The sequence below is a fragment of the Segatella oulorum F0390 genome, assembly GCF_000224615.1.
Classification (GTDB): domain Bacteria; phylum Bacteroidota; class Bacteroidia; order Bacteroidales; family Bacteroidaceae; genus Prevotella; species Prevotella oulorum.
This window is the reverse complement of record NZ_JH114217.1, coordinates 493,920-551,590: the sequence shown is the minus strand read 5'-3', so window position 1 is coordinate 551,590 and position 57,671 is coordinate 493,920. Positions and strand designations below refer to the sequence as shown.

The following is a 57,671-nucleotide window of genomic DNA, read 5'->3' as shown; positions in this document are numbered from 1 at the left end:
AGCTCTATGAAACCTTGCGCGGCATTCAATACGGGACGGTGGAAGACCGTCACGGCTGGACATCGGTTGTGATTGAATAACGCGCCGATGAAGGATATAGAACGATGCGTGCATGCCATCGTTACACAAAAAGCCTCGCTCAACATCACAAATATTGGGCGGGGCTTTCGCCATCTTGATTTATTATTTACCTTTGCACACAAAATAAACGTATGGGAAAAGGAAAGTTAGAAAAGTTCAGAGAGATGGAAACCTTTGCTAATGTGTTTCAATATCCTTTCTCGGTGGTCGACGAGGCGCCGTTTGCCATGAAGGGGAAATGGCATGAGCAGTATTTTAAAAACAACCACCCTATCGTGTTGGAATTGGGTTGTGGCAAAGGTGAATACACGGTGGAGCTGGCCAAACGCTATCCCGAGATGAACTTCATTGGCGTGGATATTAAGGGCGCTCGCATGTGGACGGGTGCGAAACAAGCTTTGGAGAGCCAGTTGACCAACGTGGCCTTCCTGCGCACCAACATCGAAATCATCGACCGATTCTTTGCACAAGATGAGGTGAGCGAGCTGTGGTTGACCTTCAGCGACCCACAAATGAAGAACCCCCACAAGCGTCTTAGCAGCACATTCTTCATGGAGAAATATCGTCATTTTTTAAAAGACGGCGGAGTTGTGCACCTCAAAACCGATTCAAACTTCCTCCACACCTACACCGAGGCTATGGTGAAAACGAACAACCTACCCCTACTTTTCACAACAACCGATTTGTATCACACCAAAGGGTTAGATGCCGAGACGCAGAAAATTCTTGCCATTCAAACCTATTACGAGGCGATGTGGATGGAGCGAGGCCTCAACATTCGCTATCTCAAGTTTCAACTTTTGCATGCGATAAGCCTGCACGAGCCCGACATAGAAATTCCTTTAGACGAATATAGAAGTTATCATCGTCCCAAGCGCAGTAGTCTGAAAACAAGCAAATAATTTTAACGAAATTGTTGCAAAGCTCAAAATTTAGTACTACCTTTGCGGTCGGTTAATTTTCATAACCGCTTTTTTTTCTTCAATTAATTTATCGTTTGGGTGGTGACACCCATCATAAATAAAATCCATTCAGCAATGAATGGAGGTTTGTTTTAATTAGTCGTTTGTGCGAGAGTTTGTGAAAACAATCGCATATAAAAATCTTAAAAGTTGAGTTATAGAGAAGCGCATGCTCGTGAGAACATGCGCTTTCGTTTTCAAAGAACGCCGTTCGGCAATATCAAAAATTATCACTACTTTTGCAATCGTAAAACATTCAACGATAACAAAAATATAAATAACAACGTAAAGAGATGACAACATTATATCCAAAACTCATCACGGATGCCTTGGCAACGGTGATTTATCCCGGAACCAAGAAAAGTATTGTCGAGAGCGAAATGCTTGTTGCCGACGATATTCATATCAATGGACAGCACGTTGCATTCACCCTAATATTCCCACGCGACACAGATCCGTTTCTCAAATCTACGCTAAAAGCAGCCGAAGCTGCCATCCATTATCACATTGGGAAGGAGGTTCAGGTGGAGATACACACCGAATTTAAATCGCAACCGCGTCCAGAAGTGGGCAAAGCGCTGCCCGAAGTGAAGAATATCATTGCGGTGAGCTCGGGCAAAGGTGGCGTGGGCAAAAGCACGGTCTCGGCCAATCTGGCCATCGCCTTAGCCAAGTTGGGCTATAAGGTAGGCTTATTAGACACCGACATTTTCGGTCCGAGCATGCCGAAAATGTTCGGTGTGGAAGACGAACGTCCCTATATGATTGAGAAAGACGGACGCCAGCTGATTGAACCGGTTGAGAAATATGGCGTGAAACTGCTCAGCATCGGCTTCTTTGTTGATCCCGACACCGCTACACTTTGGCGTGGTGGCATGGCCACATCTGCGCTCAAACAACTCATCATGGATGCCGATTGGGGTGCGCTCGACTACTTTATTCTTGACACACCTCCTGGCACAAGCGACATTCATCTCACCTTGCTTCAGACGTTAGCCATCACGGGTGCTGTCATCGTGAGCACACCACAGCAAGTAGCTTTAGCTGATGCACGCAAAGGAATCGATATGTATACCAACGACAAGGTGAACGTGCCCATTCTCGGTTTGGTGGAAAACATGGCCTATTTCACACCTGCCGAATTGCCCAACAACAAATATTACATCTTTGGAAAAGATGGTGCCAAAGACTTAGCACAATCAATGCATCTGCCATTGTTAGCACAAATCCCCATCGTGCAGAGTATTCGTGAGGGAGGAGATGATGGCCAACCAGCAGCAACAAAAACCGATAGTATCACAGGACAAGCTTTTCTGGGTTTAGCACAGTCGGTCGTTACAGTGGTCAATCGGCGTAATAAAGAGCAGGCTCCAACAAAGATTGTCGGCGTAGAATAGCTGTAAGTGCACACCATCCACTGCAAAGGAATTGCCACAAGCAATTCCTTTTTTCATGTTACATTTGTTCATTATTGCGCAATGATAGCGCAGCTAAAGTTGGTTTGATATTTACCCAGTTGTAAGTAAGTCTCTTAAATATTGCTGTCCGGTAAACCTTTTATCTCTGAAAAAAGATTTACCGGACAGCAATAATTTAAAAAATGAACGTGGAATTACCTATATAAAGGCAATCCCGCAAGGATTTTTATGCGAATTAAGGTTTACCGGACAGCAATAATATAGAATGGATTAATGTGGTCAACGAAGCATGGCGGTGGCTGACACCCCTAAAGTACTTCACTTTGCGGCATGGAGAATCCGCCGGCGCTGCAAAGCATACATCAGCCAGACCAATGCAAAATAGGCAATAGACTGCAACCACAGGCCCATGAGCTCGGGCCGAATGTCGGCAAGCGTAGCGCCCATGCTGCTGATACGCAGGAAACCTCGCACAGCAAAGGTTGAGGGGAAGAGGCGCGCGAGCAATTCCCACACCCAGGGCATGTTGCTCTGTGGCCACGAGATGCCCGTAAGGAAGAGTAAAGGCACCGAGGTAAACACCACTAAGAGCATCACTTGTTCGCGCTGGCGCACAGCAAAGGACAAGGCCATCGCCGCAAAGATGGAGGCCAGCAAATAGGGCAAAAGTAGCGCCGCGAGGCTGCCTGCCGAGGCTAAAGCGGTGAAACGAAACATTTTTGGAACGGCTAAGGTGAGATAGGTTGCCATCACAGCGAACACCATGAAGTAGAACAAAGCTTTGCCCATAATCAAGGTCAGCGCGCCAACCTTGAGGGTATTGGCCAGCGTTGGATAGCCCTGCCGATTGCGTTCGCGAGCTGTTCCGGCTGCCATGCCGATGCCCAATAGCAGTGCTTGCTGCATAATTAAAATCAAAACGCCGGGCAAAATGGCATTGCCATAGCCTCCTGTGGCGTTGAAAATGGGCACTTCGGCAACGGCGAGCGGTTCGGTAGCCAGTTCGTCTTCATGTTCATTAAACGTGGGTTGCCGATGCAATAAAATGTTGGCATTTTGCTTTACTGCCACCGCCTGCGCCGTTTGAAACACGGCTTTATACGCCAACATAAGACTCATATCACAATAAACGCTCACATGAGTTTGTTCCCCTCGATGGAGCTGCTCGGCATAATCGCGCGGAAAATAAACTATTCCATAGCCCTCCTGCCGCGCCAAGCGCTGTCTCGCCTCGTCAACACTATTGCTATAAGCAGCCACTTGCACGTTTGGCGAGGCATCAAACGCCCGAATGAAAGCACGACTCTCGTGGCTATGGCTCGCATCCACCACCACTACGGGCACTTCATAAACCACCTCGTTGTTGTAAATCCACGAATAGAGCAAGGGATAAATCAAAGGTAAGAGGAAGAAAAACATCACCACACCTTGGTCTTTCAAGGCAGCCCGAAGCTCTTGCGCCCAAATATTGCAGAGCGTTTGCAAGGCCGTTAGCATGCGAGAGAGAAGCATTTTCAAATCCATTTAGGGTAGATAGGTGTAAAGTAACATCGCACGTTTGATGTTCCACAAGCTGACAAATGGCAGAAAGCAAAACAACAACAATGCCAACAAATTGAGCCAAGCAGCAGACAGAGGGAAACCGTTGAGCACACAGAGCTGATAGAGCATGTAGTAATGGCGCAAAGGAAAAAGCTGCGCCACAGCTTCAAGCATGGGACTCATGGCAAATACGGGGAAGGTGGCGCCCGCAATCGAAAGACTTACGACCGCCCAAAGTGAGCAAACACTCATAGCCATGCGCAAGCCCGGCATCAGCCCAAAGACAAAGATTCCGAATCCCTGCGCTGCCAACAGCGACAAGATGCCACAAAGCAAGATGGGCAGAAAACCACCCGAATGGGGGAAGTCTTGCACGTAATAGATGTAGAATTCGAAGGCATAGAACATCAAAAGCGATACTACCAACAGCGGAAGTAGTTTCCCGGCCAATGCCACCCATGCACGATTGTCGGCTAAAGCCATCCATTCGCGACTCCGTTGGAACTTAATCTCGACGCCTAAACTATAGGGTGTAAGCAAAAACACAAACAGCATGAGCAGGCCCGGCACCATCACTGTGGAGAGATAGACATTATAGTTGGCCCATGGATTTTGCAGCATGTGCAAATCAATCGCTATGGGTTGCAAAGTAGTTCTTATCTCACGTGGCGTGCGTCCCAAGGCACTCAACTTCGCTTGTCCCACCGCAGCCGAGCCTAACGCCGAGATGGTTTTGAGGTCTTTAAAAAGCAACGAGCCGGCCACCAACGTGGTGCTGCTATAATAAAAAGATAGTTTGGGTTGCGTGTTGGTGCCCAATCCACGCGTCATCCCCTTTGGAATATAGAGAAACGCATAAATCTCATTGCGCTGAATTGCCTCACGTGCCTCGTTCATGTTCTGATATTGCGCCACCACTTGCGAGGATTGAAAAGCATCTAAGCGCCGAATCATCGCACGCGAAGTGGCTGTCTGGTCTAAATCAACCACGCCCACAGGCATATCTGTGGGTACGCCTTGCGCCATCAACGAAGTGAAAAACACAATGACAACGATTGGAAACACCACCAAACTAATCCAATAGATGGGCTGTTCGCGCATAATACCACATTCGCGAAAGGCTATTGTCCAAATCTGTCGCAAGGTTTTCATGCCCGTTATCTTTCCTCTATTTCAAAATCAAACTCATGCCCGGGCGCAAACCTTCTATCTTGGTTAAGGGGCGCGCACGCACCTCAAACGTCTTCAAGTCATATTGCCCGGTGGTCTTTGTTGCTTTCCACACAGCGTAACTGCCTTGATCTTTCACATAATAGACCTTCATTTTCATCTCCTTATTAAACGCCGGCACAAACACAGAGAATGTTGTTCCAATCTTCATTCCCTTGAGCTGATCTTCCCGAATATTGAATGTCCCCCACTGATCACTTAGCTCTGAAATGCTCATAATGGGCGAACCCAGCCCCAACAGCTCGCCCACCTTGGGATAAACCTCGCTCACTTCGCCTTCAACCTGCGCCACTTGAACCGTTTCTTTCAGCATCGAAGCAACCACTTCCACGGCGCCCAAAGCGGCTTTTACATTGCTGGCTGCCACACGTTTCTCTTGCGAACGGGCACCATTCTTAGCCATGTTATATTGGCTTTCGGCTGCCTTCACCTGCGCTTCCGACGCTTTAAAGGCCGCAAAAGCCTCATCGCGTTTCTGCCCACTAATCACCCCTTCGTTGTAGAGGTTTTGCATGCGGTTATAAGTCTTCTTGGTAATTTCAGCCGCCGCACGTGCTTGTTGCAGCAATTCGAAGGCGCCTTGAATTTGCTCTTTGCGCGCACCTGCATCGGTTAAATCCTTTATTGCCTCGGTCGTTGCAGTTGTTGCTTGCGCCACTTTCTTCTGCGCATCCATCTCAGGAATTTCAATAATGGCCAACGTGTCGCCCACATGCACATAGTCACCCTCTTTCACTCTGAGCTCAACCACGCGACCCGGATATTTACAAGCCACCCGAAATTCTTCCACTTCCACTTCGCCTTGGATAATATCCTTTTGCTTTCCCAACGTGAAGAAACCGATAATTCCTACAATGGCCACCACAAGAATGATGCCTAAGATGGCCAAATACATATTTGTATGTTGTGATTTTGTTGACATGATAATCTGTTTGATGAGTTTATGGGTTAATATTCAAGCACGCCTAATGCCTTTTGTAAATTCACTTGTGAGAGTCTCACCTCCACTTCGGCGTCTATTTCCTGACTCTTTGCTTGCTGCCATGCCGCTTGAGCTGCCAGCACATCGGTCGATTCTATGACGCCTTCTTTAAAGCCGAGCGTTGCACATCTGAGGTTCTCTTCGGCACTATGGATGTTCTTTCGCGCCATAACAAGCCGCTTATGCGCCTCTTTCACCTTGAATTGGCATTGTGAAATTTGCAGGCTTATCTTCTCTTGTGCATCGCTCAATTCCATCTGTGCAAAGCTCGTTGCCGCCTTAGCCGCCCGCACTTTATAAGCACCTTCAAACCAGTTCCACACGGGAACCTGCACCAATACGCCCACATTCCACGTGCCGGCCAACTTACGTTCGAAACCATTAAACACATTGGGGTTGCTGGCAAAATAGCCTCCAGTGAGCAAAACATGCGGTAAATAGATGGCACGCACCAAGCGCTCGCCTTGCTTTGTGAGGTCAACCATATTTTGAAGCATGCGCAACTCGGGACGATTTTCATTGGCTAAACCCTTGTCGGCCACAGCTTGTGGCTGTGCATCGAGGTTGAGCACACGTTGCAATGGCTGTTCATCAACCAACGACACACGCTCCTCTAAAGGCAAACCGCAAAGCTGACAGAGCAACATCTTGGCCAAAACCAATCCGTCTTCCACCTGCGTCACTTGCATTTCAGCCTCATTCACACGCACATCCACCTTCAATCCGTCGGCCTTTGTGGCGACACCTTCTTGAAACATTTTCTGCACATCGCCCGACAACTTCTGCACCAAGGCCAAATAGCTGTTGGCTAATTGCTGTTTCTGTTTCAGCGAAACAACCATCCAATAGGCCTGATCTACATTGTAAAGCGTCGCCTGGCGCTTGGCATTTGCATCGTTCTCGGCCACACGCTCATTGAGTTCGGCCATGCGATTGAGCGCCGTGATGGCTCCACCCATATAAATAGGTTGCCGCACCACAGCCGCCCCACCCCACATGTGATGGGTGTTGGTCTCAAGGCTGTTGACAATATTCTGCCCCACTTGATTGCCCATGCCCGCCATGGGACCGCTGACTTGACTGAAAACATTACTGATTTGGCCTGCAACTGAGGGCGAAATAACCCCATGAGCCACCATGTTGGTGAGCAAACTCGACAGGTTTCCGCCGGCAGCAGCAGTAACTCCTGTACCCAAATGGTTGAGCGCATCCTTTTGATCTTTGCTCAACAACGAAACGCTTTCACTAAAATATTGATAGCCACCCACAACATCTACCTTGGGCAGATATTTCGTCTTGGCTGCCTTTCGCAGCTGCAAGGCTATTTCTTGCTTAAATTTTGCGGCGTTAATCTGCTTGTTATTGCGGAGTGCCAATGCCCTGCAACTGTCTAAGCTCAAAGGCTGTTGCGCCGCGACAGGGAGCAGTGTTCCCCACAAAAGCAAAACCGAAACTATCTTTTTCATCGTGCGGATATTTTTAATTCCTACCACTTTTCTTCGCAATCTGTCATGAATTGCCACCCAATCTCCACCTTTTTCCTATTGAAAACGGTACACTTTGCCACGCCATTTATTTAAAGGTGAAACTCTTTGAGCCAATCATGTTGCCATCAGCAAAGATACTCACGTTGTAAGTTCCTTCCATTAAGGTCTGCGTGACATTCCAAAAAAGGGTGACAGGTGTCTCTTGTCCACCATATTCTATGGTCTTTTGCATAGAGCTTTGCAATGTCTTGTTTTCATAATTAAAACTGCTTCCGCCCCCCAAAAGATTGCCCGATGGCGACGTGATGCGCACATAAACAACCTTATTTCCGTTGCCCGCTGTCACATTTTTCGTGATGGTGAAGTTTAATTGCAAGGCCGTACACTTTTGAATGCTGTTCGTAGTCTTGCCCTTTTTGTTCTTGGCAACAAGATTAATTCCCGTGGCATCGAGCTGCGCAGCAATCGCCACTTTCTCGGATAGTGAGGCCTTTTCGCTATTCAGTCCCTCGATTTGGCGCGTTGCCTCGGCATATTGTCCTTTGATTTGCGTATTCTCGGCAGTGAGGTTTTGGTTCAACCGATTCAGCGAATCAATCTCCATAACATAACTTCTCAGCACCTTTCTCACCGTGGCCAATTCGCGTTTAAGGCGTGTAATCTCGGCTGCATCGGTGGTTTTCACACGTCTCAATTCGGCCAAAAGCCGCTGTGTTCGCTCCTGCTCGGCCGAGAGTTGTGCCACGATAGAGTCATTGCTGATTTGCGTTTTCATCTCGCTATACTGATTGGCAAACTGCTGATACTCATTTTCCATTTCCTTTTTATCGAGTTCAGCCAACTCTTGCATGGCTTCATTCGCCTGCTTCTGTTGGTGCAAATTCACGGCAAGATAAACAATTCCTGCCGCAAGAAGCAGTCCTATCACAAGCAGGGGAATTAAAAATTTCTTTTTCATATTTGGAATTCTATTTTGCGTCATCAAGTGCTACAAAATTATTTATTTTCTTCTAAATAACCAACTTTTTATCGGCTGCAACGCTTTTTATCCTCTTTTTCCACGCATTTTTGAGCAAAAAAGAACAATATAAAAAATAATTTTATAATTTTATCGCCCAAAACCTATCGTGCGAACATGTACAGGACTCATTTTTTTAAAAAGGCATTCTATCTCTACTACGACGGTTTTCGCCAAATGACATTGGGAAAAACGCTGTGGCTGATTATTCTCATCAAACTGTTTATCATGTTTGCTGTGCTGAAAGTGTTTTTCTTTCCTAATTATATTAAGAGCAAAACACAGCATGGCGGCGAGGCAACGTTTGTCAATGAGCAGCTCAAGCAACGCATGCCGAAATGAGACAGGCAGAGAGAATGGACACGGAAGAACGCCATGCAAAGCTGCATGACATTTACAAAAAGCTAACAATTAATGATTTAAAATTATATTACAATGATGTATCAATTATTAGACATCAGTGCCTCAACCATTGATTGGTCGCGTGGACAATTTGCGCTCACAGCGATTTATCACTGGTTGTTTGTGCCCCTGACGTTGGGCTTAGCACTGATTATGGGAATTGTTGAAACCTGTTACTATCGCACCCGCAAGCGTTTTTGGAAAGATGCGGCAAAGTTTTGGCAAAAACTTTTTGGTGTAAACTTTGCCATGGGCGTAGCAACAGGCATTATCTTAGAGTTTGAATTTGGCACAAACTGGAGCAACTACTCGTGGTTTGTGGGCGACATCTTCGGCGCACCTTTAGCCATCGAAGGGATATTAGCTTTCTTTATGGAGTCGACTTTCGTAGCCGTGATGTTCTTTGGATGGAAGAAAGTGTCGCCGGGTTTCCACTTGGCTTCTACCTGGTTGACAGGAATTGGCGCCACACTCTCAGCTTGGTGGATCTTAGTAGCCAACGCATGGATGCAGTATCCTGTGGGACAAACGTTCAATCCCGACACCATGCGCTTTGAAATGAATTCATTTTTCGACGTGGCTTTGTCTCCATTTGCCATTGGAAAGTTCTGCCACACGGTGACTTCCTCATGGATTATCGGTGCCGTTTTCGTGGTAGGTGTCTGCTCATGGTATCTGCTCAAACGCAGAGAGCAGCTGCTGGCCATAAACAGTTTGAAGGTGGCTACCATCGTAGGTTTAGCGGCTTCGCTCTTAGCTGCAGCCACAGGCCACGACTCTGCCTACCAAGTGGCGCAGACACAGCCCATGAAATTAGCCGCAATGGAAGCACTCTACCAAGGTGGAAAGGCACAAAGCCTGTCGTTGGTTGCCGGCGTTTCGCCCTTCCAACAGCCCGACTATCTGCACCAACAGGAACCACCTTTTAAGATAGGTGCGCCCTATGCACTCTCGATTTTGGCTACAAATAGCTTCGAAGGTTATGTGCCCGGCGTGCAAAATATTCTTGCAGGCTACACCAAAAACGATGGCACAAAAGAGCCGTCTGTAGCCGAAAAGATGGCACGTGGGCGTCGTGCTATCGTAGCTTTGCAGCAATATCGTGCAGGAAAACAGACGCCCGAGGTGAAACAAACCTTGCGCGACGACATGAAATATTTTGGTTATGGCTATGTAAAGTCGCCCGATCAAGTGGTGCCCAACATCCCCATTAACTTCTGGGCATTCCGCATCATGGTGGGATTAGGCATGCTCTTCATCCTCTATTTCTTGTTTGCAGGCCACATCACCTGGCACAAAAACATTGCCGATGATAAGTGGCGCTGGCTCTGTCGCGCAGGCATTGCCTTGGTTCCCTTGGCCTATGTTGCTACCGAGTCGGGCTGGATTGTAGCCGAAATGGGGCGTCAACCCTGGACCATTCAGGACCTATTGCCCACGTGGGCAGCAGTGAGCGACCTCAATTCGGGTAGCATTATCATCACCTTCTTCTTGTTCCTCGCGCTCTTCACCACGATGTTAGCCGTGGAAATCAACATTCTGTTTAAACAAATCAAAAAGGGGATGGAGGCCCCAAGCGTATGAGTTATTCTTTCTTTCAGCACTATTGGTGGTTTTTAGTTTCGTTGTTGGGCGCCCTGTTGGTGTTTCTCATGTTTGTGCAAGGTGCCAATTCGCTCATCTTTAGCTTAGGCCACACGCCCGAAGAGCGTCGCATGGTCGTGAATTCAACGGGCAGGAAATGGGAGTTCACCTTCACCACTTTGGTTACTTTTGGCGGTGCTTTCTTTGCCTCGTTCCCGCTGTTTTATAGCACAAGTTTCGGTGGAGCCTACTGGCTTTGGATGACCATTCTCTTCACGTTTGTGCTGCAAGCGGTGAGCTATGAGTTCCAAAACAAGTTGGGCAACCTGCTCGGCACCCGCACCTTTCAATGGTTTTTAATCATCAATGGGCTCGTAGGTCCGTTGCTCTTAGGCGGTGCTGTGGCTACATTTTTCGATGGAAGTAACTTCTTGGTCGACAAGCAAAACCTCACTAATTTCATGCAACCCGTCATCAGCAAATGGGCGAATGCGAGTCATGGTTTAGACGCTTTACTCGACCCTTGGAACCTCATCTTTGGTTTGGCGGTGTTCTTCTTGGCGCGCATTTTGGGCTTGTTCTACATCATCAACAATGTAGATAACAAAGCCATCAACGAGCGTGCACATCGACAATTACTGTACAATGTTGTTCCGTTCTTGGTGCTGTTCTTGGCCTTTTTGGTGCGCACCTTGCTCAAAGAGGGTTATGCCTATCAGCCCGAAACAGGTGTGATTTTCATGGAACCCATGAAATATCTGCACAATTTGCTCAATATGTGGTATGTCACACTCATCATCCTCATCGGTGTGGTGCTGCTGCTTTTTGCCGTGGGTCGCACGTTGTTGCGTCCCACTTACATGCGCGGTATTTGGCCAGCAGGCATTGGTGTGGTGCTCGTAGTGTTGGGATTGCTGCTTTGTGCAGGCTGGAACAACACGGCTTACTACCCTTCAACGGCTAATTTGCAAAGCTCATTGACCATCGCCAACAGCTGTAGCAGCCTGTTTACGCTCAAGACCATGTCGGTGGTTTCGCTGCTTATTCCGTTTGTTTTGGTTTACATCTTCTTGGCATGGCGCGCCATCGACCGCAAAGCCATCACACAGGAAGAGATTGAAAACGACGAGGCGTATTAGTCTACATGCTCATTTACACAAAAAAGTGGTAGATGCTTCGTTGCATCTACCACTTTTTTCTGCGCCGTAACAACTAGAACTCCACGTGCGCTGCAAACCTACTGTCGATGAGCCAAGAGGAAATTGTTGAGCTGCTGCACCACATATTTGGCTTTATCAATGTCATTGCCTATAGCTATTGACAAATGCTCGCCGTCGGTAAGCGCAACAATCACCTGATAATCGTTGGTGGTATAGGGGTTCGAACGGTTGTTAAACGTCACTTCGGCAATATCCTGCGCCTCGAACTTCCGCCCCTTCAACACCACAAAGTCGGCATAGAAGAGCAGGGGCACATCATAGGTGGGACTGCCAAACGTGTGCACACTCACCACTTCATCGGGCATACCATAGTCGCGTTGCATCGCCTGCAAATAGCAATCTTCATCGGTACAGGCCGCCTCAGCAGCATGCGTCGCTGCATGGTGCAGCCTTTGTTTGCGATAAACTATGAGAAGCATCGCCACGACAGCGACGATCATCACCAGTAAAATGATAGAAGGAATGTCCATTGTTATTCATTTTAAAAACCTTAATCATGCCCAGCATCCCTTTAGATGCAAGCACAAAGTTAGGCGATGTTCGCTAAGGAGCAAACAAAACAGTATGCTTTTTAAGTTTTTTTCAAGCGCATCGCTCATCCCATTGGCATGCGGTGCTTGAGTAAAGCAGCTCACACGCAGCGATTAAATTTTAACACATTTCCATCGCGTAATTGCGCAATAAATCGTATATTTGCCACCAATAAATAGAAAAAAGAATAATTTAACCTTTAAAATTTCAACAAAATGAAACGATTAAAGACAAAGATGTGGGCCATGGCCTGCTTAGCTGTGGCAAGCATGTCGCTCAGTTCATGCCTCAATGGCAACAACAACAGTGAGGAAGATTGGTTTGGAACACCTGCCGAACGCTATCAAACGTTCCTCACGATGAAAGGGAATTACGCTGGGAAACTCTATTTCCCGAAAGGAACAGACCGTGACGGCAAGTTTGAGAGCGACAGTATTGTCTCGCATTGGCGCATCATCAACGACTCAACGATGGAGATCTATAACGTTCCTCCACAAGCGTTGACAACCTTTGTGAGCGATGCTGCGCTGAAAACAGCCATCAACGCCTCGGCACCCATGACACTTAAATGCAAGGTGCTCTTCACCAAACCGCAGTACAAGATGTTCTTTGCAGGTCCTAAACCCACCGAACAGCCCATCCTATTGAGCGGTGCAAGCCACAAAGTGAAATTCTTTGCGCAACAATTCACCAACTATTCCTATGGTAAGCGCCTCGATAACGGCACGGTGATAGCGCAATTAATCTTCACTGGCATTCAAGTTGACAACGACAATAACAACAAAAACGAGAAGGATTTCCCCATCATTTTAAAAGGTCAGCGCATGCCATAAGGGCAACATACCCTTGGTTTCTGTGCCAAAAGGTTCAAGATGGACAAACAATAAAGCGGATGCACCTCATGATGCATCCGCTTTCGTTGCTATAAATGATTAATTTAAACCCTCTTTAGAAGTTGTAATAAAGGCTGAAGCTGATATTTTCGCCATTGAGGTCAAAACCATATTCAGTGCCTTTTGTATTCTCTACATTATTTTTTGCTTGCTCCCATCCCAAGAAACCTACATGAGAAACAAACGAAAGACGCTCGCTCAAGTTAACGGCTACACCAGGACGCAAACCTACTGACCATATATCAAGGTCACGGTCTTTATTACCATAACCATGTGCATAGCCGAAACCACCGTCAACAAACAAGTTAATAAACTTGGTGTGAACAGGAGTAAAACGAGCGTAAGGATTAACTGCAACAGTCTTATCTCCACCTTTCGTTGCACCAGACCAACCGAAAACCATACCTACAGCCCAGTTGTCATTGAGGTTATAACCTACTTCAGGGAGGAATTTGTAAGTGGTATACGTAGTTTTACCATCGTCATTACTCTTGACTGAAAAACCACCACCAACATAAACTTGTGCATTTGCACTAATGGCCAAGCCTAAAGCTGCAACCATTGTCATTAAAATCTTTTTCATACTCTCTTATTTTTTATCCTAAAAATGTAATTAAATCGGGGACAAAGGTAAAGAACTTTCATCACACAAACAAAATCTTTCGCGTTAAAAAAACTAACATCATGTTCTCATGACTCACCTAAGTTGCGCGCAAATAAAGGGTTTCCTGCTGGTTTCTGCCCGCCATAGCGAGCGCTCTTGCTGCGCTTCATTTCGTCGATTGCCACTTTCTTTCTACCTTTGCACCATGAAAACCGTTTTTATTCCTATTGTCTTGCTGCTCATGTGTGCAGGTTGTGGCTATGTGGGTCGGCGCATGTGGCTGCTTCTTCCGGTGGATAACGCCTATAAAATGGTGGTGGTGGGACTATTGTTGGCTACGCTCGTGTGCTTCTTTTTCAATTTCATCGTGGGCTTAGATCGTTTCTCTCTTCCTGTGGCACGCGTGTTCTACGAGGTTGGAGGTTCGTCCATCTTCATCCTGCTTTATCTTGCGATGCTCTTCCTTGCGTTAGACTTAGGGCGACTCTTCGGCCTTGTTCCTTCAACATTTTTACGTCACAGTGTGCCTGGAACGCTCTTCGTTTTCGGTTTCATCGGTGCCCTTTTCACCTACGGTTATGTGCACTATTATCACAAGGTGCGCGTGGAGATTGTCCTCCCATCACGCAAGCCGCTCCCCCAACCCAGCAAATTTGTGCTGTTGAGCGATATGCACTTGGGCTATCACAACACGCGCCACGACTTGGCAAAATGGGTGGATTTCATCAATGCCGAGCATCCCGATGCGGTGCTCATTGCGGGTGATATTGTCGATTTCAGCATTCAACCGTTGCTCAAAGCGGGGATGGCAGCCGAATTTCGACGCCTCAATGCGCCCGTTTATGCCTGCTTGGGCAACCATGATTACTATGCAGGCGAGGAAAACAGCGAACGGTTTTATCGCGAGGCGGGCATCCATTTGCTGCGCGACACAGCCGTAGCTATCGGAAAAGGCATTACGCTGGTGGGCCGGGACGACCGCACAAACACGCATCGTAAGCCCTTAAACGAGATGATGAAAACGGTGGATGGCACGCAGTACACCATTCTGCTCGACCATCAACCCTATCATTTGGAGGCTGCAGAGCGCCAGCATGTGGACTTTCAATTCAGTGGACACACGCACAATGGGCAGGTGTGGCCCATCAATTGGATTGAAAGTGCCATCTACGAAAAGGCTTATGGAAGGCTGACAAAGGGTGAAACGCACTATTATGTGTCGAGTGGTATAGGCATTTGGGGCGGGAAATTCCGCATTGGTACACAGTCGGAATATGTCGTGTTGACCCTTCAATAGCCCGCGACGAGCACACCTTGCGACCGCGGCGAACAAGCGTTTTGGGTGGTTAGCGGCGCAAAATGTAATCGCGACACTCCTCCATGAGCCATTTGGGCGTGCTCGTAGCTCCACAGATACCCACGGTTTTTGCTCTGTCAAACCAGCGCATATCAATCTCTTCGGCGCTCTCCACCTGATAACTATGCGGGTTCACCTGCAAACATTCGTGGAACAGCACCTTGCCATTCGAGCTTTTTCGCCCCGCCACAAACAGTACTACGTCGTGGCGTGTGGCAAAGTTGGCGATGTTGGGCATGCGATTGGCCACCTGACGGCAGATGGTGTCGAAGCTCTGGAAAGTGGCGTTGGGCGAGATGTGGGTTTGAATATAGTCGATGATGTGGTGGAACTCGTCCAAGCTCTTTGTGGTTTGCGAATAAAGGTAAATGCTCTTGTTGAAGTCTAATTGCTTCACATCGTCGAACTTCTCTATCACGATGGCGCGGCTTTTTGTTTGCCCCACGAGCCCCAACACTTCGGCATGGCCATTCTTTCCGAAGATAACCAGCTGTGTGTCGCTCGGCATGTTGTTGAGCGTTGCGGCCACACTGTTTTCATATTGTCGCTTGATGCGCTTCTGCAACTGCAACACCACGGGGCACGTAGCATCGATAATCTCAATGTTGTTTTTCGCAGCGATGGCATAGGTTTCGGGCGGTTCGCCATGTGCTCTCAGCAACACTTTGGCATTGTGCAACGTCTTTAATTGTTCGTGGTTGATGGTGATGAGTCCGCGTTGCGACAGCCGTTCCACCTCCATGCTGTTGTGCACAATGTCGCCTAAGCAATAAAGTGTGCCGCCCTTCGCCAGCTCCTCCTCGGCTTTCTTGATGGCTGTGGTCACGCCAAAACAGAAACCACTACCGTTATCGATTTCGATTTGTAACATCTATCCTACTTTAATTTTCACCATCACCTTGCCCTTCTTGGGGTCGTTGGTAATCATCAGCACGCGCGGCGCACGCCGATTGCCCTGCATTTGGTCGGCAATGGCCGTCACTTTCAGGCGAGCACGCGTGCCAGGAACAATCGTTGTCTTGTCCAACGACACCTCTAAACCGTTGCCCAAAAGCTGCAAACTGCGAATCTCCAATGGCGACCGGCCTAAGTTTTCAATCTCTATCTCGCCACGCAACTGCTTCTTTCCGCCAAATGTTCCTAAGTCGAGGCTGTCGGCCGAAAGCAACATTTGGGGTGCTTGCGCCTGTTGTTGTGCCGTCATGTCCTGGAAAGCGGGCAGCAATATGGCCGACACCTTAATCCGTTTCTCATCAGAAACTTTGTCGCCGGGACGCATACCCAAATAGATATCCGTGGTGGTGAGCCCAAAATCGCGCAGCTCGCGCGAGTCAAGGGTGATGGTGGCCACCCCCGAACGATGGGGACGCAGCTGCGAAGGCGACAGCTCGCCCGAAAGATAGTTGGGCAGATGCATGAGCACCGGCTGCAACGTTTCGTTGGAGTTGTTGAAGAGATAGAGTTTGACGGTGGGGCGATCGCCACGATTGACATTGTCAAACTCAATATCAACATCGTTCACTTTCAGTTCACCCAGCGTGTAAGGATAGTCTCCGGTATAGTCTTTCAATTCGCGCACCACCACCCCTTGCAGCGTCAACAGCAAGGGTTCCTTGCTCGCATTGCTGTAAACGGCCAACTGTTTGTGGAAATGTCCCAGCGTCTTAGCATCATAAACGGCTTCGATTTTAAACTCTTTGCCCATGCCCACCGACGTGGGATAGTTGACCGTTGTGCACCCGCAACTCGTGCGAACCTCACTAATCTTCAGCGTTCTCAATCCTTTGTTCTTCAATGAGAACGAGGCCTTCACGGGGTGATTATACAACACTTGTCCCACCCGCATCACCTCTTGTGTGCTGCTGATGCGCTGGGCTTGCAAGGTGGTTGCGCCCAGCAGCATCGCCAATAATAAAGTTTTTCTGTTATTCATTCGTTAGTTTTATTGCGCGATCACGACCGCTGAATTCCGGACTATAGGTGCACTTGGCCGTGCAAATGCCACTGTTGTACTCACCTTTGCGGTCGACATAATATTCCGTTTCTATCACATGCTTTCCTTTATTCAACTGATCGAAGAAATAGCGCGTCTGCTTGTCGCCGGGCATATAGTAATAACCCCAATCATAACCGCTGAGTGGGTTGACGGGTTCCAAGCAAGCGGCACGCTCATCGCTCACTTCAACGAAGTCGAAATCGTGTGAAGCCTCAAGGGTGATGCGCACTTTCACGCGGTCACCCACCTTCAACCGGTCAGCGTTCACAGCTGCTCCGTCGGTCGTGAGCACCTCACGTTTCACACGCAAACCCGTGCTCTGCGCCGTGATGTCGCGAAGGGGTTGCGTAAACTCGGCAAACACAGCCCCCCAACTCATGTCGTTCGAGGTTTTGTTCACAGTGAGGTCGCCAAAGGTTTTACCCGTCTTCTCGGCCGTCGCCACCGCTGTTTTCGAGGTACCTATGGTCATTTCCAAAGGTTTCCCATCCAACATCAGTTGTGCATTTCCCGTTTCCTGCTTCAACAACTGCAGCTGCCGCGCATCCATAAACGCATAAACGGCTTCAACAGCGTTGAGGGGCGTGTCCCATTGCTGCGTGTGTTTGCTCTGCAACAACCATTGCTGCATCTCCTGAATGGTTTGCTTATCCCCCGGCGTTACGAGCCGCAATGCCTCAATGGCAGCCGTCTCGGTAGGAATGCGATAGTCAAACCACGAATATTCTGCGCGCGATGCATCATAATAGCGTCCCATTTCGGGCGTGCAAACACTATATTGTTTCAAACTCTTGATATGCTGTTTGGCCAAAGCCGTGTTGCCATTGCGCGCCAAAACCACCGCCATCACCGCCTTGCCATAAATCGAAAACAGGTTATGTTGTTTGGCCACAAGCTGCAAAAGATATTGCTCATCAGGCGTCGTGAGTTTGCCTTTCTGCAACGAAGCGATATAGAGATATTGCAACAGTTCCTCGTCAGGCACAAGCTTTCCGTTCCTCCTGGCTTCAGCTTTGCGCAATTCTGCCACCTGCTTCTTCACTTCTTGCGCCAAAAAGCGCATCGCATTTTTCAGCAAGGCTTGTGTAGCCGTTTGTTCATTCAATAGGAAATTCAGTCGTTGCAGCATCTTAGCCACCGACAAGGTCACATAGAACGAGCCGCGCATGCCGGGCATCCAGGCCAACGAACCGTCGGCGTTTTGCAGCTGACGCAAGCCAAACAGCGCCTCTTCCTGATAGCGTTTCATGGCAGCGATGGAGTCGGTTTGTCCCACTTTCTGCAGCATGGCTATCGACAAAGTGTTGGCAAAATATTTGGCAGCCAATGCAATGGCATCTGTGGGATCCGCCGAAGCGACTGACGGTAACGCCTCAATCATGAGCCAAGCAGGGTGGTTGGTATATTTCACGAGCAAGTGGTTATCTGCCCGTTTCACAGGGAAGAGGGCATCTAAAGCGATGGTCTTCGTGCCCGCCTGCGTTTGCATGAACGCCACAGTGTTGACAACCTTTGCTTCATCCGACAGAATCGGCAGCAAATGCTGTTCGCCATCACTGAAAGTAGCGCCAGAAACCGTCATGCGACAAATCACGGCATCGCCCATAAAGCCTGCTGCTTTCAACTGTTCGGGCGCAAAAACAAAGGCTGCTTCCTGCGTTTCGTTGGGTTGCAAGTTGAGTGTTTTCTGCTCCGAAAGCAACAACTTCTCGGTGGCGGCATCCAAAAGTTGCATCGTCACCTGTGCCGAAAGCATTTGCGAGGTGGTGTTCACCACGCGATTAGACAGTGTAGCCCTGTCGCCCATACGCACAAAACGGGGCAGATTGGGCATAATCATAACATCTTTTTTCGCCTCGGTTACACCAGCAATCACTGCGCTCTGCATGTCTTTATCATGCGCATAACCCAAGAAGTTCCAAGTGGTCACGCTCTCGGGCAAGGTGAACTTCAACGTGAAATTGCCCTTGCCGTCAGCCATCAGTGCAGGGAAAAAGAAAGCCGTTTCGTGCAAATTCTTGCGCACCGATACCGCAGATGCTACTGGTTTTCGCTGCTCTGATGCCACTTGTACGCCGCTTGCGGATCCTGTTAATGACACTTTTTGCTCGGCGAGGCCCGTAACAACCACTTCACTGAGCGCCGCACTTTCTCCTTTTAGTTCCATATCGTATTTGGGAACCGGCGCAACAAAGACTTTTGCCGCACGAGCGCCATATATACGAGCTCTATTCTGCATATCAAAACCATTGAAGTCGCCAATATGGGTGAACTGAAGTGCATTCACACGCAGGGGCTTAAAGGGTCGTTCGCTATAGAAATTCATCTGTGGCGACCACAGATTATTCCACATGGAAGAAGGAGTATCGAGTTGGAAGTTAATACCTGTCTCCCACGTATGCTGGCTGAAAGCATCAAGACTGGCATCATAGAGGGTAGCCACCAACTGGGCTTGCACGGGCTTTCCATGCTTATCGCTCACGTGAAGCGTCCAGGTTTCTTGTTGTCCGGGCATCAAACGATTGCGGAAAGTAGTCCATTTCAACTGCAAATCCATCGTGGGCATGGGACGCCTGATGGTTGTTTCATGGCGATAGAGCACCCCATCTTTGACCCATGCATAAACCAATCGCAGCCCATCCTTATAAGCGTCTTGATAGGTTAGCGCACGTGTCTTCACTTCGTTGCTCAACGACAACTGCCCACTTTCGAGCACTTTATCGCCAGCCAACACGCTATAATACACCGTCACCTGCGAATCACGGCTACCCACCTGCACATAGACAGGCTTGCCATCGGCAGGAAATTGCGTGGCCGAACCATAGAACCAATCGGGCGTATCTGCAACCATCGTTTTATCCTTGACATCAAACAACACGAACGAGCGGCGCAAAGTGTCACCCTCGCACACGGCTTCTATGGTGTGTTTGCCATTCTTCAGTGTCGACAAGGGCAAGGTAACCGGCTTATTGGCAGCGACGGTGTAACGGGTGTCATCCAACTGATAGTTTACCGTGGCATCGACCTTTTCTCCCGCTAAGTTGAGATACTGAAAGGTGATGGGCTTCAGGCTGTCGCGCTCTATGCGCTCAGCCATGGCAAAACGGAACACCCCTTTGCGATTGCTCAACGGCAGTTGCATGTCGGCTTCGTGGCTCTCGCCAGCCTGATCGGTAACAGTTGCATGCAGCTCATAGTTGTAATAACGGGGCAAGGTGGTTTCGCTTTCAGGCAAATGCAAGGGCAACTGGAAACTGAAACGTCCCTCTGCATCGGTCTCAACCGTATCTTTCAAAACGTCTTTTGCCATTCGACTTGCGACGCGCCACCAAAAATAATTGGGACGGAGTGTGGCTTCATATTTCACTTTTGCATGCTGCACAGGCACCCCGGCATAGCTCTTTGCCACCCCTTCAATGCGAATGGTGTCACCATCGGCATAGTGTTGCTTATAAGGAGTGAACGCCACATAGAAGTTGGGACGCTTATATTCGTCGACCACAATCGTGTAACTATCGCCATCATTGGCCGATAGGCTATATTCACCTGTCTTGCCTTCTTTCGGAAGGTCTATCGTTGCCTGTGCCGTTCCATACGCATCGGTATGCAGAGTCAACACTTTTACCGCATCGCCTTCGTCATTTTCCAACGACAATATCACCTCCTTTTGGGCATCGACATGTGCCTTTTTGGCTTTATCGTCGCGTGTAAAAGCCACCACACTCACCTGCACTCGTTGGCCGGGGCGATAGATTTTGCGATCGGTGAACACCATGTAGTTCTCTTCCTTGTAGGCATCTTTTTCCTTATCCTCATAGCTCTCGCCTTCTGAATAATAGGAGTTATCAAGTGTTGTCAAAGCAAAATTATCATCGTTTGTAAAGGCACGATAGCCACTTACATAGTCGTTTTTGCCATATTGCAGCATCGCTTCGCCCTTTTTATCGGCGGTGAGCACCAGCTTTCGATCTTTGTTTGCACCATTGCTCGAAACAATATCAACACTAATTTTCGCTCCCGGCACGGGATTTCCAGTGGTAGCATTCACCGCAACGAGGCGCATTTGGTCGTTAGGCAATTCGAGTGCTAACACACGCAGGTTGGAAACGTGGAGCAATCCACGCGCTGGCGGCACGTCTTTGTCCTCGGTTTTAAACTCAACCAAATAGACACCTTGTTTCAAAGGAGCCAGCGTCATCGAGTCGGCCACCACTTTATAAGGTGCATTGCCCACGTAACGATGGGTTTGCGACACGGCTGTCTCGGGCAACAACAGGCGCTGTAGAACGGCATAATCCTTCGTGTTTTCGGGATTAAGCTTTGTGCCCTCGGTTAGACGCAAGCGCGTTACGGTCATCGTGAGCGAAGGAATGTTGGTGATTTGCATCACCTTTATTTGATGCTTCACACCCGGACGAATCTCCTTTTTACCGAAATTCACTAAGAACGACGGCAGGGTGAGCCGGCTTTGCTTGTTGCGCAGCACATTCATACGCGGCCATTCGCCCCATTTTTGCAAGGCGTAATTCAAATAACTCATCTTTTCACGGGCGGGCACATCATTGGCTCCGTCCATAAATTCATATCGGGCAATGGCCAATTCGCCTGCAATGGGTAGGTCGCCATAGCGCGAAATGAGCGAGTCTAACCGCTGCAGATAGACCGATTTCCGCGCCAACGACGACGCATTATTTTCCGTTTGTCTCAACAACTGCAACGCCACATAGCACGCGGCACTGCGATTATCGTGGGCATCATACCACCGATGCAGCGTGGCATAATCGCCCACTTCCATGCCGATGACATGCAACAAATCGTTGTTGAAATATTTACTGTCGACCCCTTCAACCAACAAAGGCACATAATCAGTCGCCTTTGTGCCAGCCAAAACGGCAGGGTTGGTCATCGCCAAAAGCTTATAACGATTGGCTACTGCCATCGAATCACTGTTCCAACGATGAGCCTCATAATAGCCTTTATACAACAAGCAGTTGTAAACGGCTGCCAAAGCCTTGTCGTTTTGCGCGGCACGCTGAGCCGAAACCTTAAACGACTGCAACTGCGAGGCTAAAGAGTCGGGTGAAATCTCGTCCCACGCCGCCATCAAAGACAGCTGTGCTTTCAGCAGATTGCCATACGACTTCTCGGCCTTAGCCTTGGTAACAATCTTTTGTAATGTGTTAATAGCCGAGCGTGGTTGCCCTTTCGCTTGCCATTGTTCAACTTGCTTCCACAACGTGGTGTAACCATTTGCCTGTGCCATGAGCGGCAAAAACAAAAGGGAAAGCATCCATACCGTAAACTTCTTCATATCGCTTTGTCTTTTCGTTTCATTCCATCTGCTACGAGCGCGCATCAACATGTGGTTTCAATTGATCCGAGAGATGGTTGCAAGGAGCCAACAACGCACCGTACATCGCTACGCATCACACCGGAAAATTTAGCTCACCCGTACGCTTTTCCATGCAAAGATAATGTTTTTCCCGCATATCTTTATTAGAATAAGGTGTTTTATTCATCGGTGACCCCAAGCATACTCATCTCGACGGCCTGCCATGTAAATGGTAACGAATACGGAATGCAAATCAAATCTCGCATGTTTTACACGACAACTCCTATTATTTTGTGCCGAAAAATGCACCATATTGCGGCGTAATATGGATGAGATTATTTTGCAAAAACGGCGAAATAATTCTTGATAGGCTCATTACTTCTCCCTATCATCTATCCATTACGCTATTCTTCTAAACTTTTTCTCTAAAATATTTTGAGTGAACAAGAAAAAGTATTAAATTCGCCATTGTTAACAAAAATCATTGAATTAACGGATTATTGACATTATGATGTATTCTAACCTAAAGTGTATTGCACTTGCCATTATGCTTTTTATGACGCTCTCATCATTCGGACAGCGACAGATCAAATATGTATATGATGGCGCAGGCAACCGTATTAAACGTATGGGGTTTGTGGATAGTATTCCCAAATATGCGCAATCATCACCATTATCACCCTCACCCAGCCTCATCATAGCGGGAGAAAAGGACCCTAATATCCTCGTTTCTACAGATGTTACAGGAACAAGCATACGGCTAAAATCGTAAATAAGATAAAAAACATTAAAGGAAATATAGGTATCTATACCCATCAAGGTTTCACTATACTCACCAAAATGTTAACAGAACGGCAGACAAACATTGACATAAACAGTTTACGCGCCGGCATTTATATACTACGTGTCACTTTAAAAGAAAATTCATACTCATGGAAAATTATCAAGAAATAAAGAAAACTCGTTTTATACAACAATTGAGTTGGATACTCTGTCTTTTTATCATCCCTATGCTTTGCCATGCAGGTGCTTTGGAACACCAATGTGCCATGATAGCAAAAGCGACAGCCTTGGATGATGTAGTAGCAGAGGATATTACGAAAAGAATTCCAGTTTCTGATGATCATAAGGACATCAAAAAAGATATTTATACACTTGGAAAAGTTACACACCCATTAAAACCGATACCAAATGAACCTCCTACAACGCCACCTTTGCATCCCAATCCGCCCACATCGCCAAGAGCCCAATCCCCCTATTCAGTAGGAACGCCAAAAGGTGCATTGTCGGTGAATGATATGGGAGCAGCCATCTACAATTTGAAAATTGATTTACCAAGTGATGGTGGTTTGACGCCCGAGATTGGATTAGCCTACAATAGTCAGCAAGCAGGCTATGGTATAACATCAGTTAATAGATTTATTTATGTATCTGGGAGACGTATTCAATACACTGTTTATAAACGCTATCAGAATGGCAGAGAGATTTATAATGTAGGGAGGATACATGAGAAGTAACAGAAAACTATTCAAAGGAGAAATTGATCTGATAGAATATCTTGCAGCAGAAGCAGGTTATCCACTGCATAAAGGTTGGAATGAAACTATAAGAGCATATCCTATCACAAAAGATAGAATTGGGACTATTGCACTTTTAATAAATGGCGACAAAGTAAATCTCCAGCAAGAATCTTTTGATATTGCGAGTTGTAAATTTATAGATGAAGACAATGTCGAAGTTGTTGCTTATCTTTTGGTTGATATGAATAAAATATTATGTGAGTTAGATTTATGGAAAGTAGACGACAGCCCTATTATAAAAATTCCTTCAAAGGAATATTTTAATAAGGTTCCGCTCATAGAGTAACAACTCTCTATGCTAACGGGATATACCTAACTATAAAATATTAATAGGAAACTGTTATATTTAGTATAAGCAATGCTGCAAAATTACAGTAAATTGGTCTGCAACGGGGTTATACGGGGCATGAAATGTTGAATGATTTCGACATCATCAACATGAATGGACGCCTCTATGACCCAGTACTTGGCCGCTTCCTTAGTCCCGATAACTTTGTGCAAATGCCCGATAACGCACAGAGTTATAACCGATATAGCTATTGCTTAAATAACCCATTGAAGTGTACCGATCCATCAGGTGAAGCCTTTGTCATTGATAATACAACTATCGCCTTTACCCTCTTTAGCGTGACAAGCAGCATGATGCAGGCGGCAGCTACAAGTGGAAACGTTTGGAAAGCAGGTGCTGCTATTGGAGTTTGGTTTGGAGGAGGCGGATTTCTACCTGGTGCTATAATCGGCGGTGCAATCGGTAGTATTGCAGGTTCTTTTGGAGGTAGCTGGATAGGAACAGGCGCTGTGGATGGCTTATATGGAAGATAAACGTTTTATATGTTATGAATAGAAGTAGGTTTGCATATTTTTTAAATGCAGTACATTATTGTATATGGTTAAATGATATAAAGTTTGGAGACTTTATAGGGCGTATTGTTGATGTAGTATTATCACCCATTCCCAAGCTCTTTTTTACAAAAAAATATAGAAAGAAATACGAAAGCCGCTTGCCACAGGCACAAAAAATAATGAATAAGTTTTACTATGATAAAGAAGTGGGCTACCATATCGGTTGGGCACACCATTGGTTTGGATATTTTTATTCGTGTTATTCTGCAGTTTTATCATTTATTATATTTGGGATTATATTACATTTTTGGGGAATGATAAATCAGTTTGTAATTTTATTCTTCATGGGCATCCCCATATTTATATGTTTCATACCTGCAGACAAAGCCGTCTTTTCAAATGATATTTACCTGAAATATTTCAAAGAATTTGAGAAAGAGGATGAACAATGGCATAAAAAGTGGAAACGAAGAACATGGCTATTTTGTATAGGAGGGTGCCTTATGACAATAGTGGGTATCGCTTGCATGTGGGTAGTACTATTAATGTGAAGCCTTCGAAAACCGTCTTTAATATATGAATTATTCATGTATCGATTTCAAAACCCATGGCAAGTTTTGGACAGAAACATGGGCTAATTACTTGTCGAAGAATTATTTTGGAACAAAGTGGTTGGGAGGAACTGAATATATTGCACAAAAGATAAGTAAGTTTAATTGGTTTCGAATAAAACTTGTTCAAATACAAGGATTATTAAGATATTTTCCGCGTGGTATGTTTTAGATGAATTAATAATATGAACATATTACTTCATACAACTTTCAAAAATATGAGGAGATACAAAATCGTGTTTTTTATAGGGACTATTAACTGTTTGATGTTCTCATGTATACCCATTATTCATATAAAATATATTGCTGACTTTCAGAATTTAACGCAAGATACATTGATAATAGGTGCATCTAACTATAACAATATTGATAGTATGAAGAATTTTTTGTGGTCAGGATATGATATTTTAAATCATAATAAATTTGTTATAAAGGATTCAATATGGAAGGGATTTGAGATGTATAAATATATTATTCTTCCAGATTCTATATGTGGAATTAATGAAGATTTTTTGTTTAGTCAAAACAATGATACATGCTATTTCTTTCTTATTAGGTTGCATGATGCCAAGCACTACACATTCGATGAGATACATCTTAAAAAACTATATAACACTTGGCCTGTTATAAAAGATAAGAATGGAGAGTTTGATAGGAACATTAAAAAGAAGATTGAATGAAATTAAAAAATGTCATTAGTTGTATCTTGCTTTCAATATGTTATTCTTGCATAATGGACACAAAAGAAGCTTGGTTCATTAAAAATAGAACTAAAGACACTTTACTCATGACCCTATCTCAAGTAGATACACTTCCTGATTGGCAATTATGGAATAAAGATTTATGGAAAATAGTACAAGCAGATCGTAGCAGTAGGGAAGAAACGGCATTCCAAATTGCTACTATTGGCAATATTGCACTTCCTGATTCTTTTGTATATGTTAATTCTGATAATTTTCTCTATCAGGATACATGCTATCTTTTTACTATCGAATGGAGAATGGCCAAACGTTATTCGATGAATGAGATTCACTCAAAAAGGCTCTATAGGAGACAAGATGTAACAAAAAAAGACTTTCATCATAATATGTTTGTATATACAAAAGTAAAATCTCTTCAAGGACATTAATATATGGTTGAAAGTCAGTATTACACTTCTCAAATCAGAGGTAATATAGTTGTTACTAACAATTTATGGGTTCTTATACTATTTGTCAATGAAAAGGGCGAAAAAGTGTTTGAATATCGCAGGTTCTTTTGGAGGTAGCTGGATAGGAACAGGTGCTGTGGATGGCCTATATGGAAGATAAACGTTTTATATGGTATGAATAGAAGTAGGTTTGCATATTTTTTAAATGCTATACATTATTGTATATGGTTAAATGATATAAAGTTTGGAGACTTTATAGGGCGCATTGTTGATGTAGTATTATCACCCATTCCCAAGCTCTTTTTTACAAAGAAATATAGAAAGAAATATGAAAGCCGCTTGCCACAGGCACAAAAAATAAAAAAAAGAATTTTCTATGATAGAGAGACAGGCTACCATATCAGTTGGGCAAATCATTGGTTTGGATATTTTTATTCAGGATATCCCGTGGTTTTGTCATTTATCCTGTCGGGTATTGTTTTCCGCTATTGGGGAATGGTTAATAAGATTATAATTTTGTGTATTATAGGTATTCCCATACTTATATGTTATATTCCAGCCTATAAAGCCGTCTTTTCAAATGATATTTACCTGAAATATTTCAAAGAATTTGAGAAAGAGGATGAACAATGGCATAAAAAGTGGAAACGAAGGACATGGCTATTTTGTATAGGAGGGTGCCTCATGACAATAGTGGGTATCGCTTGCATGTGGGTAGTAATTAATGTGAAGCCTTCGAAAACGGCCTTTAATATATGAATTATTCATGTATCGATTTCAAAACCAATGTAGGAAACTACAATTATGAAGATGCTTCTCACCCACATGCCGTGAGTGAAGTGGAGAATATGGAGAACAAAATCCCCTCTGCGCCACTGACAACGAAGTATAACGAATGGGGAATTTGAGATGCATAAATATATTATTCTTCCAGATTCTATATGTGGAATTAATGAAGATTTTTTGTTTAGTCAAAACAATGATACATGCTATTTCTTTCTTATTAGGTTGCGTGATGCCAAACACTATACATTCGATGAGATACATTAGACTATATAACACTTGGCCTGTTATAAAAGATAAGAATGGAGAGTTTGATAGGAAACATTAAAAAGAAGATCGAATGAAATTAAATATACTATTTTTCAAAGAAAAGGGCGAAAAAGTGTTTGAATATTGCTGGTTCTTTTGGAGGTAGCCGGATAGGAACAGGCGCTGTGGATGGCTTATATGGAAGATAAACGTTTTATATGGTATGAATAGAAGTAGGTTTGCATATTTTTTAAATGCTATACATTACTGTATATGGTTAAATGATATAAAGTTAGGAGTCTTTTTAAGAAAGTTCTCAAGTGCTTTTATTTCCCTTGTGCTTACAATCTGTTTCACAAAGAAATTCAAAAGAAGACAGGAGGAACGCATGGCAAAAATGCAAAAAATAATGAATAAGTTTTACTATGATAAAGAAGTGGGCTACCATATCGGTTGGGCAAATCATTGGTTTGGATATTTTTATTCAGGATATCCCGTGGTTTTGTCATTTATCCTGTCGGGTATTGTTTTCCGCTATTGGGGAATGGTTAATAAGATTATAATTTTGTGTATTATAGGTATTCCCATACTTATATGTTATATTCCAGCCTATAAAGCCGTCTTTTCAAATGATATTTACCTGAAATATTTCAAAGAATTTGAGAAAGAGGATGAACAATGGCATAAAAAATGGAAACGAAGAACATGGCTATTTTGTATAGGAGGGTGCCTTATGACAATAGTGGGTATCGCTTGTATGTGGGTAGTACTATTAATGTGAGGCCTTCGAAAACGGCCTTTAATATATGAATTATTCATGTATCGATTTCAAAACCAATGTAGGAAACTTGGGAAATGATAAAATTGTGTTGGTTATCCCAAATGGAGCGGGCGTTTGTACTACCGCCGTACATGCTTCTTATTGTGTTGTTAATCCTGAATAAAGCCGATGTTTATGCTACCAAGGTGCATGCCTCCCGATGTCGCTTTGCCGCAAAGTTAGCCGTTTTCAGTTGAAAATGGTTATTATTTATAGCAATGACTGTTGAAGATCTATTCGTTTTCTCGATGCGAAAACGCTACCATTAAGGCATAAAATCAAAATACAAAGATTGCACTTAAATAAGTCCAAGGCTCGAACAAATAACATAAGTAATATTTATAAGGATGTATCCTACAGTTAATATTTTTTCTCTTCGTATTTTTTGATGTCTAACCTGCCACAAAAAATAGATTTCTATGCATGTAAGTAGGACTACTATCCACAAAAGTATTCCACGAAAATACATAACCTTGAAATGCTTACTGATAGAGATAACAAGGAAGATGATTATGTTAAGCAATGACAATACGTAATAGTTCATGTTATATATATTCTAATTAAAATTCTTGTTTAATATAAAAATTAAAATGGAGCCTCTGCAATTTTTATATTGAGAATGATATCATGAAATTTTTATTGGACAATGCAAAAATAGAATTTTTAATTTTAATTTCAAACAAAAAAGGGCTATTTTTTATTGATTTTGCAAATATAACAAACAAAATTATACCATTATAATTTTTATTCTTTAAATTTTTCTTGTTATTTTTGTAAACGGAACTACTCCACTTTCGCATCATCATAGGCCGCATCGCGTGCAAACATCTTCACAACATAAGGACAGACGGCACGCAGTTTCTTTTGATGGAGACGCGCATAGCGTGCCACTTCGTCTAACAACATTTTTGCAATGCCTTTTCCTTGATGGGCTGGTGCTACAACAGTGTGTGTAATCGCCATCACATCACCTTGCCACTCATAGTCGATATGGCCATAGTTTTCATGGTTTGCGCTGATGAAAAAGCGGCCCCCTTGCGGTGTCTCCTCGTGTCTGAACGTCATATTCTTTTTTATTTGATAATCATTATCTATCTGTTTTGCAACGCTTGTTTCCACTTTAGTGTTGAAAATGCGTTATCATTTGGGACAAAGGTAGGAAAAGTTCCCTTTTATCAAGCCTTTTTATCGTAGGAATGTGAAACAAGAATGAAATTTATTTCGTACTTTTGCAACATGGACAACAAAGAGGCTACCCTACAGTTAGGGACACAACCCGTTGGAAAATTATTGCTACAATACGCGTTACCCGCTATTGTAGCCATGACAGCTGCATCGCTTTACAACATTGTGGACAGCGTTTTTATTGGCCAACGTTTAGGTCCTTTAGCCATCTCGGGCTTGGCCATCACCTTTCCTTTTATGAATTTGGCCAGTGCCTTTGGTGCAGCGGTGGGCATAGGTGCCGCCACTTCCATCTCGGTGAAGTTGGGACAAAAAGACTATGCTACGGCAGAAAACATCTTAGGGAACACCATCACCTTGAACTTGATGATTGGTATCGCATTTTCGATTGTCACACTTTTATTTCTCGACCCCATACTTTTGTTCTTCGGAGCAAGCCACGCCACGTTGCCTTTTGCACGCGACTACATGGTGATTATCTTAGCGGGTAACGTGTTTTCGCACATGTATTTTGGCATGAATGCCATCCTTCGTGCGGCAAGTAAGCCCCGTTTAGCAATGTTTGCCACCATCTTCACCGTGCTGATGAACACGCTGCTCGACTACATCTTTATCATTCTTTTTGACTGGGGCATCGCCGGAGCGGCCTATGCCACGATATTGGCACAGATTATTGCGTTGGTGTGGCAGATGAAAGTGTTTAGCAATTCCAAGGAGTTGCTGCACTTGAAGCGCGGCATCTATAGGCTACGCCGCGACTTAGTGAAGAATATCATCAGCATAGGCATCTCGCCGTTTGCGATGAATGTGTGTGCTACCGTGGTGGTTATCTTCATCAACTTGCAGTTGGTGCATTATGGCAACGACCTCGATGTGGGTGCATTTGGCATCGCCAACCGTATCATTATCATTTTTGCGATGCTCGTAATGGGTGTGACACAAGGCATGCAACCGATTGCTGGATATAATTATGGTGCACAGAAGTTAGATAGAATGTTGCGTGTGGTGAAGCTATCGGTGGTTGCAGCTACCGCCATTATGACCGCCGGATGGCTCATTGCCATATTTGGTCCCTATTATTGTGCACGCGCATTCACGAAAGACCCCACACTCATTCAATTGGGCATCAAGGCCATTCGCCTCGCCATGTTGGTTTATCCTATCGTGGGCTGCCAGATGGTCATCACAAACTTCTTCCAAAGTATTGGCAAAGTGAAGGTGAGCATCTTTCTCTCTTTGTCCAGACAATTATTGATTTTACTTCCTTGTTTGGCCATTCTGCCCCTGTTTTATCATGTGGATGGCGTGTGGTATGCCATGCCGACGAGCGATTTTATTTCAACCGTTATCGCTGCATGGATGATGAAACATTATATGAAGAAATTCCAACAACAACAGCTACAATAAACACATGGAGAACAAAAACATTATCCTGAACATTGGAAGGCAGATTGGGAGCGGTGGACATATCATCGCAACGCAACTCGCTACTTGCTTTGGTTATCAACTCTACGACCGCGAGTTGCTCAACTTAGCTGCCAAAGAAAGTGGATTTAGCGAGAAGTTTTTTGAACAAAACGACGAAAAGACGGGCTTTTTCCGCACGCTGTTCCACGCCAACGTGCCGCTCATCGGCGAGAACAACTTCTATAAAAACGACCTGTCCCAAGAGAGCTTATATCAGTTTCAAAGCGATGCGATTTTAAAAGCCGCAGCCGAAGGCAACTGCATTTTTGTGGGAAGGACCGCTGATTACATCCTCCGCGAGCACAAAAACAGGCTCGATATCTTTGTGACAGCCGACCTCAACGACCGCATAGCACGCGTGATGGAACGCAGAAATTGCAACGAAGAAGCGGCACACAAGTTTATTACGGCGAAGGAAGAGGCCCGCGCCACCTATTATAATTACTACACCGGTAAGCGATGGGGCGCGGCCAACAGCTACGATCTCTGCGTGAACAGCAGCCGATTGGGTTTAGAGGAGACGGCTAACTTCATTGCAGCCTTCGTTCGACAACGCTTCAACCTATGAAGAAAATTGGCATCATCAGTGACACACACGCTTATTGGGACGATAAATATGAGCAATACCTATGCGGATGTGACGAGATTTGGCATGCAGGTGACATCGGTTCCTTGGCGCTATGCAATCGCTTCGAGGCGATGGGGCCGCAGTTCAGAGCGGTCTATGGGAACGTTGATGGATATGATATTCGCGCGCGCTACCCCGAAGTTTTGCGCTTCAAATGTGAGGAGGTTGACGTGCTGATGAAACATATTGGCGGCTATCCCGGGCGTTATGACAGCAGCATTCGACAGACGATATACGCCAATCCGCCGCAGCTTTTCATCTCAGGACATTCGCATATCTTAAAGGTGATGTCGGACAAAAACCTCCATCTGCTCCACATCAATCCCGGTGCAGCAGGCTTGCAGGGCTGGCATCAGCAACGTACACTCGTGAGGCTCACCATCAACGGCAATAAGTTTGATGATTGCGAAGTGATTACATTAGGAACAAAACAAATTAAATGATAGTTTATGAAAACGTATCTTGTAACAGGAGCTGCCGGCTTTATCGGCGCTAATTTTGTGAAGTATTTGCTTCATAAGAAGTATAGAAACGATGAAAATGTGAAGGTCGTGGTGCTCGATGCCTTGACCTACGCCGGAAATCTCGGTACGATTAAAGATGACATCGACGGTAAACGCTGTGTTTTCGTGAAGGGAGACATCCGCGACAGCCAACTCGTCGAGCAACTCTTTGCGGAACACGACATCGACTTCGTGGTTAACTTTGCCGCCGAAAGTCATGTTGATCGCAGCATCGAAGACCCACAACTTTTCTTAAGCGTTAACATCTTAGGCACGCAGAACTTGTTAGATGCGGCTAAGAAAAGCTGGATGACGGGAAAGGATGAGCAAGGTTATCCTACGTTTAAGGCCGGGAAGCGCTATCATCAAGTATCTACCGACGAGGTTTACGGTTCGCTGGGCGCCGAAGGTTACTTTACAGAGCGCACACCGCTATGTCCACACAGCCCATACAGCGCGAGCAAAGCCAGCGCCGATATGATTGTCATGGCTTATCACGACACCTATCATTTGCCCACCACGATTACGCGCTGTTCCAACAACTACGGCCCCTACCACTTTCCGGAGAAGCTCATTCCGCTGATGATTAACAACATCTTAGAAGGGAAACCGCTCCCCGTCTACGGGCAAGGTTTAAACGTGCGCGATTGGCTCTATGTTGAAGACCATTGCAAGGCGATTGACTTAGTTGTGCGCGAGGGACGCGATGGCGAAGTGTATAATGTTGGCGGACACAACGAGATGACGAATATCGACATCGTGAAACTCACCATCGAAACCATCCGCAACATGATGGCCACGCGGAAAGAACTTCGCGCGGTGTTGCGCAAACAAGTTAAGGATGCGCAAGGCGATATCGACATCAGTTGGATTAATAATGACCTCATTACTTACGTTGCCGATCGATTGGGACACGACCAACGCTATGCGATTGACCCAACAAAAATCAAGCAAGAGCTTGGTTGGTATCCGGAAACGAAGTTCGCCGATGGTATCGTGAAAACCATCGAGTGGAATCTCGCTCACCAAGAGTGGATCAAGGAGGTTACCTCGGGGGATTATCAACGCTACTACGAGGAAATGTACGGAAAGAAATAGAAACAACAAAAAGGTGTCTATCGCAAGCAACTTCCTGCATAGACACCTCTACTAACCTCAAACCGCAACAACAATGAAAAAGATTATGCTATTAGGGTCGGGTGAATTAGGCAAAGAATTCACCATCGCGGCCAAGCGGGCGGGCCTCTATGTCGTGGCCTGCGACAAATACCCCTTTGCGCCAGCCATGCAAGTGGCCGATACGTGCGAAATATTCAATATGCTCGATGGCGCAACCTTGGCGCAAGTTGTCGACAAGCATAAGCCCGACATCATTGTCCCCGAGATTGAAGCCATCCGAACCGAGAAGCTCTTCGATTTCGAAAAGCAGGGCATCCAGGTGGTTCCGTCGGCACGCGCAGCCAATTTTACGATGAACCGCAGAGCCATTCGCGACTTAGCATCGCGCGAACTGGGCATCCGCACAGCCAAGTACCACTATGCCAAGACATTTTCCGAGTTTAAAGTCGCTGCCGAAGACATTGGATTCCCATGCGTCGTTAAGCCACTCATGAGTTCAAGCGGTCACGGACAAAGTTACGTGCATAACGAAGCTGAATTGGAACAGGCTTTCCATGATGCCATGGAGGAAGGACGTGGCGATGTGAAGGAAGTGATTATCGAAGAGTTTATCGACTTCGATTCCGAGTTTACTTTGCTCACCGTCACCCAGAAACATGGTCAAACGCTCTTTTGTCCCCCTATCGGACACACGCAACAAGGTGGCGATTACCGTGAAAGCTGGCAACCCTATGCGATTGACGCTTGCGCGCTCAAGCAAGCCGAAGCCATGGCCGGAAAGGTGACCGAGGCACTCACCGGCTACGGCATCTGGGGCGTAGAGTTCTTTAAGACCAAGCGCGGAGAGATCATCTTCTCCGAACTTAGCCCACGTCCTCACGACACAGGCATGGTGACGCTCGGCCACACCACCAATCTCAGCGAATTTGAATTGCATCTCAGAGCCATCATGGGATGGCCCATTCCCGCCATCCATCTGGAGCATTGCGGCTGCAGTGCGGTGGTCTTAGCAAAGGAGACGACCGACAGCGCGCCCGAATATCACCTCGACACAGCCCTCAGCGAGGACAGAACGCGCGTGAGAATTTTCGGAAAACCCACGCAGCACGTTGGCCGCCGCATGGGGATTGTGCTCTGCTATGACGAAGTGGGGAGCGACATCGATGCGCTAAGAAGCAAAGCCAAGCGCCTCGCCCAAACCATTATTTCGTAGACCTTCGCAACGAAAATGAACCCCGTAACCCCGCAAGAGATGCATGGCGCAAACGAAGCCCCACGCATCTATTTCAATAAGATTGCCGACGAACGCGGCAATCTTTTTGTCGCTGAAGTGGCGAAACAACTCCCCTTCGTCATTCAGCGCGTCTTCTTCATCAACCATGTGCCCGCAAATGCCACGCGTGGCGGCCATGCCCATTTGCAATGCAGCGAAGTGGTTGTGCCCATTTGCGGCTCGTTTGTGGTGACCTTAGACGATGGCACGCAACGTTGTGACTACGTGCTGAACCACCCCCAACAAGGCTTGCTCATCGAAAAAGGCATGTGGAGCCAGCTCAGCCACTTCTCGCCCGACGCCATCTGCCTTGTGCTGGCCGAAGACCTCTATAATACCGAGGGTTACATCAACGATTATGCCCACTTTAAGGCCTATCGACAATGTTTCAAGTAAACGCCTATCAGCCCAGCCAAGCCGCCGAGTGGGATGCCTTTGTGCACACGGCTAAAAACGGTCTTTTCTTGTTTCTTCGTCCTTACATGGACTATCACAAGCAACGTTTCACCGATCATTCTCTCATGGTTTATCGCCGCAACCAGCTCTATGCAGTGCTCCCTGGCCATGCCGTGGGCCGCACGTTTTATTCCCATCAGGGACTCACTTTCGGTGGGCTGCTTTTGCAACCTTCGGCCACGTGTGCGCCTGTCGTCGATGTGTTCACGCAAATTCTGGCTCATCTAAAAGCTTGCGGCTTTCAGAAAATGGTCTATAAACCCGCGCCATGGCCTTTCCACAGCCTTCCCACCGAAGAAGACCTTTATGCCATCTTTCGAACGGCACATCCACAACTTGTTGCTCGCGAGGCCTCTACCGTCATCAATTTGCAACAGCCTCTCGCCTGGCGGAAAGACCGTCGCACGGGGGTTCGCAAGGCTACAGCCGAGGGGATTATCGTCGAAGAAAGCCAGCGCTGGGAAGATTTTTGGCTGCTACTCACCGAAAACCTGCAACAACGTCATCACACTCTGCCGACACACACCATAGAAGAGATGCGCTTGCTGCACGCACGCTTTCCACAAAACATTCAACTCTTTATCGCACGACAAACTGCAACGCTACTTGCCGGCGCTGTCGTCTACGACTATGGCGCCACCGTGCACACACAATATCTTGCCACGAGCAAGCTTGGTCGACAGCAGCACGCCCTCGATGCGCTGCTGCACAAGCTTATTACCGAACGTTATGCGCATCGCGGCTATTTTGATTTCGGCAAATCAACCGAGCACGAAGGTCGCTACCTCAATACAAACTTAATTTACCAAAAGGAAGGTTTTGGCGGACGAACGGTCTGCTGCGACACCTATGAATGGACACTATGAACATTGAATATCTTCCCTTGCGCCAACTCAATGCACGCTTCCGCGACACCATCCACCATGCAACCCAGCAGCTTCTAAGCAGCGGGCGTTATCTTAAGGGTGATGCCACAGCGCAATTCGAAAAAGCCTATGCCCGCTACATCGGCACGCAGCATTGCATAGGTTGCGGCAATGGCTTCGACGCCTTGCAGCTCATCTTCCGCGCTTATATCGAATTGGGAAGGCTGCAACCGGGCGACGAGGTGCTTGTGCCAGCCAACACATTCATCGCCTCAATCCTCGCCATCACCGAGAACGGGCTCACACCCGTGTTGATTGAACCGCGCATGGCCGATATGCAAATCGATGACAGCTTGCTCGAGCGCGCCATCACGTCGCGCACCCGCGCAGTGTTGTTGGTGCATCTCTATGGCATTTGTGCCTATACCGACACCATCAAGCAGCTTTGCGACAAGCATCAGCTGCTGCTCATCGAGGACAATGCGCAAGGCCACGGCCTATTGTTCCGCGGCCAACACACGGGCAGCCTCGGAAATGCCGCTGCGCACAGTTTCTATCCCAGCAAGAACCTCGGCGCGCTGGGCGATGCAGGTGCCGTCACCACCAACGACGAGCGATTGGCGTTTGCGGTGCGCAGCATAGCCAATTATGGGGAGCGAACGCGCTATGCGAATGACTATCGCGGCCTTAATAGCCGCATGGATGAATGGCAAGCGGCCATTCTCTTGGATAAATTGCAACAGCTTGACGTCGACAATGCGCGCCGCAAAGAGGTTGCACAGCAGTATCAAGCCCACATCAATCATCCACAAATTGCTTTCTTGCCTGCGCTAAACTCGGTCTATCATGTTTTTCCTATTTTCTGTACACAACGCGATAAGTTACAACGCTATCTTGGAGAAAACGGCATTGAAACTCACATTCACTATCCCATTCCACCCCATAAGCAACGTTGCTTCCCGACATGGAACAGCCTCCATTTGCCCATTACAGAGCGCATTGCACAAACGGAACTTAGCTTGCCCTGCCATCCGCTCATGACCGAGGAAATGATATGCTTCGTGAGCCGCATCATTAACACTTTTCCCCTTGCGCATTGATACTTTTGCATTGCGCAAACTATTTTTCTTTCTTTTCTGCTCATTTTTCTTTGCACTTTAAAAGAAAACCTTTATATTTGTGGCAACAATACTAACCCGCCAAACTAAAAAGCTAAAGAGAATGCAAAAGGAAGCAATCTGCAGCACAGCTTCACCTCAAATGGGTTTGAATGAAGCAAAAATCCGAAAATCGACATATTTGCGGAACTTTCCGCAAGTCTGTTCCCGAGTGGAATCATGTTTGCGGAACCTTCCGCAAGTCTGTTTCCGAGCAGAATCGCGTTTGCGGAACATTCCGCAAGTCTGTTTCCGAGTGGAATCACGTTTGCGGAATCTTCCGCAAGTCTGTTTCCGAGCGGAATCACATTTGCGGAACCTTCCGCAAGTCATTCCCGAGCGGAATCATGTTTGCGGAAGGTTCCGCAAACATGTTAGAATTTGAATTTTAGCAAAGAGTGAGTTCATTTATTATTTTATAAATCAAAACCTTTAATTATGAAAAAGATTTTAAATGTTGACTTGGTGCACCTCAATAATGGAGCCCATTTCTTGTTTATTACCGACGCGGTGAAACGCGTAGTAGCCGACGCAAAAGTGAAGACGAAGGTCGCCGCAGAATTGACGGCATTAGAAACGGCCTTTAAAGCCGAAGACAAAGCATTGAAGCTCTCCCAAGCCAGTTTGCTGAGTCGCGAAATCAAAGCGGCTGATAAACTGCGTGGGAAATACTATCGCACCTTGCAAAGGGCTGTTGCCTTTTTCAAAGATCATCCTAACGAGGAACTTGTGAGGCACGCCAAACATTTGGAGCAGCTGATAAAAGACTATGCGATTGACCCCAAAATGCAGTTGGACCGCGAAACGGGTTTATTGCTGAATCTCATTGATGATTTGCAAAACAAATTTACGGCCGAGGTGACTGCCCTTAACTTGGGCGAGGTGGTAGATGCCTTGAAGCAAGCCAACGATAAGTTGCGCACTCACTCCGAGAACCGTGCGAATGAACGCGCAGCGAAGATTACGGGGCAGTTACGCGCTGCGCAAGAAGAAGCAAACAAGGCCTACCGCAAATTGGTTGACAAGGTGAATGCCTTTGTTGTGGTAGAGGGCGAAGCCGACTATGCGGACTTTGTCGATAAGATGAACGAGCAAGTAAGCCACTATAAGAAAGAGGTATTGCCGAGCAATAAGAAAAAGGACGAGGGCAAGAATCCTGCCCCTGACAAGAAACCGGGAGGCGACAAGAAAAAGCCTGATGACGCAGGCAAGAAACCTGATGGCAAAAAACCTGAGGATGGCGGAAATCCAGAGGATAAGAAGAAGAACGGTGGAAAGGATCATGGCGAGGTGGAGATTACACCTAAAAAATAGCTATGTAGCTGTGTCGCAATGTTGTCGTCGCATGGCAACTGAATAGCGGCACAATGTCTCTCGATTAAACAAATGCGGATAGACTTCATGAGTCTATCCGCATTGTTTTTTAAACATTGGTTTCACTTTGAGGAAACATGCGCAAGTCGCAACCACTACTGTTTTTCGTCGTCGTCAATCAACACAATCGTGGTCGAACGGCTCGCCTGCGCGCCCATGACCAGCGCTTGCTCGATGTCGGCCGTCTTGCTGGGACCGCTGATAAACGTACCGAAGCCGTAGTCGGTCATCTCGATGCGGCGATAGGCCTCGTGCATGTTGCTCACGAGCGCCTTGCTTGAGAGTAAAATCACAAGGTTCTCGGCGATGAAACATACGGCTTTCTCCTTCATCGTCTGCGGCACCCAAATGCAACCATTCTCTGCGACACCCAGCGCACCTTGCACGATGCCCACATCCGTACCATCTAAATCGGCCGCTTCGGCCACGCTGTCGGGATTGATGTCGGCGCTGATGCCCGCCACGTTGCTGGCAAAGCGTTTGGCATTGGGGTAGGCCTTCCGAATGATAGCGCTGAGGTTGTCGCCGGCTGCGGCCTCTATCACTTGTCCGCCGACAGCTTCCGAGGTTTCAATGAACTTGCGCTTAACGTCGTCGAACGTGAGCGGATTGATGTCGATAGCTGGCATATCGAACGGCGCCACCTGCTTGCTGCGCAGGCGTTTCAGAAATTCTTCCTTTTTCATCGGTTACTTCTTTTTGTGTTTCATCCCATCCACCTTTCCTTCTTTCCACAACTGATGGAAGGACTTCTTAGCAAACTCGGGCTTCGTATGCCCAATGCCCCAAGGGTTCAATCGCGTGAAATGGGTCATCGACTCGGGCACGAGATTGGCCAAAGGTGCCATGCGCAACGCCGCCTGATAAAGGTCGGGGTGCTCAAAGAGCACGTCCATCCCAACGGACATTTCGCGCTTCAGCGGATCGGCCTTTCCAATCTGCGACAAGCTTTGGCGCCAGATATAGATTTGGCTTCCGGGCGCCACCTTGGCTGGGCAGACGCTATCACAGCTCAAGCAGAGCGAGCAGGCGCTCACGTTGTTGTACTCAAACGTGGGATTGTGCATCATGCCAAGACTGACGCCTATCGGACCGGGGATGACGTAGGTATAGCTGTGTCCGCCACTGCGCCGATAGACGGGGCAGGTGTTCATGCAGGCTCCGCAACGAATACATTGCAGGATTTGCCGGTGCTCCTCGCTTTCTAAGATGTTACTGCGGCCGTTATCGACCAGCACCACGTGCATTTCTCCTCCCGGACGTGCCTTTCGGAAGTGCGAGGTGAATGCGGTGGCGGGCTGTCCCGTGCCGCAACGCGCCAACAAGCGATGGAAGACCGCCAGACTCTCATAATTGGGCAGAAGCTTCTCTATGCCCATCGCCACAATGTGGAGTTTGGGTATCGAGGTGGCCATGTCGGCGTTTCCTTCGTTGGTGCACACTACGATGTCGCCTGTGTCGGCCACCCCAAAGTTGCATCCGGTGAGGCCGGCCTCTGCTTCCATGAACTCATGGTGCAAACTGAGGCGCGCGCAATGTGTGAGATAGCTCGGATCGTTGTTTCCTTTTGCGTGCGAGATGCCCTTCTCTTCGAAAAGGTCGCCCACCTCTTCGCGCGTCAAGTGGAGCGCAGGCATGACGATGTGACTGGGGCGTTGCTTCTTGAGTTGCACAATGCGTTCGCCTAAATCGCCTTCGACAACATCGATACCCTGCCCGATGAGATAAGGATTCATCGCACACTCCTCGGTAAGCATCGACTTGGACTTGATGAGCTTCTTCACGTTGTGTGCGCGCAGAATATCAAGCACGATGCCATTGAATTCGTTGGCATCGGCCGCCCAATGTACGATGACGCCGCGCGATTCTAAGTTTGCGGTGAACTGCTCTAAGTAGTGGGGAAGATGCGTGATGGTGTGTTTCTTAATCTTACTGGCCAAGTCGCGCAGCGCTTCCCATTCGGGCAGTTGCGCAGCTGCGGCGTCGTGGTCCATGCGCACCTTCCAGAACGTCTTGTCGTGGCGCGCCACCTTCTCGGGGTTTTTGTTGAATGCCGCAGCATTCTTTGCATGTAGTGTACTCATTGCTCGTTTCTTCTTGGTCTACATTCTGTTATAATCCAGCGGCCAGAATCTGGCTGACATGCACAAACTGTATGGGTTTCTTCTTGCGCTTGGCAATACCAGCCATGTGCATGAGGCAACTACTGTCGGCACCGGTGACATATTCAGCTCCCGTAGCGATATGCCGTTCAATCTTGTCTTCGCCCATACGAATCGACACGGCGGGCTCCTCGATAGCAAACATCCCACCGAAGCCGCAGCACTCATCCTTGCGTTCGGGCTCGCGCACAGTGATGTCCTTCATCAGTTTTAAGAGATCGACAATCTTATTATAGGGCGCGATGTGCTCCTCGGAAGGTGCGGAGAGACGCAATTCGCGCACGCCGTGACAGCTGTTGTGCACGCTGACCACATGTGGGAAGCTTCCGGGCAGCGCTTTAATCTTGAGCACATCATGCAGGAACGCGACGATGTCCATGGTCTTTGCGGAGGCAAGACAGGGGTGCTCGCCCTTGAGCAAGCGCGGATGGAAGAACTTCACATACGAGGCGCACGATGCGGATGGGGCTACAACGTAGTCGACATCAGTAAACATATCGTTAAACTTCTTGGCCAAGGGCTCGGCCATGTCTTCAAACCCGGCATTACCCATGGGCTGACCACAACAAGTTTGTTTCTCGGGGTAACTCACCTCGATACCAAAATGCTTTAATAATTTGAAGGTTGCGATGCCCGCTTCGGGATACATCGCATCGACATAGCAAGGAACAAACAGTCCTACTTTCATAATGTTTTGTAAAAAATCAATCTGATTGCACTATTTTCGCATATTCTCATCGACAAAGGCGAAAGGCATGAGGTCTTTGACGCTCTTAAAAACGTAGATTCCGGCGGTCCCATAAAGCAAGACACGCAGATTTTGCTTGTAGCGATCCTCCATTTCGAGCATGACTTGTCGGCAAGCGCCGCACGGAGAGATGGGGTCGTTGAGAAAGGCTTCTTCGTTATGTGCCGCCACTGCGATAGCATCAATCGCTTGCTCGGGAGCTTGTGACTGTGCTGCAAATATGGCGGCACGCTCTGCACAAAGTCCTGACGGGAAAGCGGCATTCTCTTGATTGGCACCGATGACGATGCGCCCATCGTGAAGCTGCAACGCCGCGCCCACATGAAAATGGCTATAGTTGGCATAGCTGTTGCGGACAGCTTCTTTGGCATGTTTAATCAGCTGTTTATCCTGTTCAGTTAGTTCGCTCCATTGACAGAAATCGTAATCTATTTCTATCTTCAATTTGCTCATGATGCTCCTACCTTATTTATGATTGGGATACAAAGGTACAAAGTAAATCTTAAGTAGGTGCAAAAGTCGGTTCTTTTTTCAAACAATGCGCCAATTTGCGTGGAAATATCGCGCATATTCGCCACGAAAATGATAGGAATCGCGCGGCAATTTCGCGGCTATTCTTGTCACGCGACAACTTTATCAACAATTCTTCGTAACTTTGCAAGCCTAAGTACGAAAAGAAATATGATTGTTTGTATCGCCGAAAAGCCCAGTGTGGCAAGGGATATTGCACACATTCTTGGCGCTAATCAAGCGAAAAATGGCTACATGGAAGGGAATGGTTACCAGGTGACCTGGACCTTCGGGCACCTGTGTGAGCTGAAAGAACCCAATGATTATCAAGAGAACTGGAAGCATTGGAGTTTGGGCGCATTGCCCATGATACCGAGCAGATTTGGCATTAAGCTCATTCCCGACGATGGTATAGCCAAGCAATTCGCTATCATCGAGAAACTATTTGCAGCCGCCGATCAGATTATCAACTGTGGTGATGCGGGACAAGAGGGTGAACTCATTCAACGTTGGGTCATGCAAAAGGCTAACGTCAAATGCCCCGTGAAACGACTTTGGATTTCATCGATGACCGACGAAGCCATCAAGCAAGGCTTTGCTTCGCTTAAGGATCAGCAACAATATGAACCGCTTTATCTTGCCGGATTGAGCCGTGCCATTGGCGACTGGCTGCTGGGAATGAATGCAACGCGTCTCTACACGCTGAAGTATGGACAGAACCGACAGGTGCTCAGCATTGGTCGCGTGCAAACTCCCACATTGGCATTGATAGTGAACCGACAGAAAGAGATTGACAACTTCAAGCCAGAGCCTTATTGGGTGTTGGCCACGATTTATCGCGATGTGCAATTTACGGCCACCTCGGGCAAGTTTCTAAGTCGCGAGGAGGGCGAGCAAGCTTTCGCAACCATCGAAGGAAAGCCCATGCAAATCACGAGCGTACAAAAAAAGAAAGGCACCGAAGCGCCGCCGTTTTTGTATGACCTCACCTCGCTGCAGGTGGATTGCAACCGCAAATTTGGCTATTCCGCAGAAGACACGCTCAACCTCATCCAAACACTTTACGAGCGCAAATTCACCACCTATCCGCGCGTCGACACGCAATATCTCAGCGAGGACATCTATCCCAAGTGCCCGCAGATACTGAATGGGCTCAGCCAGTCGAAGATAGATAGCCAGCCCAAATATGAAGCTTCCTTTCATCAGTTGGCGCCCTTCAACAAGCAATTACCGAAGAGCAAAAAGGTGTTTGACAGCAGCAAGGTGACCGATCACCACGCCATCATCCCAACGGGCATGCCGGTGATGGGACTGACGCAGCGCGAACAAAACGTCTTCGACCTCATTGCCATGCGTTTCATCAGCGTGTTCTATCCCGATTGCAAATTTGCCACCACGACCGTTCAAGGTGAGGTAGATGGCATTGCGTTTAAAACTTCGGGCAAAGAAATTCTCGAACCCGGCTGGCGCACACTCTATCAGCATGCCGACGGCAAAGAGAACTCCGACGGCGACACACCTGAGACGGGCGTACTTCCCGCATTTAAGAAAGGGGAAAGTGGCCCACACACGCCCACATTGACCGAGAAACAAACCACACCACCAAAGTTCTACACCGAAGCAACACTGCTGCGTGCCATGGAAACGGCGGGTAAGTTTGTCGACGATGAGGAACTGCGTTTGGCACTCAAGGAGAACGGAATTGGGCGTCCATCAAGCCGCGCAAGCATCATTGAGACGCTCTTCAAACGCCATTACATTCGCCGAGAACGCAAGAATTTGGTCGCGACTGCCACGGGTATCGAACTTATTGACATGATTCATGAAAAGCTACTCACAAGCTGCGAGCTAACGGGTATTTGGGAAAAAAAGCTCCGCGACATTGAGCATCAGCGCTATAATGCTGCACAATTCATTGCCGAGCTGAAGCAACAAATCACCAACATTGTGACCGACGTGCTGCGCGACAATAGCAATCGCCGCGTCACCATCATCACAGAGGAAGAGAAGAAGAAGCCAACAAAGAAACGTTCGACAAAAAAGGAATCATCTGTTGCTGCAAAGAAAAAGACCGTCGCACTAACGCCCTCTGACAGTCTCATCGGACAGCCCTGCCCTCTTTGCGGCAAAGGGCAAATCATTAAGGGGCGCACAGCCTACGGATGCAGCCAATGGCAGGCGGGTTGCAAGTTCGTTTTGCCTTTTAAAACCGACGCAAAAGTATAGCCGATGTCTACCACACGCACATTGCTCTCTCTGTTGCTGGCTTGCCTCTGCTGCGCTTGCGGTGTCGACCAAACGCTGCGAAAGGCTGATAAACTTTGGCAAATAGGTGAATATGCCGATGCGGCGGCTGCCTATCGCAAAGTCTATCAGCAACTACCGACCAAGGAGAAAGCACGCAAGGGCGCAGTTTCATTGCAAATGGCACGCTGCTACAACCGGCTCAACGCTACACCACGCGCACTCGCTGCCTACCAAACGGGCTTGCGCTACGGACAGCCCACATTGCACGACCGCCTCACTTTCGCACGTCTTTTGCTCAAGGCTGGCCAATATCAAAACGCCGCACGTGCCTTCGAAGCCTTGAAAGACTCACTACCCACCGACCCACTTTGGCGCAACGGCCTGCTGTCAGCACAACAAGCGGCAGCGTGGAAAGCGCAGAAAAGCCACTACCGCGTGAAGCCGATGACATCGTTCAATTCGCCGCAAGCCGACTATGCACCCATGCTGTTGCCGGGCGATGCCACCCAACTTTATTTCACTTCGTCGCGCAAAACGGCTTTAGGCAATGAACTCAATGGCGTGACGGGCACCAAAAGCTGCGACATCTTTTTCACACAACAAAATGACAAAGGCACATGGAGCCGCCCCGAGCCCATGGCTGGCGCGGTCAATTCGGCCTACGAAGATGGTGCTTGCACCTTTTCACCCGATGGGCAAACGATGTATTTCACGCGCTGCACCACCCATCCCTCGCAACCGCGTTACGCACAGGTCTGGACAGCCCAGCGCCACGATGCTACCTGGAGCAACCCGCAGCCATTACGCCTCTCCCGTGACACGCTTGCCACATTTGCCCATCCTGCCGTTTCGCCCGATAGCAAATGGCTTTATTTCGTGTCGGATTTACCTGGCGGACAGGGCGGACTTGACTTGTGGCGTGCGCAGCTAACGCCCACAGGCATCGGCTTTATCGAGAACCTTGGCACCCCCATCAACACGCCGGGTAACGAAATGTTTCCTACCTTTCGCGCCAATGGCGACCTTTATTTCTCTTCCGATGGGCACCCGGGCCTGGGCGGATTGGATCTATTTTGCGCCACATTTAAACCGCACCATGAAATAGAAATCAGCCGTCTGCCCGTGCCCGTCAACAGTTCGGCCGACGATTTCGGTATGACTTTCGAAGGCCGCCACATGCGCGGTTTCTTCGCTTCCAACCGCAACGATGCGCGCGGCTACGACCATCTCTACCGCTTCGAATGTCCCGACGTCACGCAAACCATTCAGGGCTGGGTCTACGAGCGCGATGGCTACGAGCTGCCACAGGCGCAAGTCTACCTCGTGGGCAATGACGGAACGAACGAAAAGCTGAGTGTGCGCAGCAACGGGGCGTTCACCAAAGTAGTGAAACCCGGCGTCGACTATCTGCTGTTAGCCACCTGCGATGGTTTCCTCAACCACCAGGAAGCACTGCACATCGACACCATCGACAGCGCAAAGGTCTACGCGCTGCAATTCCCCTTGGCCTCCATCCAAGCGCCCGTGCTCATCGACAACATCTTCTACGCCTTCGACAAAGCCACCCTGCTACCCCAATCTACCGCCGCCTTAGACCAATTGGTGACCCTGCTGAATGAGAATCCACACGTCACCATCGAACTCTCGGCCCACTGTGACGACCGTGGTTCGGCAGCCTACAACCAACGCCTGTCGCAGCAGCGCGCCGAAAATGTGGTACGCTATCTCGTTGCACACGGCATCCGGGCAGACCGACTAACGGCTGTGGGCTATGGAAAATCGAAGCCGAAAATCGTGCCGCCGAAACTCACCGAGCGCTATCCGTGGCTTAAAGCAGGCGATGTGCTCAGCGAAACCTTCATCGCCTCGTTAGAAAAAGCGCAGCAAGCAGTGTGCAATCAGCTCAACCGCCGCACGGAGTTCCGCGTGTTGCGCACCACTTACGGCTTATTTGATGCGCAGGGAAAACCGAAAGAAAGCGCAACGAAACCCACCAACAAGCATGCAAACACCAATGCCCCCGAGATAGCTTTCTAACGGAATGTTGCTACAACGTGTAGTCCATTATAGATTGATTCTCCCCTCTCTATCATACATCCGCGCGCAATTCTCTCAAGCAAAATGCGCAGGGGGCGAACATCCACATGGCTGCCACCGCAACATATTCCGCGTAAGATGGATTGTGTGTGGCGCATTCATCTGCCATCGCCCCGTTGTGGATGCGTTATTTCCTTAAATACCCTTAATGCACCTTAGAAAAACGGGGAAACCATGCGTCGGCTCCAAATTTATTACTACATTTGCACGCAATAAATTTTTTATACGTATCCCTATGTCATCATTTGTTGCAGACAAAATCGTGATGGACGGTCTCACCTTCGACGACGTCCTCTTAATTCCCGCTTATTCTGAAGTATTGCCCAAAGAGGTTACGCTGAAAACGCCTTTCACACGCCACATCTCTTTGAATGTGCCTTTCGTTACGGCCGCGATGGACACCGTCACCGAGGCTTCGATGGCCATTGCCATTGCGCGTGAAGGCGGCATTGGTGTGATTCATAAAAACATGAGCATCGAAGAGCAGGCGCACGAAGTGGCTATTGTGAAGCGTGCCGAGAACGGCATGATTTACGATCCCGTGACGATTCGCCGGGGAAAGCGCGTGAAAGATGCGCTGGCCATCATGCGTGAATACCACATTGGCGGCATTCCTGTGGTTGACGACGACAACCGTTTGGTGGGCATCGTGACCAATCGCGATTTGCGTTTTGAAGGTCACATGGACAAGCTCATCGACGAGGTGATGACCCATGAAAATCTTGTTACCACGCATCAGACCACCGATTTGGCGGCCGCTGCGCAAATTCTGCAAGAGAATAAAATCGAAAAGCTGCCCGTGGTGGATAAAGATAACCGCTTGGTGGGCCTGATTACTTATAAAGATATTACGAAAGCCAAGGATAAACCCATTGCCTGCAAGGACGAGAAAGGGCGGTTGCGTGTGGCTGCCGGCGTGGGCGTGACGGCCGATACGCTGGAGCGTGCGCAGGCGTTGGTCGAGGCAGGTGTGGATGCTATTGTTATCGACACGGCGCATGGGCACTCGAAAGGCGTGGTTGAGAAACTGCAACAGGTGAAGGCCGCCTTCCCCAACGTGGATGTTGTGGTGGGCAATGTGGCTACGGGCGAGGCTGCAAAATATTTGGTCGACCATGGTGCCGACGCCGTGAAAGTGGGCATTGGCCCCGGTTCCATCTGCACCACGCGTGTGGTTGCGGGCGTAGGTGTGCCCCAGCTGAGCGCCGTTTACGATGTTTATTCGGCGCTGAAAGGTACGGGCGTTCCCTTAATTGCCGATGGCGGACTGCGCTATTCGGGCGATATCGTGAAGGCTTTGGCGGCCGGTGGCAGCTGCGTGATGATTGGTTCGCTCGTTGCCGGCACCGAAGAAAGTCCCGGCGAAACGATTATTTTCAATGGTCGTAAATTCAAAAGCTATCGCGGTATGGGCTCGCTTGAAGCCATGGAGCAAAAGAATGGCTCGCGCGACCGCTATTTCCAAAACGACATTCGCGATGCCAAGAAGCTCGTTCCCGAGGGCATTGCCGGTCGTGTGCCCTATAAAGGTACCGTGCAGGAGGTGATTTATCAGCTCATCGGCGGCTTGCGTTCGGGCATGGGCTATTGTGGTGCAGCCTCGATTGCAGCGCTCAATCAAGCACGCTTCGTGCGCATCACCAACGCCGGTGTGTTGGAAAGCCATCCCCACGACATTGCCATCACTAGCGAAGCGCCCAACTATTCACGTCCTGAATAACGAGTTTATGTTGATTGATAAGTCCATCACCCTTTTTGTGGCCATGCTTCTTTCGGGGAGCATGGCTTTTGGTCAATCGGCCGATGCGGTGGTGATGACCGTCAATGGGCAGCCTGTTCGGGCGACCACCTGGCAGCGCTATTGCCAAAAGCAACGGCAACAGGCGCAGCTTGGACAGCCCTCATTGAAGACTTTACGCCAGCGGTTTGTTGATTTTCAATTAATGTTGGCAGCTGCACGTGAGGCACGGTTAGACACGTTGTCCACCATTCGACAACCGATGGCATCTGCTGACGAGTTGCCTTGTGTGGGCACACAGCCAGTTGATGCGTCAATAGAGACCGAAGCCTTACAGCTTTATCAACGGCGAAAGCAGCGTGTGGATGCTGCAGGCGGTATGACACTGGTGCAGGCTTTGCTCGTGAAATTGCCACAACAAGCCTCCAAGCGCGAAGAGCAGCAAGCCAAACTGTTGGCCGACTCCATTGCCACAGCGCTGAAACAAGGAGCTGATGCCGCCCCTTTCTTAGCACGTTATGCCGACGATATCGATGCTACGGAGCACCAAGAACAAGGGGTTTGGCTTTATCCAGGCGAGACTTTGCCAGAGTTTGAAGTGCAGATGCAGCAGCAACCGCTCGGCACATGGGGCGATGTTTTCGTTTCGCCGGCGGGCTATCATATATTAAAGGTCATCGCACGCCAGCCTTATTTTGCCTACGAAGAGGTGCGCAATGGACTGCTGAAGCTCATTTCTCAACGCCGTTTACGCCAGCAATTACGAGCTATGCAGCAGGAGTCAAAGCCCACTTCAGGCAAAGACAGCACGGTCTGCGTTGCTGCTTCCAAGCTAATACCCGCTGCTACCCTGCAAGATTTCCGCAATGAACTCATGGTGTTGGCCGTGTTACAACGAGAAGTTTGGCAGAAACATCCCGGCACCACCGCCGAATGGGAACGCTTCTTTGCACAAAACAAAAAGCGCTATCGGTGGACTTCGCCACGCTTCCAAGGTGTGGTTTGCTATGCCGCAACGGCGAAAGACTTGGCACAAGCCAAAAAAAGCATTCGCAAACAGCCCGTTACGAAATGGAAACAGTGCATCGAAGCTGCGCTAAACACCGACAGTACGAAGCGTGTGCAAGTGATAGATGGCTGGTTTATGCAGGACGAAAATGCGGCTGTCGATTACGCCATTTTCAAACGAGGCAACGATGACAAAGCCCCTGCCTCCTACCCTTTCGTGGGCGTTTGGGGCAAGAAATTTAAGGCTCCGCCCTCATTTCTCGACGCATTGATGTGGGTGAAGGCCGACTATCAAGAGCAACAACAACAGGCATGGTTAACGCACCTGCGCCAGAAATATGCCGTTGAGGTGAACGATGCCCTATTAGAAGAAACGATTAAATAACGAAATAATAAAAAATAAGCATATCGAAAAAGCAATGAAAAATAAAGGAGCAAAATACATGGCAGGCTTCATGGGCACCCTTTTATTAATAGGTGTCTCGGCTAATGCGCAGCAACAGGCACAACAAACCCGCCAGAAAGCCGATAGTGTAGCAACCAAAAAGGCCATTATCCCCGAGCATAGCATCGTCGATGAAGTGATTTGGGTGGTGGGAGATGAACCCATTTTGAAGTCCGACGTAGAGCAAATGCGCCTACAAGGCGAGATGGAAGGCATGAAATGGAAAGGCAATCCCGACTGCGCTATCCCTGAACAGATTGCTGTTCAGAAACTCTTTTTACATCAGGCAGCCATCGACTCTCTCGATGTTACCGAATCGGAAATTGCGCAAACCGTAGACCAACAGATCAACTTTTGGATTAATTCGGCCGGCTCGCGTGAGAAATTGGAGGAGTATCAGGGCAAGAGCATCTCGCAAATCCGCAACGATTTGCACGACGATGTGAAGAACAACCGCCTCATTCAAAAGATGAAACAAAAGCTCATGGCCAATGTTTCGGTCACACCGGCCGATGTTCGGCACTATTTTCAGAACCTTCCTGAAGACAGCATCCCGTTCATTCCCACCGAGGTTGAGGTGGAAATATTGGTGCGCAAACCGCGTATTCCGCAAACAGAAATTAATCGTGTGAAAGATCAGTTGCGCAGTTTCACCGATCGTGTGAACAAAGGCGAGACCTCATTCAGCACGTTGGCGCGCCTCTATTCCGAAGATCCGGGCTCAGCTCGCCAAGGAGGTGAGATGGATTATATTGGGCGTGGCTCTTTAGACCCTGCGTTTGCGAGTGTCGCTTTCAACCTCACCGACCCCAAGAAAATCTCAAAGATTGTAGAGTCTGAGTTTGGTTATCACATCATTCAGTTGATAGACAAGCGGGGCGACCGCATCAAAGTGCGCCACATTCTGCTGAAACCCAAAGTCACCGACGACGAAATCAAGCAAGCTATGGGGCGCCTCGACTCCATCACAACAGACATTAAGGCGGGAAAATTCTCGTTCGAAGATGCCTGTTCCGTGCTCTCCGAGGATAAAGACACCCGCAACAACCACGGGCTTATGGCCTATAGCGACCCGCTAAGTAACAAAATCACGTCGCGCATTCAGATGAAAAACTTACCCACCGAAGTGGCTGCTGAGGTCGAAAAGCTGAAGGTTGGCGAACTTTCTGCGCCTTTTAAAATGGTCGATAGCAAAGGAAAAACCGTGGCAGCGGTTGTGAAATTAGTCAATAGAGTGCCGGGGCATCGTGCTAAAATCACAGAAGATTTCCAAGCCATGCAAGCCATTGTCCAGCAAAAAGCGAGTGAGAAAAAATTGCACGACTGGGTGGTGAAGAAGATTAAAGAAACCTATATCCGCATGGACGACCGCTATAAGAATTGTGATTTTGAATACCAAGGTTGGGTGAAATAACGATGAATAGCGTGCGGTGGATGATGAAAAATAAAAGGCGTAGCATGATCTTTGCGATGATGCTATGCCTTTTATGGTGTCTTTTCCCATCGATAGGCCTCTCGGATTCCGTAAAGAAGCCAACCGACAAACAAGCCGACCGCGTATTTTTAGTGCATGCCGACGAGTTGAAGTTCGACCAATTCGGCCCTATTCCCGATGCTCAAATCGTGAAAGGACGTGTTCAATTCCAGCACAAAGGCGCTACCTTGTGGTGCGACAGTGCCTATTTCTATCAGCAATCCAACTCGGTTAAGGCCTTTGGCCACGTGCGTTATGTGCAGGGAAAAGGGCTTTCGATGACGGCAGAGCGTGCGGCTTATGATGGCATGCGGCAGTTGTTGCAAGCCCGTAAGAATGTTGTTTTGCGGCATGGTCGCCAAACGCTCTATACCGACAGCTTAGATTACGACCGTTTTAACGAGTACGCCTATTTCTTTGAAGGTGGAAGATTGGTGGATGGCAAAGACCGTTTGGTATCGGATTGGGGCGATTACAACACCAAGACGCGCGAAGCCACCTTTTGGTATAATGTGAAAATGCACAACGGCAAGAGCATTGTCACCACCGATGAGTTGCATTATGACACGAAAACCTCGTTGGCACATGTCGTTGGACCAAGCAAAATTGTGCAAGAAGGTAGCGTGGTGACCACGCAAGATGGCTATTTTAACAACAAAACCGACCACACCGAACTCTTTGGACGCTCCACCGTCTCGGATAAAGAGAAAGATATTACCGGGGATAGCCTATATTACAACAAGAAAACGGGCTTGGCACGAGGCCTCGGAAACGTGGTCTATGTGGACAAACGCCATAAGAATCAACTCTTAGCCCATCGCCTTTCTTACAACGAAAAAACGGGCTATGGTTTTGCCACAGGGCGCGCTTTAGCCAAGGATTATTCGCAAGGCGACACCCTTTATCTGCATGCCGACTCGATGAAGGTCTACACATTCCACCTCAACACCGACTCGGTTTATCGCGAAGTGCACTGCTTTCGCCATGTCAAAGCCTATCGAAGCGATGTGCAAGCCATCTGCGATTCGTTGGTCATGAATAGCAAAGACTCGTGCATGACGATGTATCGCGACCCGATTGTGTGGAATGCCAACCGACAAATCTTAGGCGAAGTGATAAAAGTCTATTTCCAAGACAGCACCATTCGCGAAGCACAGGTCATCCATCAAGCGTTGAGCGTGGAACAGATTCCCGACAAACAGCATTTCAACCAGCTTTCTTCTCGACAGATAAACACCTATTTCGTGGAGGGGAAGGTGCGCCGAATGGTGGCTTTTGGCAATGTAAAGACGATTTTTTATCCCATAGATGAGAAAGATTCTACCCTGCAAGGCCATCTTTATATGGAGACCGACACGCTCAAAATGTTTCTTTCGGCCGACCGAAAGTTAGAGAAAATGTGGACACCCAAGAACACAGGTGTGATGTATCCGATGACACAAATCCCTCCAACCAAACTGAAGTTGCCCGAATTTGCATGGTTCGAGCAACTACGTCCCACCGATCCTCAGGATGTTTTTGTGTGGAGAGGCAAAGCAGCCGATGCGGTTTTGAAAGCCATTCCGCGCCGTGCGGCTCCCTTACAACAATTTAAAGACACACCGTAATGGGATTTTTCCGTCAACCTACTCCCCGCCGTTTCCACCATCCTTATATCTATGTGGATGAGCGAAAAGAACGCTTGCAACAGCTGATAGCACGCGCACGCAACGAAAAGGCGTCTGCTCCGTCTGAAGAAGCACGTAAAGAGGCGCTGAGAAAAGCTTTCCGCGAAGCCATGCCCCGCGCCACACACCATCGAAAAGCAGCGGGAAGAGGGGGTGCTTTCGTGCAGATTGCGGTGGTATTGCTGTTGATAGCGGTGTTTTATTATATAGTGTTTGTACGCGCATGAGTGATATTATCCAACTTTTACCCGACTCCGTCGCCAATCAAATTGCAGCAGGCGAGGTGATACAACGCCCGGCATCGGTCATCAAAGAATTGGTAGAGAATGCCGTAGATGCCGGTGCTGAGTCGATAGATGTGTTGGTTGTCGATGCCGGAAAGACAAAGATTCAGGTCATTGACGACGGAAAAGGCATGTCGGACACTGATGCCCGGTTGGCCTTTGAGCGCCATGCCACCTCCAAAATTCGTCAGGCCGACGACCTCTTTGCCTTGCAAACGATGGGCTTTCGCGGCGAGGCTTTAGCATCGATTGCCGCTGTTGCACAGGTAGAACTTAGGACAAAGTTGGAACATGAAGAGATAGGTACCCACCTTTCTATCGCCGGTGGGCAAGTCATTGGGCAAGAACCTTGTTCGGGAGCACGTGGTAGTAATTTCTCGGTTGAGAACCTCTTTTATAACGTTCCTGCACGAAGAAAGTTCTTAAAGTCGAACACCACCGAGCTCAACAACATCATCACGGCCTTTGAACGCATTGCCTTGGTCTATCCCGACATCAACTTCACCCTGCGCAACGGCACCACACTCTTGTTTGATCTGCGTGCAGGCATGCCACGGCAGCGCATCATTGACATCTTTGGAAAGCGGCTCAATCAAGACCTTCTGCCCCTCAACATCGACACAGTGATGTGTAAAGTTTCGGGATTTGTGGGCAAACCGCAGGCAGCACGCAAAAAAGGTGCGCACCAATATTTCTTTGTTAATGGGCGCTATATGAAGCATCCCTATTTCAACAAAGCTGTGATGGAGGCCTACCAACGCCTCATTCCCGTGGGCGAGCAAGTGCCCTATTTTCTCTACTTCGATGTGAATCCGGGCGACATTGATGTGAATATTCATCCCACGAAAACCGAAATAAAATTTGAAAACGAGCAGGCGATATGGCAAATCTTGTCAGCTGCCGTGAAAGATGCACTCAGCATGTTTAACGATGTGCCTGCTATTGATTTCGATACCAACGGGCGTCCCGACATTCCGGTGTTCGATTCTGACCACCATATTGCCGCCCCCACCCTGCAATATAATCCCAACTATAACCCCTTCCGTAGCGCTTCGGCCAACTATCAGCCGAAAAAGCCCGTTGAAAAGTGGGACGAACTCTACACCAAAGTGGGCCATATTGACGAGCAAAATGCAACGCTTTTCCCTGCAAACACGACTGAATTGGCAAGTAAAAGCGATGCTTTTGAAGATGAGACAACCACGGCACACGGCCCCAACCATTACCAATACAAGGGGAAATATATTGTGACGGCTGTAAAATCGGGGCTTATGCTCATCGACCAGCATCGTGCACATGTGCGCATTTTGCATGACGAATATTTGGCAAAGTTAGACCAACGCGAAGGCTTAGCGCAAAAGATGCTGTTTCCAGAGAATGTGCAATTAACAGCCAACGAGGCATTGACATTGGCGAAAATCATGCCCGAAATGCAGAAGTTAGGATTTGAAATCACCCCCATGGGGGGCACAACCTATGCCATCCAGGCTGTTCCCACCCATTTGGAAGGTGCAAAAGCCGACGAACTGCTGCACGACATGCTCGCCTCTGCACAAGAGAAAACCACACAGATGGGAAGCGAAATCAACTCGGCTCTGGCCTTGGTCATGGCACACAAAGCAGCTATTCCCACCGGACAAACCTTGCGCAATGAAGAGATGGATAACCTCTTTAATCAGCTTTTCGCCTCAACCAACCCCAATTATACACCCGATGGCAAAAATATTTTGACCATTTTGCAACAAGAAGATATTGAAAAACTTTTTAATTAAAAAATTATCGCAAAAACAAAGGATAGTAAAAAAAATACACTTATCTTTGCAACGTCAAACGAATTACAACGCTGACGACTAATTAGAATAGATAATTTTATTGATAATATTAATTTAACAAAATGAAAAAGATTGTTTTAGGTTTAGCTTTGGCAAGCCTCTCAATGGGTGCTTTTGCACAAAATAGCGATCCAACGCTTAAGCATAGTGTTTCAACAAACTCTTTTTGGAGCAACTGGTTTATTCAGGTTGGTGGTGATTACAACATTTGGTATTCCGACCAAGAGCATGGTCGTGGCTTAGATAATGGTGGAGCCTACGACTTTTTCTCTAAGAACCGCAGAACTTTTGGAGCGTCGGTTGCCTTCGGAAAATGGTTCACACCAGGCATTGGTTTGCGCACCAAAGGACAGGCATGGCAAGCAAAAACCATCGGTCCTGCAACGATAGAGAGGACGCATTTCTGGATCATTAACGAGCAAGTGATGTTTAATTTGAGCAATTTGTTCCTGGGCTACAACCCCAATCGCGTGTGGAACCTCACACCGTTTATGGGTGCCGGCATCGCTCGAAACACCACAACCAACGAATATTCAATGGCCTTAAGCGCAGGTCTGAATTCATCTTGGCAGCTTTGCCGCAACCTAAACCTCTATCTTGAAGCAGGTTTTAACCGCATGGAAGCTGATTTTGATGGCCATACAGCCGTTGCTTCGCTCAGCCACAAGCACGATCGTTTTTGGGAAAGCAAAGACAATCACCTTTATACAGAGGTGGGTTTGACTTTCAACTTGGGGAAGGCTTCATGGAACAAGACACCCGATGTAGAGGCCATCAAGACGATGTCACAATCGCAAATCGATGCCCTCAACGCACAGTTGAACGATTTAAATGCTGAAAATGCACAATTACGTAAGGACTTAGCCGCTAAACCTAAGGTGCAAAAAGAGGTGATGACGAAGAGCGTTACCGAATTTATCAATACCCCAATCTCGGTATTCTTCAACATTGGTAAGATTGATGTTGCCTCGTTAAAGGATTTGGTTAACGTGCGTGCACTTGCAAAATATGCAATAGAAAACAACTGCAATCTGCTCGTTACGGGCTATGCTGACGCTGCAACAGGTTCGGCTGCCATCAATCAAAAGCTGTCTGCTGACCGCGCAAACACCGTTGTTGACGAGTTAGTGAAGATGGGTGTTGACCGCTCTAAGATTAAAACAGCTGCAGGTGGCGGTGTAAATACGCTCGAAATTGTCGACTATAACCGTCGTGCAACCGTACAGATTGTGGAATAATACGAAGAATATAGACACCTAACGTCTATGCGCTCACAACATCATGTAGCCTCAGTCCATATTTTGGATGGAGGCTTTTATTTTTCTCACCGATTTATTTGTGGCATTCAAATAATTTGTTTACTTTTGCAATCGCTTATGAAAGCAAGGGCGTTTAGCTCAGCTGGTTTAGAGCATCTGCCTTACAAGCAGAGGGTCGGCGGTTCGAATCCGTCAACGCCCACCGGGGTGTTTCCCTGTAGTCCTTCGGGATTGCAGGGATTTTTTCATTTCTACTCCTCCCCTTTTTCATCGGTAAGCCGTCGTCCATTCAATCCAATACTCCCTCCCAATGATACATTGGTGGCAGCGAATGGCTATTAAAAAAATGTAAAAACACAAATGATAATTTGGATAGTTAAAAACTATTGCTTACTTTTGCACTCGCTTTACGAAAGTAAGGGCGTTTAGCTCAGCTGGTTTAGAGCATCTGCCTTACAAGCAGAGGGTCGGCGGTTCGAATCCGTCAACGCCCACTTTAATAAAAAAGGGATTTGAATCATGTTCAAATCCCTTTTTCGTTATTGTGTAAATCCTTGGCTTCGACTCAGCTTTGAGTTCTAAGTTGCACTATAAAAGCACATCCTTTTTACTGTAATAGTTAATCTATGGAGTTATCGAATAAACAGTAATTCCCGGTATTTGGGAAGCGTCCACAACTCATCGCTCACAATAAGTTCCAACTTATCCACTTGATAACGAATGGCACTGAGCTTAGAAGCCACCGTGTCGTGATAGACTATTGCCCGCGAACGGCTATTCACTACCTTGTTGGCTACCTTACGTGCCGTGATCAAGTCTTCCACTCCACGCTCGATAAGCTGCGTTCTGTCGGCAATTTCACGAATAATCTTGAGATTACGTTGCGTGAGTCTCTCTCCTTCTTCGCGACCAAAAATGCCAAACATACTCTGCACATTTTTAGCTAATTGACTCTGATAATGGGTGGCAACCGGCACGATATGATTCATAACCAAATCACCCATGACCCGCGCTTCAATCTGAATTTTCTTCGTATAGGTTTCCCATTTTACCTCATTGCGTGCCTGAAGTTCATTTTCTTTCATAACACCCATCGACTCAAACATGGTCACACTCTCAGGCGTCAGATAGCTATCAAAACAGTGGGGGCAAGATGATCCGCAATCCAATCCGCGCTTCTTGGCTTCGTTCTTCCACTCATCGCTATAGCCATTGCCATCGAAACGAATCGGCTTGCAGGTTTTTATATCCTCTCGGATGACATCGATAATGGCACCTGTCGCATCTTCTCCCTTTGCAATCAGCGCATCTACACGCTGTTTAAACAAGGTGAGCGCCTCAGCAACGGCAGTGTTAAGCACAATCATCGCACTGGCACAATTAGCTTTACTGCCCACTGCACGGAACTCAAATCGGTTGCCCGTGAAGGCAAAAGGAGAGGTTCGGTTGCGGTCGGTATTGTCAATCAGCAGCTCAGGTATCTCGGGTATATCGAGC

The 57,671-nt window shown here is 47.6% G+C and carries 52 protein-coding genes and 2 tRNA genes (2 of these 54 cut by a window edge); 38 read left to right on the top strand and 16 right to left on the bottom strand.

Features of this window, described 5'->3' with window-relative positions:
* The 3 genes from HMPREF9431_RS11455 to HMPREF9431_RS11445 form a co-directional block, all read left to right on the top strand.
* On the top strand, window positions 1-80 hold the final stretch of the coding sequence (locus HMPREF9431_RS11455) for a branched-chain amino acid aminotransferase (protein WP_004381482.1). 937 nt of this gene lie to the left of the window's left edge; only the last 80 of its 1,017 coding nucleotides appear in the window; its start codon lies beyond the left edge, outside the window; the stop codon is at window positions 78-80.
* Window positions 81-212: 132 nt separating this feature from the next.
* Window positions 213-983, top strand: coding sequence for a tRNA (guanosine(46)-N7)-methyltransferase TrmB (gene trmB, locus HMPREF9431_RS11450; protein WP_004381481.1), 771 nt, complete (start codon window positions 213-215; stop codon window positions 981-983).
* A 353-nt stretch (window positions 984-1,336) separates the two neighbouring features.
* On the top strand, window positions 1,337-2,440 hold the full coding sequence (locus HMPREF9431_RS11445) for an Mrp/NBP35 family ATP-binding protein (protein ID WP_004381480.1): 1,104 nt from the start codon (window positions 1,337-1,339) through the stop codon (window positions 2,438-2,440).
* A gap of 339 nt (window positions 2,441-2,779) precedes the next feature.
* On the opposite strand, the gene HMPREF9431_RS11440 is transcribed toward HMPREF9431_RS11445, so the two are convergent.
* The 5 genes from HMPREF9431_RS11440 to HMPREF9431_RS11420 all read right to left on the bottom strand — a co-directional run bounded on the left by HMPREF9431_RS11440 (window position 2,780) and on the right by HMPREF9431_RS11420 (window position 8,660).
* Window positions 2,780-3,985, bottom strand: a complete 1,206-nt coding sequence (locus tag HMPREF9431_RS11440; protein WP_155813030.1) for an ABC transporter permease — start codon at window positions 3,983-3,985, stop codon at window positions 2,780-2,782.
* Complete coding sequence (locus tag HMPREF9431_RS11435) at window positions 3,986-5,155, bottom strand: ABC transporter permease (protein WP_004381478.1); 1,170 nt, start codon at window positions 5,153-5,155, stop codon at window positions 3,986-3,988. It abuts the gene before it with no gap.
* A 16-nt stretch (window positions 5,156-5,171) separates the two neighbouring features.
* Window positions 5,172-6,155: an HlyD family secretion protein gene (locus tag HMPREF9431_RS11430; RefSeq protein WP_025070491.1), complete on the bottom strand. Its 984-nt coding sequence runs from the start codon at window positions 6,153-6,155 to the stop codon at window positions 5,172-5,174.
* 26 nt (window positions 6,156-6,181) lie between these two features.
* Window positions 6,182-7,681 carry a TolC family protein gene (locus HMPREF9431_RS11425; protein ID WP_004381476.1) on the bottom strand — a complete coding sequence of 500 codons (1,500 nt, stop codon included), beginning with the start codon at window positions 7,679-7,681 and terminating at the stop codon, window positions 6,182-6,184.
* Between the two features lie 106 nt (window positions 7,682-7,787).
* The gene (locus tag HMPREF9431_RS11420; RefSeq protein WP_040561636.1) at window positions 7,788-8,660 is read right to left on the bottom strand and encodes a coiled-coil domain-containing protein; all 873 of its coding nucleotides are present in this window, start codon (window positions 8,658-8,660) and stop codon (window positions 7,788-7,790) included.
* Between the two features lie 177 nt (window positions 8,661-8,837).
* Here HMPREF9431_RS11420 and HMPREF9431_RS11415 point away from each other — a divergent pair, with 177 nt between their 5' ends.
* The 3 genes from HMPREF9431_RS11415 (at window position 8,838) to HMPREF9431_RS11405 (ending at window position 11,845) form a co-directional block, all read left to right on the top strand.
* Window positions 8,838-9,062 carry a DUF4492 domain-containing protein gene (locus tag HMPREF9431_RS11415; protein WP_004381474.1) on the top strand — a complete coding sequence of 75 codons (225 nt, stop codon included), beginning with the start codon at window positions 8,838-8,840 and terminating at the stop codon, window positions 9,060-9,062.
* A 93-nt stretch (window positions 9,063-9,155) separates the two neighbouring features.
* Window positions 9,156-10,706 carry a cytochrome ubiquinol oxidase subunit I gene (locus HMPREF9431_RS11410; RefSeq protein ID WP_004381472.1) on the top strand — a complete coding sequence of 517 codons (1,551 nt, stop codon included), beginning with the start codon at window positions 9,156-9,158 and terminating at the stop codon, window positions 10,704-10,706.
* Complete coding sequence (locus HMPREF9431_RS11405) at window positions 10,703-11,845, top strand: cytochrome d ubiquinol oxidase subunit II (RefSeq protein ID WP_004381471.1); 1,143 nt, start codon at window positions 10,703-10,705, stop codon at window positions 11,843-11,845. The genes HMPREF9431_RS11410 and HMPREF9431_RS11405 overlap by 4 nt, the downstream gene beginning before the upstream one ends.
* Window positions 11,846-11,943: 98 nt before the next feature.
* Here HMPREF9431_RS11405 and HMPREF9431_RS11400 read toward each other — a convergent pair whose 3' ends face one another.
* Window positions 11,944-12,396 (bottom strand): hypothetical protein, encoded by a 453-nt coding sequence (locus HMPREF9431_RS11400; protein WP_004381470.1) that lies wholly within the window; start codon window positions 12,394-12,396, stop codon window positions 11,944-11,946.
* Between the two features lie 276 nt (window positions 12,397-12,672).
* On the opposite strand from HMPREF9431_RS11400, the gene HMPREF9431_RS11395 reads away from it, so the two are divergent.
* Window positions 12,673-13,290: a DUF4840 domain-containing protein gene (locus HMPREF9431_RS11395; RefSeq protein WP_004381469.1), complete on the top strand. Its 618-nt coding sequence runs from the start codon at window positions 12,673-12,675 to the stop codon at window positions 13,288-13,290.
* 115 nt (window positions 13,291-13,405) lie between these two features.
* Here HMPREF9431_RS11395 and HMPREF9431_RS11390 read toward each other — a convergent pair whose 3' ends face one another.
* Entirely contained in the window at window positions 13,406-13,933 is a 528-nt protein-coding gene (locus HMPREF9431_RS11390; protein WP_004381467.1) for an outer membrane beta-barrel protein, read from the bottom strand.
* Between the two features lie 226 nt (window positions 13,934-14,159).
* Here HMPREF9431_RS11390 and HMPREF9431_RS11385 point away from each other — a divergent pair, with 226 nt between their 5' ends.
* Window positions 14,160-15,251, top strand: coding sequence for a metallophosphoesterase (locus tag HMPREF9431_RS11385; RefSeq protein WP_040561634.1), 1,092 nt, complete (start codon window positions 14,160-14,162; stop codon window positions 15,249-15,251).
* Between the two features lie 49 nt (window positions 15,252-15,300).
* Here HMPREF9431_RS11385 and HMPREF9431_RS11380 read toward each other — a convergent pair whose 3' ends face one another.
* The 3 genes from HMPREF9431_RS11380 to HMPREF9431_RS11370 are packed head-to-tail and all read right to left on the bottom strand — an operon-like array spanning window position 15,301 to window position 22,618.
* Window positions 15,301-16,182 carry a 4-hydroxy-3-methylbut-2-enyl diphosphate reductase gene (locus HMPREF9431_RS11380; protein ID WP_004381463.1) on the bottom strand — a complete coding sequence of 294 codons (882 nt, stop codon included), beginning with the start codon at window positions 16,180-16,182 and terminating at the stop codon, window positions 15,301-15,303.
* Window positions 16,183-17,244 carry a DUF1573 domain-containing protein gene (locus tag HMPREF9431_RS11375; RefSeq protein WP_040561632.1) on the bottom strand — a complete coding sequence of 354 codons (1,062 nt, stop codon included), beginning with the start codon at window positions 17,242-17,244 and terminating at the stop codon, window positions 16,183-16,185.
* Window positions 17,237-22,618 (bottom strand): alpha-2-macroglobulin family protein, encoded by a 5,382-nt coding sequence (locus tag HMPREF9431_RS11370; RefSeq protein ID WP_004381460.1) that lies wholly within the window; start codon window positions 22,616-22,618, stop codon window positions 17,237-17,239. Before HMPREF9431_RS11370 ends, HMPREF9431_RS11375 begins: the two co-directional genes overlap by 8 nt.
* Before the next feature lie 786 nt (window positions 22,619-23,404).
* On the opposite strand from HMPREF9431_RS11370, the gene HMPREF9431_RS13720 reads away from it, so the two are divergent.
* From HMPREF9431_RS13720 to HMPREF9431_RS11330, 10 genes are all read left to right on the top strand, one after another.
* Window positions 23,405-23,593: a T9SS type A sorting domain-containing protein gene (locus tag HMPREF9431_RS13720; RefSeq protein ID WP_081463340.1), complete on the top strand. Its 189-nt coding sequence runs from the start codon at window positions 23,405-23,407 to the stop codon at window positions 23,591-23,593.
* Entirely contained in the window at window positions 23,572-24,156 is a 585-nt protein-coding gene (locus HMPREF9431_RS11365; protein ID WP_004381458.1) for a hypothetical protein, read from the top strand. Before HMPREF9431_RS13720 ends, HMPREF9431_RS11365 begins: the two co-directional genes overlap by 22 nt.
* On the top strand, window positions 24,146-24,505 hold the full coding sequence (locus HMPREF9431_RS11360; protein WP_004381457.1) for a DUF6984 family protein: 360 nt from the start codon (window positions 24,146-24,148) through the stop codon (window positions 24,503-24,505). Before HMPREF9431_RS11365 ends, HMPREF9431_RS11360 begins: the two co-directional genes overlap by 11 nt.
* A gap of 125 nt (window positions 24,506-24,630) precedes the next feature.
* Entirely contained in the window at window positions 24,631-25,041 is a 411-nt protein-coding gene (locus HMPREF9431_RS13715) for an RHS repeat domain-containing protein (RefSeq protein ID WP_004381456.1), read from the top strand.
* Between the two features lie 14 nt (window positions 25,042-25,055).
* Window positions 25,056-25,613, top strand: coding sequence for a hypothetical protein (locus tag HMPREF9431_RS11350; RefSeq protein ID WP_004381455.1), 558 nt, complete (start codon window positions 25,056-25,058; stop codon window positions 25,611-25,613).
* 434 nt (window positions 25,614-26,047) lie between these two features.
* A complete protein-coding gene (locus tag HMPREF9431_RS13045; protein WP_155813029.1) occupies window positions 26,048-26,353 on the top strand; it encodes a hypothetical protein in 306 nt (101 codons plus the stop codon).
* Window positions 26,350-26,802 (top strand): hypothetical protein, encoded by a 453-nt coding sequence (locus HMPREF9431_RS11340; RefSeq protein ID WP_004381452.1) that lies wholly within the window; start codon window positions 26,350-26,352, stop codon window positions 26,800-26,802. Before HMPREF9431_RS13045 ends, HMPREF9431_RS11340 begins: the two co-directional genes overlap by 4 nt.
* Before the next feature lie 195 nt (window positions 26,803-26,997).
* Entirely contained in the window at window positions 26,998-27,582 is a 585-nt protein-coding gene (locus HMPREF9431_RS11335) for a hypothetical protein (protein ID WP_004381450.1), read from the top strand.
* A complete protein-coding gene (locus HMPREF9431_RS13040) occupies window positions 27,579-27,731 on the top strand; it encodes a hypothetical protein (RefSeq protein ID WP_004381449.1) in 153 nt (50 codons plus the stop codon). Before HMPREF9431_RS11335 ends, HMPREF9431_RS13040 begins: the two co-directional genes overlap by 4 nt.
* Window positions 27,732-28,078: 347 nt before the next feature.
* Entirely contained in the window at window positions 28,079-28,636 is a 558-nt protein-coding gene (locus HMPREF9431_RS11330) for a hypothetical protein (RefSeq protein WP_004381448.1), read from the top strand.
* Window positions 28,637-29,458: 822 nt separating this feature from the next.
* Here HMPREF9431_RS11330 and HMPREF9431_RS11320 read toward each other — a convergent pair.
* Window positions 29,459-29,740, bottom strand: coding sequence for a GNAT family N-acetyltransferase (locus HMPREF9431_RS11320; protein ID WP_004381445.1), 282 nt, complete (start codon window positions 29,738-29,740; stop codon window positions 29,459-29,461).
* A gap of 171 nt (window positions 29,741-29,911) precedes the next feature.
* Here HMPREF9431_RS11320 and HMPREF9431_RS11315 point away from each other — a divergent pair, with 171 nt between their 5' ends.
* From HMPREF9431_RS11315 to HMPREF9431_RS11275, 9 genes are all read left to right on the top strand, one after another.
* A complete protein-coding gene (locus HMPREF9431_RS11315; RefSeq protein ID WP_004381444.1) occupies window positions 29,912-31,267 on the top strand; it encodes an MATE family efflux transporter in 1,356 nt (451 codons plus the stop codon).
* A 4-nt stretch (window positions 31,268-31,271) separates the two neighbouring features.
* Entirely contained in the window at window positions 31,272-31,895 is a 624-nt protein-coding gene (locus HMPREF9431_RS11310) for a cytidylate kinase-like family protein (protein WP_004381443.1), read from the top strand.
* A complete protein-coding gene (locus tag HMPREF9431_RS11305) occupies window positions 31,892-32,398 on the top strand; it encodes a metallophosphoesterase family protein (protein WP_004381442.1) in 507 nt (168 codons plus the stop codon). The genes HMPREF9431_RS11310 and HMPREF9431_RS11305 overlap by 4 nt, the downstream gene beginning before the upstream one ends.
* 6 nt (window positions 32,399-32,404) lie before the next feature.
* Window positions 32,405-33,556, top strand: coding sequence for a dTDP-glucose 4,6-dehydratase (rfbB, locus tag HMPREF9431_RS11300; protein WP_004381441.1), 1,152 nt, complete (start codon window positions 32,405-32,407; stop codon window positions 33,554-33,556).
* 73 nt (window positions 33,557-33,629) lie between these two features.
* Window positions 33,630-34,790, top strand: a complete 1,161-nt coding sequence (gene purT / locus HMPREF9431_RS11295) for a formate-dependent phosphoribosylglycinamide formyltransferase (RefSeq protein WP_040561627.1) — start codon at window positions 33,630-33,632, stop codon at window positions 34,788-34,790.
* A gap of 15 nt (window positions 34,791-34,805) precedes the next feature.
* On the top strand, window positions 34,806-35,246 hold the full coding sequence (locus HMPREF9431_RS11290; RefSeq protein ID WP_231287820.1) for a sugar 3,4-ketoisomerase: 441 nt from the start codon (window positions 34,806-34,808) through the stop codon (window positions 35,244-35,246).
* The gene (locus HMPREF9431_RS11285; RefSeq protein WP_004381438.1) at window positions 35,234-36,172 is read left to right on the top strand and encodes a GNAT family N-acetyltransferase; all 939 of its coding nucleotides are present in this window, start codon (window positions 35,234-35,236) and stop codon (window positions 36,170-36,172) included. Before HMPREF9431_RS11290 ends, HMPREF9431_RS11285 begins: the two co-directional genes overlap by 13 nt.
* Window positions 36,169-37,272: a DegT/DnrJ/EryC1/StrS family aminotransferase gene (locus tag HMPREF9431_RS11280; RefSeq protein WP_004381437.1), complete on the top strand. Its 1,104-nt coding sequence runs from the start codon at window positions 36,169-36,171 to the stop codon at window positions 37,270-37,272. Before HMPREF9431_RS11285 ends, HMPREF9431_RS11280 begins: the two co-directional genes overlap by 4 nt.
* 495 nt (window positions 37,273-37,767) lie before the next feature.
* Window positions 37,768-38,643 (top strand): DUF6261 family protein, encoded by an 876-nt coding sequence (locus HMPREF9431_RS11275; RefSeq protein WP_004381435.1) that lies wholly within the window; start codon window positions 37,768-37,770, stop codon window positions 38,641-38,643.
* Window positions 38,644-38,798: 155 nt separating this feature from the next.
* Here the strand turns inward: HMPREF9431_RS11275 and HMPREF9431_RS11270 are convergent, their stop codons facing one another.
* From HMPREF9431_RS11270 to cdd, 4 genes are read right to left on the bottom strand one after another with little or no spacing between them, the layout of a single operon-like run.
* Window positions 38,799-39,389, bottom strand: coding sequence for a LutC/YkgG family protein (locus HMPREF9431_RS11270; RefSeq protein ID WP_004381433.1), 591 nt, complete (start codon window positions 39,387-39,389; stop codon window positions 38,799-38,801).
* Between the two features lie 3 nt (window positions 39,390-39,392).
* On the bottom strand, window positions 39,393-40,787 hold the full coding sequence (locus tag HMPREF9431_RS11265; RefSeq protein WP_004381432.1) for a lactate utilization protein B: 1,395 nt from the start codon (window positions 40,785-40,787) through the stop codon (window positions 39,393-39,395).
* A gap of 28 nt (window positions 40,788-40,815) precedes the next feature.
* The gene (locus HMPREF9431_RS11260) at window positions 40,816-41,553 is read right to left on the bottom strand and encodes a (Fe-S)-binding protein (protein ID WP_004381431.1); all 738 of its coding nucleotides are present in this window, start codon (window positions 41,551-41,553) and stop codon (window positions 40,816-40,818) included.
* A gap of 30 nt (window positions 41,554-41,583) precedes the next feature.
* Entirely contained in the window at window positions 41,584-42,066 is a 483-nt protein-coding gene (gene cdd / locus HMPREF9431_RS11255) for a cytidine deaminase (protein ID WP_004381430.1), read from the bottom strand.
* A gap of 228 nt (window positions 42,067-42,294) precedes the next feature.
* Between cdd and HMPREF9431_RS11250 the strand changes: the two genes are divergently transcribed.
* The 11 genes from HMPREF9431_RS11250 (at window position 42,295) to HMPREF9431_RS11200 (ending at window position 56,668) form a co-directional block, all read left to right on the top strand.
* Window positions 42,295-44,349: a DNA topoisomerase 3 gene (locus tag HMPREF9431_RS11250; RefSeq protein WP_004381429.1), complete on the top strand. Its 2,055-nt coding sequence runs from the start codon at window positions 42,295-42,297 to the stop codon at window positions 44,347-44,349.
* 3 nt (window positions 44,350-44,352) lie between these two features.
* On the top strand, window positions 44,353-46,407 hold the full coding sequence (gene porE, locus HMPREF9431_RS11245) for a PorE family type IX secretion system protein (protein WP_004381428.1): 2,055 nt from the start codon (window positions 44,353-44,355) through the stop codon (window positions 46,405-46,407).
* A gap of 295 nt (window positions 46,408-46,702) precedes the next feature.
* Complete coding sequence (gene guaB / locus HMPREF9431_RS11240; protein ID WP_040561626.1) at window positions 46,703-48,187, top strand: IMP dehydrogenase; 1,485 nt, start codon at window positions 46,703-46,705, stop codon at window positions 48,185-48,187.
* 7 nt (window positions 48,188-48,194) lie between these two features.
* Complete coding sequence (locus HMPREF9431_RS11235) at window positions 48,195-49,598, top strand: peptidylprolyl isomerase (RefSeq protein ID WP_004381426.1); 1,404 nt, start codon at window positions 48,195-48,197, stop codon at window positions 49,596-49,598.
* 34 nt (window positions 49,599-49,632) lie between these two features.
* Entirely contained in the window at window positions 49,633-51,072 is a 1,440-nt protein-coding gene (locus HMPREF9431_RS11230) for a peptidylprolyl isomerase (protein ID WP_040561625.1), read from the top strand.
* A gap of 20 nt (window positions 51,073-51,092) precedes the next feature.
* Window positions 51,093-52,739, top strand: coding sequence for an OstA-like protein (locus HMPREF9431_RS11225; RefSeq protein ID WP_155813028.1), 1,647 nt, complete (start codon window positions 51,093-51,095; stop codon window positions 52,737-52,739).
* Entirely contained in the window at window positions 52,739-53,026 is a 288-nt protein-coding gene (locus tag HMPREF9431_RS11220) for a hypothetical protein (protein ID WP_004381423.1), read from the top strand. The genes HMPREF9431_RS11225 and HMPREF9431_RS11220 overlap by 1 nt, the downstream gene beginning before the upstream one ends.
* The gene (gene mutL, locus HMPREF9431_RS11215; RefSeq protein WP_004381422.1) at window positions 53,023-54,855 is read left to right on the top strand and encodes a DNA mismatch repair endonuclease MutL; all 1,833 of its coding nucleotides are present in this window, start codon (window positions 53,023-53,025) and stop codon (window positions 54,853-54,855) included. Before HMPREF9431_RS11220 ends, mutL begins: the two co-directional genes overlap by 4 nt.
* A gap of 122 nt (window positions 54,856-54,977) precedes the next feature.
* On the top strand, window positions 54,978-56,153 hold the full coding sequence (locus HMPREF9431_RS11210) for an OmpA family protein (RefSeq protein WP_004381421.1): 1,176 nt from the start codon (window positions 54,978-54,980) through the stop codon (window positions 56,151-56,153).
* A 148-nt stretch (window positions 56,154-56,301) separates the two neighbouring features.
* A tRNA-Val gene (locus HMPREF9431_RS11205) sits at window positions 56,302-56,376 on the top strand.
* A gap of 217 nt (window positions 56,377-56,593) precedes the next feature.
* Window positions 56,594-56,668, top strand: a tRNA-Val gene (locus HMPREF9431_RS11200).
* A gap of 138 nt (window positions 56,669-56,806) precedes the next feature.
* Here HMPREF9431_RS11200 and HMPREF9431_RS11195 read toward each other — a convergent pair.
* On the bottom strand, window positions 56,807-57,671 hold the final stretch of the coding sequence (locus tag HMPREF9431_RS11195; protein ID WP_004381420.1) for a glutamine synthetase III family protein. The gene runs 1,325 nt beyond the window's last position; the window shows 865 of its 2,190 coding nt (coding positions 1,326-2,190); its start codon lies beyond the right edge, outside the window; it ends in the stop codon at window positions 56,807-56,809.

What these genes read in the sequence shown, in the direction of transcription:
- trmB (WP_004381481.1), top strand. Translation starts at nt 213, where the DNA reads ATGGGAAAAGGAAAGTTAGAAAAGTTCAGAGAGATGGAAACCTTTGCT.
- HMPREF9431_RS11445 (WP_004381480.1), top strand. Translation starts at nt 1,337, where the DNA reads ATGACAACATTATATCCAAAACTCATCACGGATGCCTTGGCAACGGTG.
- HMPREF9431_RS11440 (WP_155813030.1), bottom strand. Translation starts at nt 3,985, where the DNA reads ATGGATTTGAAAATGCTTCTCTCTCGCATGCTAACGGCCTTGCAAACG.
- HMPREF9431_RS11435 (WP_004381478.1), bottom strand. Translation starts at nt 5,155, where the DNA reads ATGAAAACCTTGCGACAGATTTGGACAATAGCCTTTCGCGAATGTGGT.
- HMPREF9431_RS11430 (WP_025070491.1), bottom strand. Translation starts at nt 6,155, where the DNA reads ATGTCAACAAAATCACAACATACAAATATGTATTTGGCCATCTTAGGC.
- HMPREF9431_RS11425 (WP_004381476.1), bottom strand. Translation starts at nt 7,681, where the DNA reads ATGAAAAAGATAGTTTCGGTTTTGCTTTTGTGGGGAACACTGCTCCCT.
- HMPREF9431_RS11420 (WP_040561636.1), bottom strand. Translation starts at nt 8,660, where the DNA reads ATGAAAAAGAAATTTTTAATTCCCCTGCTTGTGATAGGACTGCTTCTT.
- HMPREF9431_RS11415 (WP_004381474.1), top strand. Translation starts at nt 8,838, where the DNA reads ATGTACAGGACTCATTTTTTTAAAAAGGCATTCTATCTCTACTACGAC.
- HMPREF9431_RS11410 (WP_004381472.1), top strand. Translation starts at nt 9,156, where the DNA reads ATGATGTATCAATTATTAGACATCAGTGCCTCAACCATTGATTGGTCG.
- HMPREF9431_RS11405 (WP_004381471.1), top strand. Translation starts at nt 10,703, where the DNA reads ATGAGTTATTCTTTCTTTCAGCACTATTGGTGGTTTTTAGTTTCGTTG.
- HMPREF9431_RS11400 (WP_004381470.1), bottom strand. Translation starts at nt 12,396, where the DNA reads ATGGACATTCCTTCTATCATTTTACTGGTGATGATCGTCGCTGTCGTG.
- HMPREF9431_RS11395 (WP_004381469.1), top strand. Translation starts at nt 12,673, where the DNA reads ATGAAACGATTAAAGACAAAGATGTGGGCCATGGCCTGCTTAGCTGTG.
- HMPREF9431_RS11390 (WP_004381467.1), bottom strand. Translation starts at nt 13,933, where the DNA reads ATGAAAAAGATTTTAATGACAATGGTTGCAGCTTTAGGCTTGGCCATT.
- HMPREF9431_RS11385 (WP_040561634.1), top strand. Translation starts at nt 14,160, where the DNA reads ATGAAAACCGTTTTTATTCCTATTGTCTTGCTGCTCATGTGTGCAGGT.
- HMPREF9431_RS11380 (WP_004381463.1), bottom strand. Translation starts at nt 16,182, where the DNA reads ATGTTACAAATCGAAATCGATAACGGTAGTGGTTTCTGTTTTGGCGTG.
- HMPREF9431_RS11375 (WP_040561632.1), bottom strand. Translation starts at nt 17,244, where the DNA reads ATGAATAACAGAAAAACTTTATTATTGGCGATGCTGCTGGGCGCAACC.
- HMPREF9431_RS11370 (WP_004381460.1), bottom strand. Translation starts at nt 22,618, where the DNA reads ATGAAGAAGTTTACGGTATGGATGCTTTCCCTTTTGTTTTTGCCGCTC.
- HMPREF9431_RS11365 (WP_004381458.1), top strand. Translation starts at nt 23,572, where the DNA reads ATGGAAAATTATCAAGAAATAAAGAAAACTCGTTTTATACAACAATTG.
- HMPREF9431_RS11360 (WP_004381457.1), top strand. Translation starts at nt 24,146, where the DNA reads ATGAGAAGTAACAGAAAACTATTCAAAGGAGAAATTGATCTGATAGAA.
- HMPREF9431_RS13715 (WP_004381456.1), top strand. Translation starts at nt 24,631, where the DNA reads ATGTTGAATGATTTCGACATCATCAACATGAATGGACGCCTCTATGAC.
- HMPREF9431_RS11350 (WP_004381455.1), top strand. Translation starts at nt 25,056, where the DNA reads ATGAATAGAAGTAGGTTTGCATATTTTTTAAATGCAGTACATTATTGT.
- HMPREF9431_RS13045 (WP_155813029.1), top strand. Translation starts at nt 26,048, where the DNA reads ATGAAGAATTTTTTGTGGTCAGGATATGATATTTTAAATCATAATAAA.
- HMPREF9431_RS11340 (WP_004381452.1), top strand. Translation starts at nt 26,350, where the DNA reads ATGAAATTAAAAAATGTCATTAGTTGTATCTTGCTTTCAATATGTTAT.
- HMPREF9431_RS11335 (WP_004381450.1), top strand. Translation starts at nt 26,998, where the DNA reads ATGAATAGAAGTAGGTTTGCATATTTTTTAAATGCTATACATTATTGT.
- HMPREF9431_RS13040 (WP_004381449.1), top strand. Translation starts at nt 27,579, where the DNA reads ATGAATTATTCATGTATCGATTTCAAAACCAATGTAGGAAACTACAAT.
- HMPREF9431_RS11330 (WP_004381448.1), top strand. Translation starts at nt 28,079, where the DNA reads ATGAATAGAAGTAGGTTTGCATATTTTTTAAATGCTATACATTACTGT.
- HMPREF9431_RS11320 (WP_004381445.1), bottom strand. Translation starts at nt 29,740, where the DNA reads ATGACGTTCAGACACGAGGAGACACCGCAAGGGGGCCGCTTTTTCATC.
- HMPREF9431_RS11315 (WP_004381444.1), top strand. Translation starts at nt 29,912, where the DNA reads ATGGACAACAAAGAGGCTACCCTACAGTTAGGGACACAACCCGTTGGA.
- HMPREF9431_RS11310 (WP_004381443.1), top strand. Translation starts at nt 31,272, where the DNA reads ATGGAGAACAAAAACATTATCCTGAACATTGGAAGGCAGATTGGGAGC.
- HMPREF9431_RS11305 (WP_004381442.1), top strand. Translation starts at nt 31,892, where the DNA reads ATGAAGAAAATTGGCATCATCAGTGACACACACGCTTATTGGGACGAT.
- rfbB (WP_004381441.1), top strand. Translation starts at nt 32,405, where the DNA reads ATGAAAACGTATCTTGTAACAGGAGCTGCCGGCTTTATCGGCGCTAAT.
- purT (WP_040561627.1), top strand. Translation starts at nt 33,630, where the DNA reads ATGAAAAAGATTATGCTATTAGGGTCGGGTGAATTAGGCAAAGAATTC.
- HMPREF9431_RS11290 (WP_231287820.1), top strand. Translation starts at nt 34,806, where the DNA reads ATGAACCCCGTAACCCCGCAAGAGATGCATGGCGCAAACGAAGCCCCA.
- HMPREF9431_RS11285 (WP_004381438.1), top strand. Translation starts at nt 35,234, where the DNA reads ATGTTTCAAGTAAACGCCTATCAGCCCAGCCAAGCCGCCGAGTGGGAT.
- HMPREF9431_RS11280 (WP_004381437.1), top strand. Translation starts at nt 36,169, where the DNA reads ATGAACATTGAATATCTTCCCTTGCGCCAACTCAATGCACGCTTCCGC.
- HMPREF9431_RS11275 (WP_004381435.1), top strand. Translation starts at nt 37,768, where the DNA reads ATGAAAAAGATTTTAAATGTTGACTTGGTGCACCTCAATAATGGAGCC.
- HMPREF9431_RS11270 (WP_004381433.1), bottom strand. Translation starts at nt 39,389, where the DNA reads ATGAAAAAGGAAGAATTTCTGAAACGCCTGCGCAGCAAGCAGGTGGCG.
- HMPREF9431_RS11265 (WP_004381432.1), bottom strand. Translation starts at nt 40,787, where the DNA reads ATGAGTACACTACATGCAAAGAATGCTGCGGCATTCAACAAAAACCCC.
- HMPREF9431_RS11260 (WP_004381431.1), bottom strand. Translation starts at nt 41,553, where the DNA reads ATGAAAGTAGGACTGTTTGTTCCTTGCTATGTCGATGCGATGTATCCC.
- cdd (WP_004381430.1), bottom strand. Translation starts at nt 42,066, where the DNA reads ATGAGCAAATTGAAGATAGAAATAGATTACGATTTCTGTCAATGGAGC.
- HMPREF9431_RS11250 (WP_004381429.1), top strand. Translation starts at nt 42,295, where the DNA reads ATGATTGTTTGTATCGCCGAAAAGCCCAGTGTGGCAAGGGATATTGCA.
- porE (WP_004381428.1), top strand. Translation starts at nt 44,353, where the DNA reads ATGTCTACCACACGCACATTGCTCTCTCTGTTGCTGGCTTGCCTCTGC.
- guaB (WP_040561626.1), top strand. Translation starts at nt 46,703, where the DNA reads ATGTCATCATTTGTTGCAGACAAAATCGTGATGGACGGTCTCACCTTC.
- HMPREF9431_RS11235 (WP_004381426.1), top strand. Translation starts at nt 48,195, where the DNA reads ATGTTGATTGATAAGTCCATCACCCTTTTTGTGGCCATGCTTCTTTCG.
- HMPREF9431_RS11230 (WP_040561625.1), top strand. Translation starts at nt 49,633, where the DNA reads ATGAAAAATAAAGGAGCAAAATACATGGCAGGCTTCATGGGCACCCTT.
- HMPREF9431_RS11225 (WP_155813028.1), top strand. Translation starts at nt 51,093, where the DNA reads ATGATGAAAAATAAAAGGCGTAGCATGATCTTTGCGATGATGCTATGC.
- HMPREF9431_RS11220 (WP_004381423.1), top strand. Translation starts at nt 52,739, where the DNA reads ATGGGATTTTTCCGTCAACCTACTCCCCGCCGTTTCCACCATCCTTAT.
- mutL (WP_004381422.1), top strand. Translation starts at nt 53,023, where the DNA reads ATGAGTGATATTATCCAACTTTTACCCGACTCCGTCGCCAATCAAATT.
- HMPREF9431_RS11210 (WP_004381421.1), top strand. Translation starts at nt 54,978, where the DNA reads ATGAAAAAGATTGTTTTAGGTTTAGCTTTGGCAAGCCTCTCAATGGGT.